Raw genomic sequence first — 57671 nt, forward strand, 5'->3', positions numbered from 1 at the left:
GGGCTTGTCCCCTCCCACATTTTTAGATCAGCGCAACCAATTGGTGCGCGCCAGTTCAATCACTTCATCGCCGCGTCCACTCATCACTGCTTTAAGCATATACAGGCTGAACCCCTTGGCCTGCTCCAGCTTGATCGTCGGCGGCATCACCAGTTCCTGACTCGCCGTCACCACATCCACCAACACCGGCCCATCATGCGCCAGCGCGCGGCGCAGGGCGGGCTCCAGGTCTTCGGATTGCTCCACACGAATCCCCAAAATACCCATGGCATTGGACATGGCCGCAAAATCCGGGTTTTTCAGTTCGGTGCCGGCGTCCAGATAACCTGCCGCCTTCATCTCCATGGCCACAAACCCCAGGGACGAGTTATCGAACACGATGACTTTCACCGGCAACTTCAACTGCGCCAATGAGATGAAATCCCCCATCAGCATCGCGAAACCGCCATCGCCGGACATCGAGATCACCTGCCGCCCCGGAAACGCTGCCTGCGCGCCAATCGCCTGGGGCATGGCATTGGCCATCGAGCCGTGGTTGAACGAGCCAATCAGTCGACGCTTGCCATTCATCTTCAAATAGCGCGCCGCCCATACGGTCGGCGAGCCCACATCAGCAGTGAAGATCGCATCCTCGTCCGCCAGTTCGCTGAGCAAACGCGCTACGTATTGCGGATGGATCGGCCGGTTGGCCTTGGACGGTTGCGCCAGGTCATCCAGGCCTTGACGGGCTTTCTCGTAGTGCTTCAACGATGTCTCGAGGAAGCTGCGGTCGGTCTTGCGCGTCAGGCGTGGGAGCAGGGCGCCGATGGTTTCACTCACGTCCGCTGCGATACCCAGGTCCAGCGTGGCGCGCCGTCCGAGTGCTTGCGGATTGAAGTCAACCTGGATGATTTTTGCATCGGTGGGATAAAACTGGCGGTACGGAAAATCCGTACCCAGCATGATCAGCGTGTCGCAATCGAGCATGGCGTGGTAACCGGAGCTGAAACCGATCAGGCCGGTCATGCCGACGTCGAACGGGTTGTCCCACTCCACGTGCTCCTTGCCGCGCAAGGCGTGCACCACCGGTGCGCCCAAGGCATCGGCCAGGGCCACCACTTGATCATGGGCGCCCGCGCAGCCGCTGCCGCACAGCAGGGTGACTTTCTGGCTACTTTCGAGAATATCGGTGAGGCGTTGCAGGTCCTGCTCCGCCGGCAGCGTGCGTGGCACGTGAAGGGCGGGCCATGGCTTGAGCTTGTCCTCCACCTCCAGCAGCGAAACGTCCCCGGGAATCACCACCACCGCCACGCCGCGATTGAGGATCGCCGAGCGCATGGCGCGGTGCAGCACCTGGGGCATTTGCTCGGGGTTGGTCACCAACTCGACGAAGTGGCTGCATTCCTTGAACAGCTCCTGGGGATGGGTTTCCTGGAAGTAGTTCAGGCCGATTTCAGTGGACGGAATTTGCGCGGCAATCGCCAGCACCGGCACATGGTTGCGATGGCAGTCGAACAGGCCATTGATCAAGTGCAGGTTGCCCGGCCCGCAACTACCGGCGCACACCGTCAATTCGCCAGTGGCGGCGGCTTCGGCACCGGCGGCGAACGCGGCGACTTCCTCGTGGCGCACGTGCATCCACTCGATGCTGTCCATGGTGCGCAGGGCGTCGGTGAGGCCGTTGAGGCTGTCGCCGGTCAGGCCCCAGATGCGCTTGATGCCCGCCTGTTCAAGGGTGGTCGCCAACTGTTGGGCCAGGTTGATTTTCGCCATGAAGAACTCCAATCGTCAGTGAGGTTAAAAACTGCTGATCAATAGGGGACAGTTCGATCACGGCGAATGCTCCGCCCTTAATGTGAAGATTGCGTCATGGTTGCGCGGTATTGCCGGGTACGCCGCGCGATAAACCACTGGTCCCGCACCAGTGCCACGCAAGGCGCGACCTTGGCCTTGGGCAAATGGCCGCGGCTGAGCCGGTGCATCTGGTAGCGCACCACTGCCAGGATGGCGAGCGACGCCAAGGGCTTGCGCTTCCAGTCAATCGGCTTGAGTTGCGGGTTGGGATCGCGGCCCTCGCGCCAGTGCTTGATCAGCTGCGGCTCCAGGGTCAGGGCCGTGGCGATACCGGCCATGGCAATGCCGCTGTCCAATACCTGTTGCACGATGGGCAGGCGGCGGATGCCACCGGTGACCATCACCGGCATCTTGGCGATGGCGGCCAATGAAGTCGCCATCTCCAGGAAGTACGCCTCGCGTGCCAGGGTGCGGCCGTCCCGTGCTTCGCCTTGCATGGCCGGCGCCTCGTAGCTGCCGCCGGACAGCTCCAACAGGTCAATAGGCAAGGGGTTAAGCATCTCGACTACGGCGCGGGCATCGGCCTCTGCAAAGCCGCCGCGCTGGAAGTCCGCCGAATTGAGTTTGACCCCTACACAGAACGACGGGCTGACGCTGGCACGCACGGCGGCAATTACTTCCAGCAGCAGGCGAGCGCGGTTCTCCAGGGAGCCGCCCCAGCGGTCGGTGCGCTGGTTGCTCAGGGGCGACAGGAACTGGCTGATCAGATAGCCGTGGGCGCCGTGGATCTGCACCCCGGTAAACCCGGCTTTTTCGGCCAGGCGAGCGCTGGTGGCAAAACGTTGGATCACGTCCTGGATATCCTCCTCGGTCATGGCCTTGGGCTTGGCGAACATTTTCGAGAAGCCTCCCAGGTCGAGTGCAACGGCCGACGGTGCAATGGCTTGCTGGCGCAGATTGGCTGGGGTCTGGCGGCCTGGATGGCTGAGCTGCACCCAGAAATGCACGTGCTTGCCCCGCGCGACATCGGCCCATTCGCGAAAGCTCTGCAATTGCTGCTCGTCTTCCAGGGCAACGCCGCCGGGGCCGGTCATGGCACGGCGGTCGATCATCACGTTGCCGGTGATCAACAAGCCGGGCTCGCCTTCGGCCCAGGCCTTGTACAACTGCTTGAGTTCGCGAGACGGCGCCTGGTGCGCATCGGCCATATTCTCTTCCATCGCCGCCTTGGCGATGCGGTTGGAAAGGATCTGGCCATTGGGCAGTTGCAAGGCTTCAAAGGGTGACATGGGTTGACTCCTGAGCGGGGGAGGCCTCAGGCTAAGCTTAAAGTTAACTTTAATGTCAAGCAGGCCTGGCGATGAATATTGGTGAGTTAGCAAAACAGAGCGGATTGGCAGCGTCGCGTATTCGTTTTTATGAAGCCGAAGGCTTGATCAGCCAGGTGGGACGCCAGTCCAATGGCTATCGACGTTATGCACCCGAGGCATTACAGACCTTGCAGTTGATCCAGAGCGCGCAGCAGGCCGGCTTCACCTTGCAGGAACTCAAGGCGTTGATGCCCGCGCCGGGGGAGCACAAGCGCGAGGAACTGATTGAGGCGTTGGAGCGCAAGGTGCAGCAGATCGAAGAGATGCAAGCCCAGTTGGCCCACAGCAAGGCGCAATTGTTGGGCGTGATAGAGGCGGTGCGGGCGCAGCCGGAAGGAGTCCCCTGCAGCATGGGGCAAAAGCAGGTGCTCGCGTCGATCAAATTGAACGCATAAAAAAACCCTGGCATGCCAGGGTTTTTCGTAAGCGAGTGCTTAGCGACGGCGGAACAACGGCAACGGTTCATCCGTTGCAGCCTGGTACGTCACCGAGAAATCCTTGAGGCTTTCCAGCGCTTCGTACGGGTCTTTGTCGGCGCGCAGGGCGAAGGCATCGAACCCGCAGCGGCGCAGGTAGAACAACTGGTCGCGCAGCACATCGCCAATCGCCCGCAGCTCGCCTTTGTAACCGTAACGGTCACGCAGCAGGCGCGCATTGGAGTAGTTGCGACCGTCGGTGAACGCCGGGAAGTTCAGCGCGATGACCTGGAAGTGTTCCACGTCGGCACCGATCTCTTCGGCTTCCTCATCGGCGTCCAGCCACACACCCAGGCCGCCATCGCGGGCCTTGAGGGCGTGGCCGTGTTCGCGCCACAACGCCAACGGTACGATCAGGTCGTCGCAGTTGGAGATGCCGTCGAAGCTCGCGTCCTTGGGCAGCAGGTGCCAGGTTTCGTCGAGGACTTCGTTGTTCTTAATGATTCGCTGCATAGACGCGCTCCTTGAACAGGTCAATGCCGATGCGCTGGTAGGTGTCGATGAAACGCTCATCTTCGGTGCGCTGTTCGATGTACACATCGATCAACTTGCCGATCACCTCGGGCATGGCTTCCTGGGCGAAGGACGGGCCAAGGATCTTGCCCAGGCTCGCATCGCGGCTGGCGCTGCCACCCAGGGACACTTGGTAGAATTCTTCGCCTTTCTTGTCCACGCCCAGGATGCCGATGTGGCCAACGTGGTGGTGACCACAGGCGTTCATGCAGCCGGAGATGTTCAAGTCCAGCTCGCCGATGTCGAACAGGTAGTCCAGGTCGTCGAAACGGCGCTGGATCGATTCGGCAATCGGGATCGACTTGGCATTGGCCAGGGAGCAGAAGTCGCCGCCTGGGCAGCAGATGATGTCGGTCAACAGGCCGATGTTCGGCGTGGCGAAACCGCCTTCACGCAGCTCGCCCCACAAGGTGAACAGTTGGCTTTGCTCAACGTCCGCCAGAATGATGTTCTGCTCGTGGGAGGTGCGCAGTTGGCCGAAGCTGTAGCGGTCGGCCAGATCGGCGACGGCGTCCAGTTGCTTGTCGGTGATATCGCCTGGGGCAACACCGGTTGGTTTGAGCGACAGGGTCACGGCAACGTAGCCGGGCTTCTTGTGCGCCAGGGTGTTGCGGCCACGCCAGCGGGCGAAACCTGGGTGTTCCAGGTCGAGGGCGGCGATCTCGGCGTCCTGATTGCTCAGGGCCTTGTACTCAGGGTCGACGAAGTGCTTGGCAACGCGATGCACTTCGGCGTCGGTCAGGGTGGTCTGGCCGCCGCGCAGGTGTTCCATCTCGGCGTCGACTTTCTGGGCAAATACCTCAGGGGTCAGCGCTTTGACCAGGATCTTGATCCGGGCCTTGTATTTGTTGTCACGACGGCCATAGCGGTTGTAGACCCGCAGGATAGCGTCGAGGTAGCTCAACAGGTCCTGCCACGGCAGGAACTCGTTGATGAAGGCACCGACCACCGGAGTCCGGCCGAGGCCGCCACCCACAAGGACGCGGAAGCCCAGCTCACCGGCTGCGTTGTACACCGGCTCCAGGCCGATATCGTGCACTTCGATGGCCGCACGGTCCGAGGTCGAGCCATTGATGGCGATCTTGAACTTGCGTGGCAGGTAGGCGAATTCCGGGTGGAAGGTGGTCCATTGACGGACGATTTCACACCAAGGGCGTGGGTCGATCAGTTCGTCGGCGGCAACCCCGGCGAATTGGTCGGTGGTCACGTTGCGCAGGCAGTTACCGCTGGTCTGAATGGCGTGCATCTGCACGGTGGCCAGTTCAGCCAGGATATCCGGCACATCTTCCAGGGCCGGCCAGTTGAACTGTACGTTCTGGCGGGTACTGATGTGGGCATAGCCTTTGTCGAAGTCACGGGCAATCTTGGCCATCATGCGCATCTGGCGCGAAGTCAGTTGGCCGTAAGGCACGGCTACCCGCAGCATCGGCGCAAAGCGCTGAACATAAAGGCCATTTTGCAGGCGCAGAGGGCGGAACTCTTCTTCGCTCAGTTCACCTGCTAGGTAGCGTCGGGTCTGATCACGGAACTGCTTGACGCGGTCCTCGATGATGCGCTGATCGTATTCGTCGTATACGTACATATAGGTCCTGTTCTCGGCAAATCTGCGCGCACGGCCGCGCACTCCCAACGGAGCCGGCGCACGATACCAGTTTGCGTTTATGCGCAAAAGTGATGTTTGAGTATATGCAAATAACCAAAATGACTAATGAGACTGGTTCTCGCCATAACCACATTTGTCATATGGACAAGCATGGACTTAACTGAGGTCGAGTCTTAGTGCAATCACCTACAAAACCGACAAGAGGCGATGCGATGAGCAATCCGACAAAAGCCCGTAAACCCGACAGTACCGTGGACGCCTGGGCCATTCTGTTCCTGATTATTCTGGTGGTGGGAACTGCTGTGTTCTGGGTGAGCCACCAATAGGACCGTCTGCTTGAGCCTCGATTGAATGTCGCATTGCCATTATGATGGCGGTCAGTATTCAAGGCTTGAACAATATGTGAAGGTTCTGATTACCGGCGTGTGGTTGCTGGGGGCGGCGTACGGGGCGATGGCTCATGCGACGTCAGTGGTGTTTCCCAACCTTGGCATGTCGACGGAAACCTTCTGGGTCGGTTACGCGCAATTCATGCAGGCCGCGGCCAAGGACCTCGGCCTGGATTTGCGTGTGCGCTATTCCGAGCGCAGCTACGGCGTCGACTTTCGCAGGTTATCCGCCTTGGGCAAGCCTGGAACCTACTGTTATCCGTTCAGTTTGCAGTTATTGATGCAGTAACGGCTGCCTGCCTGGGCGCGAAAAGTACCCTAGACTCAATAGCACTACGAAATTGCGTGTTGAAACCGTAGTGTGATGTGGTGGCGTGATTGCTGGTGGTGCGAGGTGCTGGATGCGCCTGGCCGGTCGTACATCGTAGGTACAGGTTTAAAGGAGGCTCGCTTCATACCGACATCTACACAGGACTACCACCATGGTCACCCTCAAGAGCCATACCTGGCGGAGGGAGAGAGTTGGAATTCCTCTTGCCTGCGCTACAGCAGTAGCTGCAATTGCATTGCTCACTACCGGAGTGCAAGCCGCGACGCCCGGTGCAATCATTGTTGTTCAGCTCAAGAATGATTTATCTCAGTTCAGGCAGCAGGCAGTGACAGACGCCTCCGTCAAGCGCTCATTGAATGCTCTTGCACAGTCAATCCCGGACATCGGCTCGTCGTTCAAACGCAGCGCCAGACAAAATGAACTCAAAGCCAGCTATGGCATTGAGCGCTCATTCACCGTCGATGTCAGCACCAAAACCCCAGCGCAAAGAAACCAGATCCAACAACATTACTTGCAAAACGCATTGGTGCTGTCGGCTGATATAAACGACGTGTCGGACGTCCCGGCAACGGATGTGGGCCATACCGTCAAGGCGAGGCTTGGCGCCCGAGCAAGTGCGGAGTTGGAGGCCCGATATAAAGCCGGTCCGATTCCAGAAGCGGGTTACGTGTTGGGCGGGATCAATGCCAATGCCGTGAGTGCAATGCCTGGCGGTAAGGGCGATTACGCGCGCGTGGTGATCGCCAGTAACAACTATTGGAATCGCAGTCACGAAAGCCTGCCATCTGTCGCCTTCTCGCCTATCCGGGGTCCACAACGACTCAGTTGCAGTACTTACTACGATGTGGGTAATAACGCGACCGCTGCTGCAGGCATTATTGCCGGTAAAAACAATGGTGTCGGTGTTGCGGGTATTGTGCCGAATGCGCAATTGGCCGCTGCACCGGCGACGTTTGGCGGTCTGTATGACGAAATCTACGACCTTGGCCTTAAGTCTGGAGATGTGGTGGTGCTGGATGCGCATTTCAGCAACACCACGACGCGCTTTGGTGATCATACGACCTACCCGGGTGATGTATGCCCAAAAGCCAACCCTACCGATAAATACAGTACGACGTGTCAACTGCCGTCGGTTGCCTACGAGAGTACGCAACGAAGGATTGAGATCCTTACCGAGGTAATGGGCGTGCATGTGGTGCTAAGCACCTCGGGCGGTGTCGACAACGGGCAGCATCCCGCGAGCCCAATGAATCTGGATGCTCCGGATTTCAATGGCCTGTTTGATCCTGATAGAAATGATGACGGTGCCATTTATGTCGCAGGCATTGATCCGAAGACAGGCGCATCGCTGGGTTCCAATTATGGTCGTCGGGTTGACTTGGCAACATGGGCCACAGATATCGCTTATCCGAGTTATCACCCGGGCGGGGGCCACAACACCTACTCGCGGTATGACAAGGACGATGTGCTCAATTACCCCTTTGCCGCGTATATCGCGGCTGGGGCAGTTGCACAGGTTCAGAGTGTTGCCTTTGCCAAAGGACTGGGGCCTGTTCCTCCCAAGCTTATGCGGCGTCTGCTGGTTGAGACCGGGCATGACATCCCGGGCCACGACGCCAATCAACCCGTAGGCAAACAGCCTGACGTCAAGGCTGCTGTCGACAAGATGCTGACCGAATACGCGCGGGGTTTCCCTCCAGAGCCAGAGCCGCCATTTCGTATCAAGCGCGTGGTGGGTTTTGATGCGCCTTACTACGGGCGGGACTGGGAGTATCGCCCGATTACGAACCCCGCCAACGCGCTCGGTGTGACTTACAGATGGAATAACGTGGAAGAGCCGCTGATTGCAGCAGGCCCTACCGCAGCCGATGGTACAAGGCGGCTGGGCGTTGACTGGAGCGACGGGCTCAAAGCCCGCAATCAGACTATTACATTGACCGCTCGTGATAGCCGAGGAGCCACTGACACGTGGACTCGGCAGTTGAGCGTGCCGCCTATAGTGTGGCGGTATAACGGAGAGTGGAATGTGCCGGATGAGCTGTCATTGGGCCAGTCGGTAACCTTGAGCGGAAAGCTCATGGCGCCCCTCGCCACGGGGCATAAGGTGTATTACTACTGGAAGGCGCCAGCACTGTTTCACGGTATCAAGGAGGGCGTTGCGCTGATGCCGAACTCATACAGTCTACCGCTGACGGTCCCGGCGTCGATTGAACCCGGCACAGCGGTCAACATCCAGTTTCTGGCCACGGATGCACCTTTTTTGGCGTCTACCCAGTTTGCCAGGACCCAGCCGGGAATGTTGCTGAGCAAGACGGTAACCATCAAGCAAGGTGCGGGTTCCGGGCCAAGTGGCACCTTGACCGGTCCATCATCGGTGCAAGGTGGAAGTCATTACCTCTTCAAGGTCGATAATGCTCAAGACCCGGCAGCCTCGACTTTGACCTATCGGTGGATGCTGCCTACGGGGTTTGCAGACCCCGGTAACAATCCAACCGCCATGGGCTTTGCTCCGGGACTGACCGAGACCGCAATGGTGCCGGTCAAAGTGGAAATCACCAACGCACAAGGCCAGTCCGTGGTCTTGTCGCAGGACGTGACATTGGCGGCGAACTTGCCGAGCGGGGAGATCCAGGGGCCGTCGCCCATCGTGATGAACTCAGGTGAAACCAGGGTGATTGTGGTCAAGGCGACTGTGCCAGGTGGCGGCATACCCGGTTACCGCTGGAGTGTCCCTCAAGGCTTTACGTCGACGGGAGCGACCACGGACACTCTCACATTGACCGCGCCAACCACCGAACAACCGATGACCGCAGTGGTGTCGGTTATCGTCTCGGCAGGGAGCACCAACCAGGTAATCTTGTCCAGAAACCTGACTGTGCAGCCATCCGCTTCCGGGCCTGGAGCAGGAGCGTGCGGTGCACCTTGGAACCCGAGTACGGCCTACCCAACCCCGGGCGTCGTTGTCTCGTATGGTGGCATCAATTATGCGGTCGCCCATTGGACACAGGGGCAGCAGCCTGATCAGAACTTCGTCCTGAGCGGCAGTGCTAAACCGTGGCGACAAGTGGGTCCTTGCTCACCTTGAAATGGGTGATCGAGCCCCTCGCGAGGGGGGCTCTTTTATTTAGATTCCAGCGAATAGCAGGACCAGCTTGACGATGCCAAACAACGTCAGCGCAAACACCGCTGTGAACAATACGCCCAGGATCACAAAATGGCTGGGCTTGCCATGGGTGAAGTCCCGCGCACGGTTCTTGCCACTCTGTACGCCAAAGGCTGCCGCCATGACGCTATGGAGCATCTGCCAGAAGGTCGGTGGTTTATTGTCGCTGGGATCGTCCATATCGGCCTCTCTATCAAACCCTGCTCCCTAGCATAGTCAATCCGACGGTCAGCGTTTGGGCGGCTCCAGGTTCAGGAACAACTCCCGATCCAGCGGCGGATAGATCACCGCTTTCTCCAGGTTGACCACCTGGCGGTTATTGCTGCGCGCTTGTTCGATCAGCTCCTTGCGGGTAAACAAGCGTTCCTCCCTGGTTTTCAAGTGTCCGAACGTGGGTGCGAAGGCAGAGGTGTCGGCGCTTGGGTAATGGAAGTGCGCGTACCACAGCACGGAATCCTCTGGTTTTTTGCCGGCCGCGATCGCGCTTTTGTCGCGTATGGCGTACTCCGTGAGAAAGTCTCCGGCTTTGAGGCGGACACGCCTGCGTACCAAGTTGATGTCGACAAAGCCGTATTTCCACAGATACGCGACATTCGATGCTTTGGGGCGTTGCTGTTTGTACCCTTCGCTGCACACTTCGCGTGCCAGCTTCATCAGCGTGGATGACGCCTCCCGGTAAGATTCAATTAACACCGCCGCGTTGGCGTGATGGGCATGGTCACGTTGAATTTCATCGGCCAGGGCCGACAGTTGGTTGGCCTGCGGGGTCAGCATCTCGTCCCACTCCAGGGGTCTGACTTCCTCGCGGCGTGTAGGGTCTTGCAGCTTTTTTTGCTGGTTGCGTATGGTGTGTTCGATCCCGGCACGCCGGGCCATGACGGTTTGTGCTTCCCGGGCAATGGCATCGACAGTGCGAACCAGCGGAGCGGGCGCCGGGCTGGGCGCCTCGGCGGGCACTACCTCAACCCAAACACCCTCCTGGGCATGTTCAAGGTAAGTGGCTACGACCTTTTTGGTGACGGCGTCCTGAATGTCCACCAACCTTCCGGGAATGTCGGGTGAGGAAGCGCGCAGATTCCCGACCAAGGTGTCCCGACCACGGGTCTTGAACACGATCTTGCCGGGCAGTTTGCTGCGGGTCGAAGCAGTTGACGCCGGTAGTGATGCGAACCCTTCGTTGGCGAGAATCAAATCGGCCAGGTGCGTTTCCAGGCTGGTGCGTGCGTCGTGCAGGTGCTCCAGAAACGGCGCGCGGTACTCCTCGCGCACAAAACCCGAGCCCATTTCAGACAAGGAGGTGACCGCATTCTCCAGCCGTTCGTAGAGCTCCAATACACTTTTAAGCACATCGCTCTCTTCGCTGACCGTGTAGCCGCTGGTTTCTCGCACCTCTGCATGGGACAGGATGACCTTATCGCGCTTGGGGTCCGACAGCTCCATAACGAATGGATATTCCGCCGGCTCCCGTGAGTTCTGGCTGCGATCAAACACCAACTCGGACAAGAACAGTAATACGCTTTGCTTGATACTGACCGATGAGATAGCGGCGTGATCAGGTCTTTCTGTCGTCAGAAACTTACGCAAGGCCGGGTCGGCCTGGCGCAAAATCGTCTCGATCTTTTCTGCCAGCGTCGCCATCTTTTTGAATAGCGTGACTTGTTCTCGCCAGATGAGCTGGATTTCTTCGTAGGCATGGTTGACGTTCTCCAGTAACTCGCGGCTAGAGCGATCACTGAGTTCGCCGTAGCTTTCGCCGCGGGCGGTTTCGGAGGTGTCGGACAGTTTTTGCAACTGGATATCGTAAAGCGAGCCCCAGTAGCCCGCGATGGAGTTGACCGCGATATCGCGCATCCGTCTGTTTTTAGGGTTGCTCCGGTCAATGACCATCAGTTGTTCGGCTTTTGCCTGGTGTTGCTGCGTGATGGGCAGGCGCCGCTGCGCATCCTGCAGGTAGCGGTCCACGGCGATGTCAAACTCGGCTTTGGCGATGGCGGTGAGTTGTATCTCTCGCTCATGGCGCTCGGCGACTTTCTCCCGCAATGCCGGTAAGGCTTTGCCAAGCAAAACCCAGACCTGACGCAGTGTTTTTTTCTGTTCAGCCAGCTTGATGCGCGCAGTATTCACCGCGTCCAGCAACGGGCCGGCGGCGATCTCGTCGGCGACTAACTGGTATCCCAGTGCCGCCAATTCTGCACGTAATCCCTTGACCTGTTCATCGTGCTGTTTCTGCCATTCAGACAACCTGTCCCTGGGCATGCCGCCTTCCAATCGTGCACGGCGGTCCAGACGCCAATGCCCTTGGTTGTCACGGATCAATTTAAAACCAGGGTGGTGCGGGCGCTGCGGATGCACCACATAGACATCCCCAAATCCCGGCACCACGTTGACCTGAAAAAACAACCCGCCGACGCTGGCGTGCCAGGTATCGCCGATACGGTACAGGCCTTTTAGTGGGCCGCTGTCCTGGGGAGCTGGCAGCGTGTCCGGCCAGGGTACATTCACAGAAAGCAAGGCGTGCAGCAGGTTCGCGCTGGCCTCAGGGCTGGCAATGGAGCGGGTGAAGTCCAGCGCGGTGTGGCCGCTTGCCGGCGGTTCGCCGGACAGTGCGACAGATCCTTGCCTGATGGAAGCTGGGCGTCGTGGATCAGAAGGGGTGGCGGGGCGCGTCCAGGGCACCATGTGCAACCTGTTGTCCCCTTGCTCGGGTTTTTTGAGTGGCTTTTTCCCTGCGCTGCCGTGCAGGAGCACCATCGCGCAATTGAGCAGTAGGTCAATCAGCGCCAGTTCGCGGGTGATCGGATCGTTGCTGTCCAGCCCGGCGAAGTCTTGTTGCACACTGCTGACCAGTACCACGAACCAACCGGCCAGCATCGCCGGGCCGCGTACCAACGGGAGCAGGAAGGTGTTGAACAGCAGCCAGGCACCCTCCATCACAATGGCCCAGCGGCTTTCGTGGTTGGATACCGATTCGCGGTCCGCCAGGTCGACCAGTGCCCGCGCCGTGCTGCCAAACAGATGGTTGAGCAATTGGCCGTTGACCTGCGACTGCAACCATTCCTCGGCTCCGTCATCTACCGCGAGAGTGGCGGGCGCGGGTGTGTGCGCAACTGAAAACTCATCGCCCTGCAGGAAATGCACGATGTGCGGCTCCTTGAAACCACCCTGGGCGTAGACGGGGCGGGCCCGGTCGGTCAGCCAGGTCAGTACGCTGTCTTGCAGCTCGCCGGGTGCGGCCAGCGCATCCAGCAGCGCTTGGCGGGTGGGGTATTCGTGCAGACAATCGGTGTACAAAGGTCGATAGAGCAGGTGCGGACCCGCGCTGGGATTGCGCGACTCGATAATGAACAGGTTATTGGCAGGGTCGGGTATCGCCTCGGCCTTGCGGCAAAGTGCAAGCGGCCTCAGTACCACTTCTTCGCCATCGATGGTGCGATCAGAGGGCGATTCGCCCATCAGCGCCTTCACGTAGCGATAACCTGTGGTCGTGAGGCCGTTTTGTTGGCGGATCTTGAACTCCAGCGCCTGCATGGGCAGCTTGGCTTTTAGCTCGCGGACAAACAGCTGTTCCCGGCGTCGCGCGTCGACGCTGTCGCCCAGCAGCAGATCCTTGATGGCCTGGGGGTAAGCGGTACCAATATCGACGCGCTGGATCAAGCCATCGTTGTCCAGCAGATAGTCCTCGGTCAGCCAGATCGGCAATGGCTGATTGTTCAACTGTGACAGCGTCGGCGTGCCCTTGGGTTTACCGGCCAGGTTTTTCACGGCCAGCTCTGTCAATGTCATGCGCACATGGGTGATAAACCCGAAGCCTCCGAGGTAGCCCGCTGCGAGAGCGAAGTCCAGTATCAGGTGGTCGGGATCGAAATCAGCGTGATCAGCCTGCATCTGCTTGCGCAACGCATTGCGGGTAAAGCCATGCAGGGTTTCAATCCCTTCGTTGAATGAGCGTCCCTGGTTCTTTTTCACCACCTGAGCCATATCCTGCAAATGCCGGTGATAGGCAAAGCGATCATCGGCATTAGCCTGTTTGAGCCAGTCCGGGAGTTGGCTGTTCAATGTCGCGGAAAGTGCGTCGGGAACAGGCGGGCCGCCGGCAAACAACAATGCAGGGTCCGTCAGCTTATTCAGACGCGCTTGCAGGGCTTCTTCGTTTGAGCCTTGGAACGAGAGGTTGCCCAGGTCCTCAAGCTGTTGGTTGAGGATCAGGCCCGCCTGGCGTTCGAAGACATTGCCGTTAGGCTCATTGCGCCTCCACGTCAGGCTGTCGAACGCAAATTGTTGGTACATCCGTGCCCCCCAGGCCGTGCTGAACGCATCAATACCGTCGTAGCATTCCACAACGCCGTTGGTGGGGTAGAGCAACACTTGTTTGTCGCGAACCAACAGCATGTCGGGCGTGAGGAGTTGTACCTGTTGGCCGGCGCTGGTCAGGGTGGTTTCGATGAAGTAGACGTACACCGCAGGCGTGGCCCGACGTAGTCGTTTATCGGTGTCTGGCCAGGTCGCAACGATTGACAGTATTTCTCGCTGCGCATCCGTCAGGCTGGACTGGCGGGTCGCCGCGACGCTCATCTGGCCGTTCAACCACTCGCCCAACCATTGCCAGCGGGAACTGCCGTGGCTATCGGTATCACTCCAGTAGTCCGCCAGGGCCTGCTGGAAGTGGATATACAAGGTGGCCGGCAAGGTGTCGATGATACCGGCCAGGGCCTGCATATCGACGCTCGGCGACGCTAGACGCTGGGGCGGGTTCAACGTAAGGAAGTGTGAAGTCAGATCCAGCGGTTGTGGATCAAGCACGTGGGCGATGGCCACATTCAACAGCAGTTCGAATGTGTACTCGCCGGAAGGCTGAGGGCGCGCCAGTTTGACCGTCAGCAGGTCCAGTGTGGGGTAGTGTGCACGCAGCGCGTTGAATACCACCGAAACCAAGGTGGGGCGCGTTGCAAAACGTTCGTGAACGGCTTGAGCGGGCTGAAGCATGACGAAATCCTTTTTCCTGTACGGGACCGGTGATCGGTCCACGACAGCAAAACGTATTTCGTCAGCAGGGCGGCGGTAAGCAAAGACCGCCAGCAACGGCGGCCTGGATGCTAGTGGCTATTAATTGTCGTAACCCAGGTTCGGTGCCAACCAACGCTCGGTCACGCTCAGGTCCTGGCCTTTACGCGCGGTGTAGCTTGCCACCTGATCCTTGTCGATCTTGCCCACGGCAAAGTACTGCGCTTGCGGGTGGGCAAAGTACCAACCGCTGACCGCTGCCGCCGGGAACATCGCATAGTGCTCGGTGAGGAACACGCCGCTGCGGCCAGGCTCCATTTCACGCGCGTCGGGGTCCAGCAGCTGGAACAAGGTGCCTTTCTCGGTGTGATCCGGGCACGCCGGGTAGCCGGGGGCAGGGCGGATGCCGCTGTACTGCTCTTTGATCAGCGCCTCGTTGTCCAGCGCTTCGTCTTTGGCGTAACCCCAATGTTCTTTACGCACTTGCTGGTGCAGCCACTCGGCGCAGGCTTCGGCCAGGCGGTCGGCCAGAGCCTTGACCATGATCGAGTTGTAGTCGTCGCCGGCGTCCTGGTAGGCCTTGGCGACTTCTTCGGCGCCGATGCCGGCGGTGGTGATAAAGCCACCCACATAGTCGGTCACGCCGCTGTCCTTGGGTGCGACGAAGTCGGCCAGGGAGAAGTTCGGCTTGCCGTCGGTCTTGATGGTCTGCTGGCGCAGGTGGTGCAAGGTCGCCAGCGGTTTGCCGTCGTCGCTGTAGACTTCCAGGTCGTCGTCATGCACCTGGTTGGCCGGCCAGAAGCCGAACACCGCGCGGGCGCTGATGAGTTTTTCGTCGATCAGCTTCTTGAGCATTTCCCGAGCGTCGGCGTACAGCGTGGTGGCGGCTTCGCCGACGACTTCATCCGTGAGGATGCGCGGGAATTTGCCGGCCAGGTCCCAGGAAATAAAGAACGGCGTCCAGTCGATGTACTCGGCCAGGACATTCAGGTCGATATTGTCCAGCACCTTGGCGCCGGTAAACGTTGGCACGACCGGGCTGTAGGTGCTCCAGTCGAACTGCGGTTTCTTGGCGATGGCCGCCGCGTAGCTCAAGCGCTCGGTGCGGGCACTGCGGTTCGAGGTACGCTCACGCACTTCCACGTATTCCTCGCGGGTACGTTCCACGAAACCGGCTTTCAGCTCCTTGGACAGCAACTGCGTCGCCACGCCCACTGCACGGGAGGCGTCGGTGACGTACACCACCGCATCGTTGCTGTACTTGGGCTCGATCTTCACCGCCGTGTGGGCCTTGGAGGTAGTGGCGCCACCGATCATCAGCGGCAGGTGGAAGTCCTGGCGCTGCATCTCACGGGCAACATGCACCATCTCGTCCAGGGACGGGGTGATCAGGCCGGACAGCCCGATAATGTCGCACTTCTGCTCCTTGGCCACCTGCAGGATCTTCTCCGCCGGCACCATCACGCCGAGGTCGACGATGTCATAGCCGTTGCAACCCAGCACCACGCCGACGATGTTCTTGCCGATGTCGTGTACGTCGCCTTTGACGGTCGCCATCAGGATCTTGCCCTTGGCTTCCGGCTTGTCGCCTTTTTCCAGCTCGATGAACGGGATCAAGTGGGCCACGGCCTGTTTCATCACGCGGGCGGATTTCACCACTTGTGGCAGGAACATTTTGCCGGCGCCGAACAGATCGCCGACGATGTTCATGCCGGACATCAACGGCCCTTCGATCACTTCGATGGGGCGTGCGAACGACAGGCGCGACTCTTCGGTGTCTTCAACAATGTGCGTGGTGATGCCTTTGACCAGCGCATGTTCCAGGCGCTTGTTCACGTCCCAGCCACGCCATTCTTCGGTCTCGGCTTCCTTGACGCTGCCGTCGCCTTTGTACTTATCGGCAATGGCGAGGAGGGCGTCGGTGCCGTCCGGCGTGCGGTTGAGCACCACGTCTTCCACTGCATCGCGCAGTTCCACCGGGATCTGGTCGTAGATCTCCAGCTGGCCGGCGTTGACGATACCCATGGTCAGGCCATTGCGGATCGCGTGCAGCAGGAACACCGAGTGGATCGCCTCACGCACCGGGTTGTTGCCACGGAACGAGAACGACACGTTGGACACGCCGCCAGAGGTCAGCGCATACGGCAGCTCGTCGCGGATGTAGGCGCAGGCGTTGATGAAGTCGACGGCGTAGTTGTTGTGCTCTTCGATACCGGTGGCGACCGCGAAGATGTTCGGGTCGAAGATGATGTCTTCCGGCGGGAAGCCGACTTCGTTCACCAGAATGTCGTAGGAGCGCTTGCAGATCTCTTTCTTGCGCGCTTCGGTGTCGGCCTGGCCGGCTTCGTCGAAGGCCATCACTACCACCGCAGCGCCGTAGCGCTTGCACAGTTTGGCGTGGTGGATGAACTGCTCCACGCCTTCCTTCATGCTGATGGAGTTGACGATGCCCTTGCCCTGGATGCACTTGAGGCCAGCCTCGATCACGTCCCACTTGGAGGAGTCGATCATGATCGGTACGCGGGAGATATCCGGCTCGCCGGCGATCAGATTGAGGAAGGTCACCATGGCCTTCTTCGAATCCAGCATGCCTTCGTCCATGTTGATGTCGATCACCTGCGCGCCGGCTTCCACCTGCTGCAGGGCGACTTCGAGGGCTTCGGTGTAGTTGTCTTCACGGATCAGGCGGGCAAACTTGGCGGAACCGGTGATGTTGGTGCGCTCGCCGACGTTGACGAACAACGACTGGCGATCAATGGTGAACGGCTCCAGGCCCGACAGGCGGCAGGCCTTCGGGATATCCGGAATCACGCGCGGCGCATAACCGGCCACGGCCTTGGCGATGGCTTCGATATGGCCCGGCGTGGTACCGCAGCAGCCGCCGACAATGTTGAGGAAGCCGCTTTGGGCGAATTCTTCGATGACCTTGGCGGTTTGCGACGGCAGTTCGTCGTACTCGCCGAATTCGTTGGGCAGGCCGGCGTTCGGGTGGGCGGAAACGTGGGTGTTGGCTTTGTTCGACAGCTCTTCCAGGTACGGACGCAGTTCGCTGGCACCCAGGGCGCAGTTCAGGCCCACGGAAATCGGCTTGGCGTGCGCCACCGAGTTCCAGAACGCTTCGGTGGTCTGGCCCGACAGGGTACGGCCGGAAGCGTCGGTGATGGTGCCGGAGATCATGATCGGCAGCTCAATACCCAGCGCTTCGAACACGCCTTGTACGGCGAAGATCGCGGCCTTGGCGTTGAGGGTGTCGAAGATGGTCTCGATCAGGATCAGGTCGGCGCCGCCTTCGATCAGGCCTTTGGTGGCTTCGGTGTAGTTCTCCACCAGCTCATCGAAGGTCACATTGCGGTAGCCGGGGTTGTTCACGTCGGGCGACAGCGAGCAGGTGCGGCTGGTCGGGCCCAGTACACCGGCGACGAAGCGCGGCTTGGCCGGGTTTTCTGCGGTCTTGGCGTCGGCGATCTTGCGCGCCAGGCGTGCGCCTTCTACGTTTAACTCGTAGGCCAGTTCTTCCATGCCGTAGTCGGCCATGGAAATGCGCGTGGCGTTGAAGGTGTTGGTTTCGAGGATGTCGGCGCCGGCATCCAGGTAGGCTTTCTCGATACCGCCGATCACGTCGGGACGGGTGATCACCAGCAGGTCGTTGTTACCCTTGACGTCGCTTGGCCAGTCGGCGAAGCGTTTGCCACGGTAGTCGACCTCTTCCAGTTTGTAGCTCTGGATCATCGTGCCCATACCGCCGTCGAGGATCAGGATGCGTTCCTTGAGGGCTTGATGAAGGGCTTGCAGACGAACGCTACGATCGGACATGGGACTACTCTAGGTCAGGCATTACGGAGGGCGTGAATCATAGCAAACCTGTGCCGATTTAGAGCATGTGCGGGTTTTGCATGAATATCGCTCATGTTGTGTTGGGGTGTGGCCCGGTAGAATCACCGGCTTATTTTCAGCGTACGCCTCGGATCGGAACCGGATATATGTCACTTCGTCTTTTTGTCAGCGCCGCGCTGTTACTGGTTGCCAGTGCCACACAGGCACAAACCCTGTCCTATACCCGCGATATTCAACCGATTTTTACCGAGAAGTGTGTGGCGTGCCATGCCTGCTATGACTCGGCCTGCCAGCTTAACCTCGGCAGTGCCGAGGGCGCGGCCCGTGGCGCGAGCAAAGTGCCGGTCTACGATGGCGAGCGCAGCAAGGCTACGCCGACCACGCGTTTGTTCTACGACGCCTTTGGCAAGCAGGCCTGGCAGCAAAAGGGCTTTTATTCGGTGCTGGATGCCCAGGGCAGCCAGGCGGCGCTGATGGCGCGCATGCTGGAACTGGGGCATAACGCGCCGTTGCAGCCCAATGCCAAGCTGCCCGAAGACATCGTGCTGGGCCTCAATCGCGAAAACATGTGTGCCCTGCCCGGTGAGTTCAATGCCTACGCCGGTGCCCATCCCAAGGAAGGCATGCCGCTGGCGGTCACCGGCCTGACCGACCAGCAATACCAGACCTTGCAGCGTTGGTTGGCCTCCGGTGCACCTATCGATGAGCAGGGCTTGGCGCCGAGCGCGAAGGAAGCCTTGCAGATTCAACAATGGGAAAACCTGTTCAACCAGCCCGGCGCCCGTGAAAGCCTGGTGGCGCGCTGGTTGTTCGAGCACTTGTTCCTGGCCCATATCTACTTCGAGAACGGTGAGCCGGGGCATTATTTCCAATGGGTGCGTTCGCGTACGCCGAGCGGACAGCCGATTGACCTGATCGCCACGCGCCGGCCGAATGATGATCCGGGCACCCAGGTCTATTACCGCCTGTGGCCGGTGCAGGGTGTGATCGTGCATAAAACCCACATCACCTACCCGTTCAGTGCCGAGAAGATGGCGCGTATCAAAGAGCTGTTCTACGCCGGCAACTGGCAGGTCAACGCCTTGCCGGGCTATGGTCCGGGTCGTCGCGCCAACCCCTTCGAGACGTTCGAAGCCATCCCGGCCAAGGCGCGCTACCAGTTCATGCTGGATAACGCCGAATACTTTGTACGTACGTTTATTCGCGGGCCGGTGTGCCGTGGGCAGATTGCCACGGACGTGATCCGCGATAACTTCTGGACCTTGTTCCAGGATCCGGATCACGACCTGTACATCACCGATGCCCGTTATCGCGGCCAGGCCACGCCTTTACTGGCGATGCCGGGGCAGAACGATGACGTGGGCAGTGTGCTGAGCCTCTGGCTGGCCTACCGAGACAAGCGCAATGAATATGAGGCGTTGCGCCGTGACAGCTATGCGGATATTCCGCCGCCAAGCTGGTCGAGCCTGTGGGCCGGTAATGACAACGCGTTGCTGAGCATTTTCCGCCACTTTGACAGCGCCTCGGTGACCAAAGGCCTGATCGGTGAAGTGCCGCAGACGATGTGGCTGTTCGACTACCCGCTGCTGGAACGTACCTATTACCAATTGGCGGTGAACTTCGATGTGTTCGGCAATGTGTCGCACCAGGCGCAGACCCGGTTGTATTTCGACCTGATCCGTAATGGCGCCGAGCAGAACTTCTTGCGCCTGATGCCAGCCGATACCCGTGAGGATTTCCTCGACGACTGGTACCAGAACAGCGGCAAGCTCAAGCTATGGCTGGATTACGAAGCCATCGATGATGACAAGCCCACCGGCCTGCATCTGGATGAAAAAGACCCGAAACGCGACTTCGCCAACCAGTTGCTCGCCCGTTACGGCGACCTGAACGCCAGCCCGGACCCGATCAACCGCTGCAGCGGTGCGTATTGCTCACGCGATGGCATCGACCCAGCGTTGCAGGACGCCGAGCAGGCGCTGAGCCGCCTGACGTCGCGCCCGGCAGCGGGGCTCAAGGTCATCGACCAACTGCCCGAAGCGACCATGCTGCGTATCGAAACCACCACCGGGAAACGCGTGGTCTATAGCATGCTGCGCAACCGCGCCCACAGTAACGTCGCGTTCCTGCTGGGTGAGGCCTATCGCTATCAGCCGGGCCTGGACACCGTGACCATCTACCCTGGGGTGCTGAGCAGCTACCCGAACTTCATGTTCAATATCCCGGCCCAGGACGTGCCTGAATTCGTGGCCGAAATGGAGAAGGCCAAGGATGCCAAGCGCTTCGAGCAGATCGTCGACCGTTGGGGCGTGCGTCGCAGCCACCCGCTGTTCTGGCAGTACTTCCACGACTTATCGACGTACATCCACGAAACCACACCGGTGGAAGAGGGCGTACTGGACATGAATCGCTATGAAAACCTCTGACAGGCGGTGCAGGTCTTTTCCGACAAAATTACTCGGACTTTGTACCTGCGTAATATTTTGGCGTAAACTGCCGGCAAGCCTGTGAGGAGTTTCCATGACTGCCATAACCATTACCGACGCCGCCCACGATTACCTGGCTGACCTGCTGTCCAAGCAGAACACCCCAGGTATCGGCATTCGCGTCTTTATCACCCAGCCTGGCACGCAGTACGCCGAGACGTGCATTGCCTACTGCAAGCCCGGTGAAGAGAAGCCAGAAGACACCGCGCTGGGGCTGAAAAGTTTCACCGCGTATATCGACGCTTTCAGCGAAGCCTTCCTGGACGATGCCGTAGTCGACTACGCCACCGACCGTATGGGCGGCCAGTTGACCATCAAGGCGCCGAACGCCAAGGTGCCCAACGTCAACGCCGACAGCCCGGTGAACGAGCGCATCAACTACTACCTGCAAACCGAGATCAACCCTGGGCTGGCCAGCCACGGTGGCCAGGTCAGCTTGATCGACGTGGTGGATGACGGTATCGCCGTATTGAAGTTCGGCGGCGGCTGCCAGGGCTGCGGCCAGGCGGACGTGACCTTGCGTGAAGGCATCGAGCGCACCTTGCTTGAGCGTATTCCGGAGCTCAAGGGCGTACGCGACGTGACTGACCACACGCAGAAAGAAAATGCCTACTACTGAGTAAGGCGTTCACTGCAAACAAAAAAAACGGCGCCCCGTGAGCGCCGTTTTTTATGCTTAAAATTCAATGACTTGCACCATCTACCTAACAAAGAAGTTTAAATGTGGGAGGGGGCAAGCCCTAGTGCCAGTCAGTTAAGAGATGGCAGGAGCAACACCGCCTCTGTAGTGAGCGGGCTTGCCCCGCGCTGGGGGGCGAAGCCGCCCCAAACCCTGGCACCGCGGTGTTTCAGTAAGACCGAGGCGGATGGATTTAGGGCGGCTTCGCCCCCCAGCGCGGGGCAAGCCCGCTCACTACAGAAAGCCGCTCATCTGCTGTTTCCTTAACTGACTGGCATTAGGGCAAGCCCCCTCTCACATTTTGAATGTGTTCCTTCAGGGTCGGTAAAGGTGAGCATGGCCGGCACGGTACAGCGACGACTCACTGAAACTATCACTGGCCAACACCCGACCCACCACAATCAACGCCGTGCGCCGAAACCCCTTGGCTGTTACCTTCTCGGCAATATCACTCAACGTCCCAATCACCCAATCCTGATCCGGCCACGTCGCCCGGTGCACCACGGCAATCGGGCAATCTGCGCCATAGTGCGGCAGCAGTTCGGCGACAATCTTCTCCAGATGGTTGACCCCCAAATGAATCGCCATGGTCGTGCCATGCTGCGCCAAACTGTCGAAATCCTCACCGGCCGGCATGCTGGTCTTATCCGCATAGCGAGTCAGGATCACGCTCTGGGCGATATCCGGCAGGGTCAACTCCGTTTCTAGCAGCGCCGCACAGGCCGCCACCGCTGTGACGCCAGGGATGATCTGGAACGGGATCCCCAGCTCGCGCAAATGGCGAATCTGCTCGCCAATCGCGCCATACAGGCTTGGATCACCCGAGTGCACGCGCGCCACATCCTGGCCCTTGGCGTGTGCTGCCTGGATCAAATCAACGATCTGTTCCAGGTGCAGTTCGGCACTGTTCACCACCGTTTCCGCCTGATGGCCGTCCAATACCGCCGCCGGCACCAGCGAGCCCGCATAGATAATCACCGGGCAACTGCGGATCAACCGCTGGCCTTTGACGGTGATCAATTCCGGGTCGCCGGGGCCTGCGCCGATGAAGTAGACGGTCATGGGGATTCCTGTTGAAAAGCGGACGAGCATGAAGATTGCTCATGATCGGGGAGGGCGATTATCGGGATTTTAGCCGGCGCATGCCAATGCAAAGGTGGCCTGGGCGGTTTTTTGACGGGTGATCAGCAGGCGCGCTTTGCTGCCGGTGAGCTGTTCGGCCAGCGCCAGAGCGGCGCTTTCGGCAATGCCATGGCAGCCAGTATGGGTGAAGGCTATCTCGGACTTGTGGCTCAGTCGGTCCTCGTAAACCGACAGTTGCGAGGCGTTGAAACACCGCAGTGGCAAGCCCAGCACTTCGGCCAGTGCCAGCATGCCAGGCTCATCTTTTTTCAAGTCGATGCTCGCCAGCGCGGTAATACGGTCGCGCGGGATACCACCCTCAGCGAGGGCGGCGTCAATCAGGTCCAGCAGGGTGTGAACGTCACAACCCCGCTGACAGCCCAGGCCTGCGACAAGCGTCATGCCGAGTAGTGATCATCGCGATTGCGGCGGAACAACCAGGCGCTGATCAGGCCCAAGGCCAGCCAGAACACCACGTTGGTCAGTTGCGACGCGATCTTGAACTGCGCTTCCAGAGCCTCGGGGGCCAGCATCGAGTGTACTTCCGGCTGCGGCGCGCCAATCACGTGCGGTACTACCAGAATCGCCACGCCCAGTGCCTTGAGCAGCCAGTTGCGACCGAAGACCACCAAGGCGATACCAGCAGCGGTGGAAGCCGCAGTGCCGATCCACCAGATTTGCCGTTGAGCCAGGTCAGCCGCGGCAGTGCCCGGTAGCTCAGGTGGCAGACCCAGGGTCGGCGCCAGCACGAACGTCGCATAACCGGCCAGGCCCCAGAGCAGGCCTTGAGCGGTGCGGGTTGGTGTACGCAGGGTGTAAAGGCCTGCCAGCATCAAGGCAAAACCCACGGCAACCACCAAGTTGCCACCGGTGGTCGACAACACGCGCTGCCAGCCATCTTCCGGCTCCCAGGCTTCGGCGTCGTGTTCGTGGGCCGCAGCGCCGTGTTCATGGGCCACTTCGGTGGCGGCGGGGGCGTGTTCAAAGGTTTCCGCCTGCAAAATCAGCGGGGCGACCCAAAAACTTTGCAGCAGGGTGAGCAACAGGGCGGCCGCAAGGCCAGTGAAACCTGCGGTTTGCGCAATACGCTTGATCATGTCGACAGGTCTCAGTGGCACGGGAACGCGGCGCTGTGGCGGGTATCGTGGGCGGCGTTGTGCACGGCCTCGATATGGGAGAACCCGGCGAAGTACACCAGGCACGCGCCCAGGATCGACGCACCAATGGCGGCGGTCAGGCGTTGGCTGAGGGTGGCGGTGTTGCTGGTGGCGTGCGAAGTGCTGCTGATGATCGACATGGCGCGTCCCTTTCAGGTGTCAGGGTGAAACGAGCGCATGAAAACCCCGCGAGCCAGGCACGCAGGGTTCGAACAGCGCCCGCCCACCGCGGGTTTGTTATCTGATGATTTTCGGGCCGGTCTCCGGGCTTGCGAGGGGCCGATGGCCTTCAAGCGTCTCCTTCCCATGCCTTGCCGGCACAGTGGATCTGACACTTCACTCGCTTACCGTTGCGGGGGCAGCACCGGACTTGCCATAGGGATATGGCTCACCGGTTTCCCGTTTCACCCTTTGCAGGGCACCCGAAACAAGATGGGTAGGAGAGCATGGGGGGGGCGGGGAGTCAACACTCGGCGCCTCGCCCAAGGCTCGGCGTTCCCTTCGGCCAGCGTGGTTTAACGGGGCGGCTAAGATCAAAAGCCAGAGCCAGGGCAAACCACCCTCTACCTGATGTATGAAGGGCAAGTGTGGGAGGGGGCTTGCCCCCGATAGCGGTGTATCAGCTGAAAATTTATTAGCTGATATTCCCCAATCGGGGGCAAGCCCCCTCCCACATTTGAACTATGCCCATCATTGACCATCCCCCAAGCACTGCGTAGCCTTGCACCCTCGAGGTTCTTCGGCCCAGGTCGAAGCTAAGAAGGGAACGCGGTCCAAGCCGCGGCTGCCCCCGCAACTGTGAAGGGTTCAGCTGACTGCCACGCCACTGCCGAAACGGCGGGAAGGCGCAGCCAGCGTCGGTCGCAAGACCCGCACGCCCCAAGCCAGGAGACCTGCCTCGCAACCGATTTTCTACTTCAACCGGGCGGGGTGATCCGGTGACGAAATCCGCTGCTGCGCGCCGTCGCAGGGCCACTCGTCCCGTATGCCCGCCCCAAAGGGCATCCGATGAAAACACTGGCCAAACTCCCCGTCACCATCGTTACCGGCTTCCTCGGTTCGGGCAAAACCACCTTGCTGCGCCATATGCTCGACAACGCCCAGGGCCGTCGTATCGCGGTGATCGTCAATGAATTCGGCGAGTTGGGTATCGACGGTGAGATCCTCAAGCAGTGCTCCATCGGTTGCACCGAAGAAGAAGCCAACGGCCGCGTGTATGAGCTGGCCAACGGCTGCCTCTGCTGCACCGTGCAGGAAGAATTCTTCCCGGTGATGCGTGAACTGGTGGCCCGTCGCGGTGACCTCGACCATATCCTTATCGAAACCTCCGGCCTGGCCTTGCCAAAACCCTTGGTACAAGCCTTCCAATGGCCGGAAATCCGCAGCGCCTGTACCGTTGACGCCGTAATCACGGTGGTCGACAGCCCGGCCGTGGCCGCCGGCACGTTCGCCGCATTCCCGGACCAGGTGGACGCCCAGCGCAAGCTCGACCCGAACCTGGATCACGAATCACCCCTGCACGAGCTGTTCGCCGACCAACTGGCCAGCGCCGACCTGGTGATCCTCAACAAAACCGATCTGATCAACCCCGAAGACCTGGCCCGCGTGCGCCAGGAAGTCGCCGAAGAGCTGCCTCCAGCGGTGAAAATCATCGAAGCCAGCAGCGGCCGCCTGCCGCTGGACGTGCTGATCGGCCTGGGTGCCGGCTCCGAAGAACACATCGACAGCCGCCACAGCCATCACGATCATCACCACGAAGGTGAAGACGACCACGACCACGACGCCTTCGACTCGATCTCCATCGACCTGCCTCAAGCCGACGAAGCCCTGCTGCTCGATGCCTTGACGCAATTGGTTGTCCAGCATGGAATTCTGCGGGTCAAAGGTTTTGCCGCGATCCCGAACAAGCCGATGCGCCTGTTGATCCAGGGCGTGGGCACGCGCTTCGACAAACACTTCGACCGTGCCTGGGGCGCAGAAGAAGCACGCACCACACGCCTGGTGCTGATCGGCCAGGACCTGGATGCCGCAGGCCTTGAAGCGCAACTGCGCGCTGCCCTCAGCGTTTAACCCATGCATCTGCTCAGGACCCAGCCCGGTGGTTTCGTCTCGGACGACAATATTGCCGACCTTGGCCAAACCCCTGCTGACCTGGTGATCCTGTGCAGCGGTGATTCCAGCCTGGCGCTGCTGGCCGAAGCGGCGCAGCAGTTGCCGGAGGATTACCCCAGCGTTCGCCTGGCCAACCCGATGCAGGTGCAGAACCACGCCTCGGTCGACCTCTATGTAGACGAGGTGCTGCGCCACGCCAAGGTCATCCTGATCTCGCTGCATGGCGGTATCGGTTATTGGCGCTACGGCATCGAACGCCTGGTGGAGTTGGCCGAGCGCGGCGTCACATTGATCCTGGTGCCGGGGGATGACCGTCCAGACCCTGAGCTCAGCGGGCTGAGTACGGTAAACGCAGAAAGTCGTGAGCGTCTCTGGCACTTCCTGCGTCAAGGCGGCTTGGGCAATGCGCTGGATTTCTATCGCTGCCTGGCCAGCGCTTACCTGGGCCGCGACTACGCTTGGGCCGAGCCGCAAACCCTGCCACGTACCGCGATTTACCACCCGCACAACGCCCATGCCGACCTCAACGATTGGCAAGCGGATTGGCACGCCGAATGGCCAGTGGCGGCGGTGCTGTTCTACCGCTCCCATTTGCAGGCGGCCAATACCGGTTTTATCGATGTGTTCTGCCAGCGCTTGCAGGCGGCGGGCCTTAACCCGTTGCCGATGGCGGTGGCCAGTTTGAAAGAGCCCGGCTGCCTTTCGGTGGTCGAGGATTTATTGGATGACGTGCAAGCGGCGGTGATCCTCAATACCACCGGCTTTGCCCAATCCAGTCCCGAAGCGCCTCACTTAAGGCCGTTTCGCCGCAATATCCCGGTGATCCAGGCTATTTGCGCCCAGGACAACGAGCCGGGTTGGCAGGCCAGCGAGCAAGGCCTGGGCCCGCGCGACCTGGCGATGCATATCGCGCTGCCGGAGCTGGACGGGCGCATTATCAGTCGGCCCATCAGCTTCAAGGACCTGGCCTGGCGCAGCGAACGCAGCCAATCGGACGTGGTGTGCTACCGCGCCGCGCCCGAGCGCATGGACTTTGTTGCGGAACTGGCACGGCGTTGGGTCGAGTTGGCGCGTGTGCCGAATGGCGAGAAACGCATTGCGCTGATCCTGGCCAATTACCCGACCCGCGATGGCCGCATCGGCAACGGTGTGGGTTTGGACACGCCGGCGGCGGCGTTGAATATCCTGCGTGCGCTGCAAGCCCAAGGGTATCCGCTGCCGAGCGAGTTGCCGGAAAGCGGCACGGCCTTGATCCACGACCTGCTGGGCGGCGTCACCAATGACCTGGACAGCCTTGACCTGCGACCGTGTCATCAAAGCATGAGCCTCGGCGACTACGAGACAATGTTTAGCCGCTTGCCCGAATCCAACCGCCAAGCCGTGTTGGAACGCTGGGGCACGCCCGCTAGCGATCCAATGTTCCGCGACGGTCGCATGATGATCGCCGGCCTGCGCTTGGGGCTGACTTTTGTCGGTATTCAACCGGCGCGTGGCTACCAGGTGGATGCCAGCGCTGTCTATCACGACCCGGACCTGGTGCCGCCCCACGGTTACCTGGCGTTCTACTTCTGGTTGCGCCACACCTACGGCGCCCACGGCGTGATCCATGTGGGCAAGCACGGCAACCTCGAATGGCTGCCGGGCAAGGGCGTGGGGCTGTCGGAAAACTGCTGGCCCGACGCACTGCTGGGGCCGCTGCCGAATATCTATCCGTTTATCGTCAATGACCCGGGCGAGGGCGCCCAGGCCAAGCGGCGCACCCAGGCGGTGATCATCGATCACCTGATGCCGCCGCTGACCCGTGCTGAAACCTACGGCCCGCTGCGCAACCTGGAGCTGTTGGCGGACGAGTATTACGAGGCGCAATTGCTCGACCCGCGCCGCGCCCTGGAGCTGCAAAAAGACATCCTCAAGCTGGTGCGCGAGACGCGTATCGACCAGGAACTTGAACTGGACAACGATGCCGACGCCGCCGTGTGGCTACCGCGCCTGGACACCTACCTGTGTGACTTGAAGGAGTCGCAGATCCGCGATGGCCTGCATGTCTTCGGCGAGTCCCCGGAAGGCCGTTTGCGTATCGATACGTTGCTGGCCTTGCTGCGCATCCCTCGTGGGGATGGCCGTGGTCCGCAATCAAGCCTATTGCGCGGACTGGCGAAGGCGTTCGAGCTGGGCTTCGATCCGCTGGATTGTGCCTTGGCTGAACCCTGGACCGGGCGGCGGCCCGAGGTGTTGCAGACGCTCGATGCGCAGTTGTGGCGCACGGCAGGCGATACCCGCGAACGTTTGGAAATCTACGCCGCGCGCTTGATTGAGCAGGCGCTGGAAGGGCCGCTCGAACAGTTGGAGCAACCCGGCTGGGAAGAGGTGAACGCGGTGATCGAAAGCCTGCGCAGCGTCGTCGCGCCGCGCCTGGATGCGTGCGGCCCGGCGGAAATGCGCGGGTTGCTGGATGCACTGGACGGGCGCTTCGTTCCGGCGGGGCCAAGCGGCGCGCCGAGTCGCGGGCGTCTGGATGTGCTGCCTACGGGTCGCAATTTCTTCACCGTCGACGTGCGCAATTTGCCCACTACCACGGCATGGCGCATCGGTTTCCAGTCGGCCAACCTGATTCTGGAAAGGCACCTGCAAGACCATGGCGACCACCTGCGCCAGCTCGGCCTCTCCGTGTGGGGCACCGCGACCATGCGCACCGGCGGTGATGATATCGCCCAGGCCATGGCGCTGATGGGCGTGCGGCCGGTGTGGGCCACCGGCAGTCAACGGGTGGATGACTTTGAGATCCTGCCGATCAGTTTGCTGGACCGCCCGCGGGTCGATGTGACGCTGAGGGTCTCGGGGTTCTTCCGCGATGCCTTCGCCAACCTCATTCGACTGTTCGATGCCGCCGTGCAGGCGGTGGCAGCGTTGGATGAGCCGGACGATATGAACCCGCTGGCGGCCAAAGTGCGCGCCGAGCGTGAGGCGTTGATCGCTTCCGGTCTTGACGTCGATGCGGCGGCGAAGCAGGCGGGCTGGCGTATCTTCGGTGCCAAGCCGGGTGCCTATGGCGCAGGCGTGCAGGGCGCGGTAGACGGTCGCCTGTGGCAAAGCCGCGAAGACCTGGCCGAGGTTTACCTGAACTGGGGCGGCTACGCTTACGGCGGTTCCGACGAGGGCACCGCTGCCCGCGAACAATTCGCCCAGCGCTTGAGCCAGGTGCAGGCGGTCTTGCAGAACCAGGACAACCGCGAGCACGACCTACTCGACTCCAACGACTACTACCAATTCCAGGGGGGCATGCTCGCCGCCGTGGAAACCCTGAGCGGCGATAAAGCGGCCAGTTACCACGGCGACCATAGCCAGCCGGACCTGCCGAAGATCCGCACCTTGAAGGAAGAGCTCAACCGGGTGATCCGTTCCCGCGCGGCCAACCCCAAGTGGATCGAAGGCGTGAAGCGCCATGGCTATAAAGGTGCGTTTGAAATGGCCGCCACGGTGGACAACCTGTTCGCCTTTGACGCCACCACCGCGCTGATCGACGATCACCAATACGCCTTGCTGGCCGACGCCTATTTACTCGACCCTGATACCCGGGCCTTTGTGCAACAGCACAACCCCGATGCCCTGCGTGACATGACCGAGCGCATGCTCGAAGCCCAGCAACGCGGCATGTGGCAGGAACCGGGGGCTTACAAAGAAGCCTTGGAAAACCTGTTGCTTGATATAGAAGAAGACAGCTGATGACTGATATCCCGCATTTCCCGCTGTCCGCCGTGGTCGGCGCTGATCAATTGAAGCTGGCGCTGTGCCTGACCGCCATTGACCCGAAGATCGGCGGCGTCCTGATCGAAGGGCCTCGCGGCATGGCCAAATCCACCCTCGCGCGCGGGTTGGCGGATCTGCTGGCCAGCGGGCAATTCGTCACCTTGCCGTTGGGCGCTACCGAAGAGCGCCTGGTGGGTACGCTTGACCTGGATGCTGCGTTGGGCGAAGGCCGTGCGCAATTTTCTCCCGGCGTGCTGGCCAAGGCGGATGGCGGCGTGCTGTACGTCGATGAAGTCAACCTGCTGGCCGATCACCTGGTAGACCTGCTGCTGGACGTGGCTGCCAGCGGCACCAACCTGATCGAGCGTGACGGTATTTCCCATCGGCATGCGGCGCGCTTTGTGCTGATCGGCACCATGAACCCGGAGGAGGGCGAGTTGCGTCCGCAACTGCTCGACCGCTTTGGTTTTAATGTGGCGTTGAGCGGGCAGACCTTGCCGGCTGAACGTGGGCAGATCATTCGTCGTCGCCTGGATTTCGACAGTGATCCGGCGGCGTTTTGCATGCAGTGGGCCGAGCAACAGGCTGCGTTGCGCGAGCGCTGCACCCAGGCGCGTGCACGGCTGGACAGTATCGAGCTGGACGATCAGGCCCTGGCGCAGATTACCGAGCGTTGTTTTGCTGCGGGCGTCGACGGTTTACGTGCGGACTTGGTCTGGCTGCGCGGTGCCAGGGCCCACGCGGCTTGGCGCGGTGCTGACGCGATTGCCGAAGTGGATATCGAAGCCGTGGCAGAGTTTGCCTTGCGCCATCGCCGCCAGGAACCATCGCCACCGGCCAATCCACCGAGCGAAGGGCAATCGCCCAAATCCTCTGACACTTCACCGAGCCAAGGCCAGTGGGGTGATATGCCCGCGCCAGCCTTGCCCACGGGCGCACGCCGCGAAGTACCGTCCTGGCCAAAAAAGCCCTAGGCATTCGCCCTCGACCTGACGCGGGGGCGGATGCCCGGCCCAAGGCGGGTCGACTGGACAGGGGCCGTCACGGCAAGGCACGCAGCGCGCAGCAAGGATCCGTCAATTGGCCGGGTACGTTGCTCGGTGGCCGACCGCAATCGCGGCAAGATTTGCTGTTTCACCTGCGCAGCCGCACGGCCCATGAATTGTGGCTGGTGATTGTCGACGCGTCGGCGTCCACTCGGCGCCATCGTGCGCTCACTGATGCCAAGGGCTTGCTGGCGCAGTTGTTTGACGACGCTTATCGACAGCGCGCACGCATGGCGTTGCTGACGGCCAGCGGGCAGTCGCCGAAGTGGCAGGTGCAGGGGCTGAAAGCCGCGAAAGGCTTGGTGGGTTGGCTGGACTCGCTTGGCGCGGGTGGTGGTACGCCATTGGTGGCGGCTTTGACAGAGGCCGGGGATTGGCTGGCGGCGCGACGCAAGCGCTATCCGGCGGAGCAGCAGCGGTTATTGGTGATTACCGATGGGCGGCTCAAGGAGATTGGCGGTCTACCGATGTTGGATTGCCCAGGCTTGCTGGTGGATATCGAGCGTGGGCCGATCAAGTTGGGCAGGGCTCAGGCGTTGGCTTTGGGGTTGCAGCTGGAGTATCGGCATATTGACCAGTTGTAGTGCCTGCACCGGCCTCATCGGGGGCAAGCCCCCTCCCACATTGGATTGGGTTCACACATTTGTATGTGTGAAGAGAGTCAAGTGTGGGAGGGGGCTTGCCCCCGATGAGGCCCTAAAAGACAGCACAAAACGGTCAGCCCGCCCCCGGCACATTCGGCCAAAGATCCGCCACCAGAAACAACCGCTCGGCCTCTTCCCAGTCCTCACCTACTTGAACCATCCGCACCAACAGCTGTGCGGGTGCCATTGGGTCCAGTTCCTCCAGCCATCCCTGCATCCGCGCTGTACTCCACACCTCATCCGCCGGGTAATGCGCCGGCGCCAACCAGGCATGGCGTGGCAGAGGCTGCCAACGGCCCGGCGCGCTGGCGCTGACAAAATCCGGCCAATCACGTTGATGCAGCCAGCGCCCATTTAAATGCTGCGGGTGAGCTCCCGCCGGTGGTTGAGCTTGACCGGGCCACGGATACAGCAAATACCCACCCAGCCACAAATGCGCATCGAACTGCTGGATATCCAGTGCAGCCAAGGCGTCGCGGCTTTCGGGGCGTGCAGAGATTGGCAATTGATGCTGGGCCAGATGCGCCAACTTACGGTCCAGCCGATCATGACACCCAGGCCCCAGCCACAACGCGGCGTCCTGACCGTTACCCGCCTGCGGTCCCAGATAGAGCTTGATCGCCAGTTCCAGGTGATGCACGCCATCGCGGTCGCGCACCAGCATATCCAACTCGCCCAGGGTATGCCCGGCGCGGCGGATTGGCAGGTTGGCGGCCAGCAACTCCACGCCCGGCGCATGCTGCACCGCGAACTGCCACAACCGCTCGTAATACAGACCCAGGCGCCGGGTGCGCGCCTGGCTCAGCCAGTGGAGCAGGGCGCTGCTGTCCTGGTCCAGGGTGCGCAGCCAATGTTCAAGCAGGTGGGGCGCCTGCACCCAGTCGCTGCCGGCCAACGGGTGACGTTGCGGCCACGGCGTCTGCGCCAGCATCGGTGGCGCCAGCATCACCCACGCCAGGTCGCGCACCTCGGGGTGGCGAAGTTGGCGGGGCAGGTTGTGCAAATCCGGGAACACAGTCATGGTCCGAGCATAGCCGTTTAAAGGCGGCACAGGGCGCTGAGAACCATTGTCATCAAGGCTTCACGGCGACAAAGGATTTTGCCTGGGGCGGCCTTTCGCCCATAATCGCTCTTTTTGCCACACCCCAAATCCCGCAGGAGCCCCATGGAGCAATTTCGCAATATCGGCATTATCGGTCGCCTGGGCAGTACCCAGGTGTTGGACACCGTCCGCCGGCTGAAAAAATTCCTGCTGGAACGCCACCTGCATGTGATCCTCGAAGACACCATCGCTGAAATCCTGCCGGGCCACGGTCTGCAAACCTCGTCGCGCAAGATGCTCGGCGAGGTCTGCGACATGGTCATCGTGGTCGGTGGCGATGGCAGCCTGCTCGGTGCGGCCCGGGCCTTGGCGCGGCATAACGTGCCGGTGCTGGGGATCAACCGGGGCAGCCTGGGTTTCCTCACCGATATCCGCCCGGATGAGCTGGAAGTCGAAGTGGCCAAGGTGCTCGACGGCCACTACCTGGTCGAAAACCGCTTCCTGCTGCAAGCCGAAGTGCGTCGCCATGGCGAGGCCATCGGCCAGGGCGATGCCCTCAACGACGTGGTGCTGCACCCCGGCAAGTCCACGCGGATGATCGAGTTCGAGCTGTATATCGACGGCCAGTTCGTGTGCAGCCAAAAGGCCGACGGCCTGATCGTCGCCACGCCCACTGGTTCCACGGCTTACGCGCTGTCGGCGGGTGGCCCGATCATGCATCCCAAGCTGGATGCCATTGTGATCGTGCCGATGTATCCCCATATGTTGTCCAGCAGGCCGATTGTGGTCGACGGCAACAGTGAGCTGAAAATCGTGGTGTCCAAAGACATGCAGATCTACCCGCAGGTGTCCTGCGACGGGCAGAACCATTTCACCTGTGCCCCCGGTGACACCATCACTGTGAGCAAAAAGGCACAGAAGTTGCGGTTGATCCACCCACTGGACCACAACTACTACGAAGTGTGCCGCACCAAGCTGGGCTGGGGCAGCCGCTTGGGGGGTGGAGGCGACTGATGCTCGATCCCGCGCGTAGCTACGACCTGATTGGTGACGTGCACGGTTGCGCTCATACCCTTGAGCACTTGCTCGACCAGATGGGTTACCACAAGCAGGGGGGTGTTTGGCGCCACCCGTCGCGAATGGCGGTGTTCCTCGGCGATATCATCGACCGTGGCCCACGTATTCGTGAGGCGCTGCATATCGTCCACGACATGGCCGAAGCCGGCCAGGCGCTGTGCATCATGGGCAACCACGAGTTCAACGCCCTGGGCTGGACCACACCGGCGCCGCCGGGCAGTGGCAAACAGTTCGTGCGCGAGCACAACCCACGGCATGCGCGGTTGATCCACGAGACCCTGACCCAGTTCGAACACCACCCGGCCGACTGGCACGACTTCCTCGGCTGGTTCTACGACATGCCGCTGTTTGTCGATGCGGGGCGTTTTCGCGTGGTGCATGCGTGCTGGGATGACGGTTTTATCCAGCCGCTGCGCGCGACCTTCCCGGATGGTTGCATCGACCAGCACTTCCTGCAGGCCGCCGCCGTGCCGGGCAGTTTTGCCTGTAACGCGTTCGACCGCCTGCTGCGCGGCACCGATATGCGCCTGCCGGACGGCCTCACGCTGACCGGCGGCGATGGCCTGACGCGTTCGTTCTTCCGCACCAAATTCTGGGAAGACGACCCGAAAACCTACGGCGACATCGTGTTCCAGCCCGATGCGCTGCCGGAGCCGGTGGCACGCACGCCGTTGTCCTCCACCGAAAAAAATTCCCTGCTGCGCTATGGCGTCGACGAGCCGTTGTTGTTCGTCGGCCATTACTGGCGCAGCGGCAAACCCGCGCCGATTCGCCCGAACCTGGCCTGCCTGGACTACAGCGCCGTGCTGTACGGCAAGCTGGTGGCGTACCGCCTGGACCAGGAAACCCGCCTGGATCCGCGTAAATTCGTGTGGGTCGACGTTGAGCGACCCGAGGTCATTAAATGAGTGCCGTGGCTGTATTGCGCCTGCCCCTGAGTGTTGATCTGGGCGGCTTCGTCAAATTGCTGCAACGCATGCAAGTGCCCCATCGTGTCAGCGAAGAGGCGGGTGAACAGGTGCTTTGGGTGCCGGAAAACATCAGCGATGACGTGCGCGTGTTGTACCAGCGTTTTCCTGCGGGTGATCCGGACCAGCAGTTGGATATTCCCGAACAGGCGCCGGTGACCCGCCCGAGTTTTGTCCAGCAAGTGCGCCATAGCCCGGTCACGGCGCTGGTGCTGCTGGCGAGCATGATCGTTGGCGCCATTACGCTGCTCGGCGAAAACCTGCAAACCGTGGGCTGGCTGACCTTCCTGCCGTTCCGGGTAATGGGTGAGTACATCCAGTTCATGCCGTTGGCCGACAGCTTGGCATCGGGCCAGTGGTGGCGCCTGGTCACCCCGATGCTGATCCACTTCGGCATCCTGCACCTGGCCATGAACGGCATGTGGTACTGGGAACTGGGCCGGCGCATCGAAGCGCGCCAGGGCAGTATCAACTTGCTCGGCTTGACGCTGTTGTTCAGCCTGGTCTCCAACTACGCTCAATACGCTTACGGTGGCCCGGGCTTGTTTGGCGGCTTGTCCGGCGTGCTGTATGGCCTGCTCGGGCATTGCTGGATCTTTCACGTGTTATCGCCTAATCCGGCCTATCGTCTGCCCCGTGGGGTATTGGCGATGATGCTGATCTGGCTGGTGCTCTGCATGTCGGGGCTGGTCTCGATGATCGGTTTCGGCGAAATCGCCAACGCTGCCCATGTCGGCGGCCTGGTTATCGGTTGCCTGACGGGTTTGCTGGGCGGTTTGTACAGCCGCCGCAAAGCCTCTCTTTGATAAGGAAGAGCCTTATGTCCTCTTTTGCTGAAATGATCGAAAACATCACCCCGGATATCTACGAGAGCCTCAAGCTCGCCGTGGAAATCGGCAAATGGTCCGATGGCCGCAAGCTCACCGCCGAACAGCGCGAGCTGTCCCTGCAAGCGGTAATCGCCTGGGAAATCCAGAACCTGCCGGAAGACCAGCGCACCGGCTACATGGGCCCGCAGGAATGCGCGTCCAAGTCTGCGCCAGTACCGAACATCCTGTTCAAGTCGGATGCGATCCATTGATTGAAATTGGTCGCGGTGCAGTCAGCAAAATGTCGGCGCAACTTGGTGAGCCGACCGTTCAATACGCGTTTCGCCTGGGCGATGTCGAGGTGCCGGTCAACCCGTTGATCGGCAGCCATATTCGCCTGGAGTATCTCGGTGCCATTCATTGCAGCCATTGCGGCCGCAAGACCAAGACCAGCTTCAGCCAGGGGTATTGCTACCCGTGCATGACCAAGCTGGCCCAGTGTGACCTGTGCATCATGAGCCCCGAGCGTTGCCATTATGACGCTGGCACCTGCCGTGAGCCGGGCTGGGGCGAGAAGTTCTGCATGACCGACCACGTGGTGTACCTGGCGAACTCGTCGGGGATCAAGGTCGGCATCACCCGCGCCACCCAGTTGCCCACCCGATGGTTGGACCAGGGCGCGAGCCAGGCGCTGCCGATCATGCGTGTGTCTACACGCCAGCAGTCCGGTTTCGTCGAAGATGTGTTCCGCAGCCAAGTGGCGGACAAGACCAACTGGCGCGCCCTGCTTAAAGGCGACGCGGCGGCGGTGGACCTCAAGCACGTACGCGATGAGTTGTTTGCGTCCTGCGCCGAGGGCATCAGCGCATTGCAGGAACGCTTTGGTCTGCAAGCCATCCAACCGGTAACCGACATCGAGCCGATCGAAATCCGCTACCCGGTCGAGCAGTATCCGGCCAAGATCGTCAGCTTCAACCTGGACAAGAACCCGATTGCCGAAGGCACGCTGCTGGGGATCAAGGGCCAATACCTGATCTTCGACACCGGCGTTATCAATATTCGTAAGTACACGGCCTACCAGCTCGCCGTGCATCAGTAGAAGGATGCCACCCATGCGCACCGAACAACCGAAGATGATTTACCTCAAGGACTATCAGGCGCCGGACTACCTGATCGAAGAGACGCACCTGACCTTCGAGTTGTTCGAGGACCACAGCCTGGTCCACGCGCAACTGGTGATGCGCCGCAACCTTGAGCGCGGCGCTGGCTTGCCGCCGCTGGTGCTGGATGGCCAGCAGCTTGAACTGTTGAGTGTGAACCTGGCCGACCAGGAACTGACCGACGCCGACTACCAGTTGACTGACAGCCACCTCACTGTTCAGCCGAAAACCGAGGCGTTTACCCTCGACACCACGGTGAAGATCCACCCGGAAACCAACACCGCCCTGGAAGGCCTGTACAAGTCCAGCGGCATGTTCTGCACCCAGTGCGAGGCCGAAGGTTTTCGCAAGATCACCTACTACCTCGACCGCCCGGATGTGATGAGCATCTTCACCACCACGGTGATCGCCGAGCAACATCGCTACCCGGTGCTGCTGTCCAACGGCAACCCGATTGCCAGCGGCCCTGGTGAAGACGGCCGTCATTGGGCAACCTGGGAAGACCCGTTCAAGAAACCGGCGTACCTGTTCGCGCTGGTGGCCGGTGACTTGTGGTGCGTGGAAGACAGCTTCACCACCATGACCAACCGCGAAGTGGCGTTGCGCATCTATGTCGAGCCGGAAAATATCGACAAGTGCCAGCACGCCATGACCAGCCTGAAAAAATCCATGCGCTGGGACGAAGAAACCTACGGCCGTGAGTACGATCTCGACATCTTTATGATCGTCGCCGTGAACGACTTCAACATGGGCGCCATGGAAAACAAGGGCCTTAACATCTTCAACTCCAGTGCCGTGCTGGCCCGCGCCGAAACCGCGACCGACGCTGCGCACCAGCGCGTCGAGGCGATTGTTGCCCACGAATACTTCCACAATTGGTCGGGCAACCGCGTGACCTGCCGCGACTGGTTCCAGCTATCGCTCAAGGAAGGCTTCACCGTCTACCGTGACTCGCAGTTTTCTGCCGACATGAACTCGGCCACGGTCAAGCGCATCCAGGACGTGGCATATCTGCGTACCCACCAGTTTGCCGAAGACGCTGGCCCGATGGCCCACGCGGTGCGTCCGGACAGCTTTATCGAGATCTCCAATTTCTACACCCTGACCGTGTACGAAAAAGGCTCGGAAGTGGTCGGCATGATCCACACCTTGCTCGGCGCCGAAGGCTTCCGCAAAGGCAGCGACCTGTACTTTGAGCGCCACGACGGCCAAGCGGTGACCTGCGACGACTTTATCAAGGCCATGGAAGACGCCAACGGCGCCGACCTCAGCCAGTTCAAGCGCTGGTACAGCCAGGCCGGTACGCCACGTCTGGCCGTCAGCGAGTCCTACGACGCGGCGGCCAAGACCTACAGCCTGACTTTCCGCCAAAGCTGCCCGGAAACCCCGGACAAGGTGGAGAAGCTGCCGTTCGTGATTCCGGTAGCAATGGGCTTGCTGGACGGGAAGGGCGCCGCTATCGCGCTGCGCCTGGCCGGTGAAGCAACCGCGGGCGAGACCTCCCGCGTCATCTCGGTCACCGAAGCCGAGCAAACCTTCACCTTCGTCGATATCGCCGAACAACCGCTGCCTTCGTTGCTGCGTGGTTTCTCGGCGCCGGTGAAACTGAGCTTCCCGTACAACCGCGACCAGCTGATGTTCCTGATGCAGCACGACAGCGACGGCTTCAACCGCTGGGATGCCGGGCAGCAATTGGCGGTGCAGGTACTGCAAGAGTTGATCGCCCAGCACCAGGCAGGTCAGCCGCTCAAGCTGGATCAGCGCCTGATCGACGCACTGCGCACGGTGTTGAGTGATGAGTCGCTGGATCAGGCAATGGTCGCAGAAATGCTGTCCCTGCCAAGCGAAGCCTACCTGACCGAAATCAGCGAAGTAGCGGACGTGGATGCCATTCACGCCGCCCGCGAATTTGCCCGCAAGCAACTGGCCGATAACCTGTTCGAAGGCTTGTGGCTGCGCTACCAGGCCAACCGTGAGCTGTCGAAGCAAACCGCCTACGTGGCGGCGGCCGAGCACTTTGCCCGTCGCGCCTTGCAGAACATTGCGCTGTCGTACCTGATGCTCAGCGGCAAGCCGGAAGTGTTGGCGGCGACGCTGGATCAGTTCGACACCAGCGACAACATGACCGAACGCCTGACCGCGCTGGCGGTGCTGGTGAATTCGCCGTTCGAAGCCGAGAAAGCCCAGGCACTGGCGGTGTTCGCCGAAAACTTCAAGGACAACCCGCTGGTCATGGACCAGTGGTTCAGCGTTCAGGCTGGCAGCACCTTGCCGGGCGGGCTGGCGCGGGTGAAGGCGTTGATGGAGCACCCAGCGTTCAACATCAAGAACCCGAACAAAGTGCGTGCATTGATCGGCGCATTTGCCGGGCAAAACCTGATCAACTTCCACGCGGCGGACGGCTCGGGTTACCGCTTCCTGGCGGATCTGGTCATCCAGTTGAACGGCTTCAACCCGCAGATCGCCTCGCGGCAGTTGGCACCGCTGACCCGCTGGCGCAAATACGACAGCGCGCGGCAAGCGCTGATGAAGGCGGAGCTGGAGCGGATTCGCGGCTCGGGTGAGCTGTCGAGTGATGTGTTTGAGGTGGTTAGCAAGAGCCTTGCGTAAACCCCATGGTGTTTGACTCGCCCCTCGACGCCTACCAACACGCCATCACCCAGCAGGGCTTCGTCGCCGACGATGCCCAGCGCCGGGCGGTGGTGGCGTTGCAAGCCTGTCATGAGGCGCTGCACCAAGGTCGCTCGCCCATCACTGGCGTCTATTTGTGGGGCCCCGTGGGCCGTGGCAAAACCTGGTTGATGGACCAGTTTTACCAAAGCCTTCGGGTGCCCGCGCGGCGTCAGCACTTTCATCACTTCATGGGCTGGGTGCATCAGCGTTCGTTCCAGCTCACCGGGACCCACGATCCCTTGCAGGCCCTGGCCAGGGAACTGAGCCGGGAAGTGCGTGTGCTGTGTTTCGATGAGCTGTTCGTCAACGACATCGGCGATGCGATCATCCTCGGCCGGTTGTTCCAGGTGATGTTCGAGGAAGGCGTGGTGATGGTCTGCACGTCCAACCAGCCGCCCGACCAGTTGTATGCAGGTGGATTCAATCGTGAGCGGTTTTTGCCCGGGATTGCGGCGATCAAACGGCATATGCAAGTGGTGGCGGTGGATGGCGGCGAGGATCATCGTTTGCATCCGGGGGTTGAGGTGCAGCGCTATTGGGTGAATCAGCCTGATGCGCTGGCCGGGGTCTTCAAGCAGATGACTGCAGGGCAGGCCGTTAGCAGCGGCCCGGTCACGGTGGGACATCGTTCGATTGTTGCCGTGCAGTCCAGCGACAGCGTGCTCTGGTGTCGTTACGCCGATTTGTGCGAGCAACCCTTGGCCGCAATGGACTTCATGCTGTTGTGCGACCGCTTCAAGGCGATCCTGCTGGGGGAAGTGCCCAACCTGAGCGCACAAAAGCGTCCGGGGCGGATTGCCCGTGGTACTGAAGACGGTGCCGAACGGGTGGTGGCGGGTGATCGCGAGCTGCCGGAGCTGTCGGTGCACGACGACAGTGTGCGCCGGTTTATCGCGCTGGTGGACGAATGCTACGACCGTAAGGTGCCGCTGTTCATCGAAGCCCAGGTGCCGCTGGAAAACCTGTATACCGAGGGGTATCTGGAGTTTCCTTTCCGGCGCACGTTGAGCCGCCTGCGGGAGATGCAGTTGCAGCGTTTTCACGCGGATATTTGTGGTTAATCTTCTTCATCTGCCAGCAACTCCACGCTTACAATCGTGCCCTTCAAAGGGAATCGATCCCTTGTAGTCGTGATCGAGGAAGGCAATGGACACCCCAGAAATCCTGGTGCTGCAAGCCAGCTACAGCAACGCCGTGCATGCCGAAGCGATCGGTGTGCTGCTCAACCAATACGCACAAGACCCCATGGGCGGTGGCCATGGCCTGCCCGCCGATCTTCTGGAGCAACTGCCCGCAGAGTTGGCCAAGCGCCCCCATGCCTTCAGTGTGTTGGCGTTTGTCGGCGGTGAGCCGGCGGGCCTGGTCAATTGCTTTGAAGGCTTCTCGACGTTTGCCTGCCGGCCACTGGTCAATGTGCATGATGTCGTGGTCGCCCAGCCATTTCGCGGCCTGGGCCTGAGCCAGAAGATGTTGCAGAAGGTCGAGGAAATTGCCCGTCAGCGCGGTTGCTGCAAGATTACCCTGGAAGTACTGGAGGGCAACGCTATTGCCCAATCGTCCTATCGCAAGTTCGGATTTGATGATTCGATATTTGATCCGGCCCACGGACGTATGCTGTTCTGGAGCAAGCCGCTTTAATAAGTAACCGGCAAATAAAAAAGGCGCCATTCAATGGCGCCTGGTTTTAACCTTTCGGTTGTTGTTCCGTGGTGGATTGTTCCACGCTGACCTTCTTGAGGTCCTTGCCGTCGGCAGACGCCGTTTGTTCGGTGGTTCCGTGGGTCTTTTGCTGCATGAAGGTGAAGTTGTTATAGAACTCCTTCGAACGCTCCGAGCCGCCCTCGGCAAAGGCGGCGGCAGAGGTGAGGGTCATCAGGCTGGCAAGCATCAGGGTGGAGAGTTTCATGGCAGTATTCCCAGTTTAAGTAATAGGTGTCCGGACGCGTCGTGATCCGTTTGATGACGCGACTGTAGGGCTATCTTATTAAGTGGGAATTAACCTGGAAGTGCCCCGAAGTTAACAGTTTTGTTAACGTCGGGGCAGTTCGTTGCTTATTTAAGTACAACGTCTGCCGGATTGGCTTTGTTGGGGTTGAGCATGCTGAAGTCGATCAGCGGTTTCGCCTGGCGCGCATAAGGGTCGCCGATCAGTTGTGGGCGTGCCTTGAAACTATCACTGACCAGGCTCTTGCTGCGGTCCAGCTCATTGAAGCTCAGCCCGGCCAGGTCGGCCCAGGTGTGGATCAATTGTGAGCTGCTGTAAGGCCGTTGCAGGTCTTCGGCGAATTTCCAGTCATGGGTTTCGCGCCATTTCGGTGAGGCGTAGGCCATGAACGGGATGGTGTACATCGGCGCCGTCGGCTTGGCTTCGTTGCGCCCCAGGGTGGCGTGGCCGGCGGAGTCGAATACGTCTTCACCGTGGTCCGACAGGTACAGCAGGAAGCCATTCGGGTCGGTCTTGGCGTAGTCCTTGATCAGGCTCGACACCACGAAGTCGTTGTACAGCACCGCATTGTCGTAGCTGTTGTAGATCGGCAGTTGCGCATCGCTGACGCCGTCCGGCACACCTTGGCGGCCGGTGAATTTGTCGAAGGTCGGCGGGTAGCGGTACTGGTAGCTCATATGGGTGCCCAGCAGGTGCACCACGATGAACTTGCGTTCGGTCGGGTCGGCCAGGGCCTTGGCGAACGGCTCGAGCACGTCGCCGTCGTATTGGCGAGCGTTCTGGTTGCGGTTGTTGTTGAGGTACACCTGTTCGTCGGCCTGTTCGGAGAAGGTCGTGAGCATGGTGTTGCGCTTGGTCATGGTCTGCTGGTTGGTGATCCAGTAGGTCTTGTAGCCTGCCTGTTTCATCACGCTGACAATCGACGGCGTCTTGAGGTACAGGTCCGGGTTCTCCTCGTCGGCGAACGTCAACACCTGTTGCAGCGCTTCGATGGTGTAGGGGCGCGGGGTGACGACGTTGTTGAACACCGCCAATTGGTCGCGCAGCTTGTCCAGTTCCGGCGTGGTATTGCGCGGATAGCCGTAGAGGCTCATGCGCTGACGGTTGGTCGATTCGCCGATCACCAGCACCAGGGTCGACGGTTGGCCGGCCATGCTGTCCTGGAGATTGGTCAGCGGCGGAATATGGCTGGCGCTGTCGAGCATGTCCTGCATGCTGTCCAATTGTTGGGTATAGCGGTGGTAGCCGACGAGCATCTGCCACGGCACGGCCGGCTCGATACGCGCTTCGAAGCGCTCGATGGCATCTTCCATGGTAGCGCTGCGGGCAATCTGCTTGACCAATGGATAGCCGACCACGGCGACCAGGATCGCGGTAGCCGCCACCAGTGCCTGGCCGCGCGGCAAGTACACCGGGCGTAGGCGGGTCCACAGGAAAATGGCGAAGGCAGTGTGGGCGATAAACGCCAGCACGATCCACCAGGCAAAGTATTGAGTGGCGTATTCGCCCGCTTCAGAGATGTTCGATTCGAACATGATGAAGATGACGCTTTGCGAGAATTCCTGCTGATAAATGAAGAAATAGCCCAGGCTGGCCATGGAACAGGCCCACAGCACGACGCCGATCAAGGCCGCGAGCAAGCGCGTTCGGCGCGGGAATACGAGGACGGGGGCCAACCACAACGCGCTCATGAAGAACGCTTGGCGAAAACCGCTGAAACCAGACGTACCGCTGATCTGAATCAGCAGCTGGGTAATACCCGAGAAGTACCAGAAAAATACAAACAGCCAGCCGAGGCCAGCCCAATCAAAGCCTTTCGCAGACGTAGTGCTGCGTTTGAACATCGCCATCCAGCGCTCCAACCCGGTCATTTTTCAGTCGGCGCGCAGAGGTGCACGCAACAGAGGCCGCCCTTGCATGGGGCGGCCCTTGGGGGCGGGAGTATCGGGAGGGGCGTGTGAAAACTTTGTGAGATTTTTGTAGCCGTTATCTTACAAAGTGATGACCGGGCTTAGCAGAGCAGCGGCTGTGCGCCAGCGGGCTGGTCCAGCTGGGCTTGGATGATGTGGGCACGCAGACGCAGGACTTCCTGTTGCAGTTGTTCGCGCTCGTCTTTCAACTGGCGCAATTCATCGCGGCGGATAGTGACGTAGAGGGTCTGTGGCGGACGGGTCATCTGTGCTGTGCTCATTGCTTACCTCGCAAATAGCCGGTGTGTTGCGGTGTGCCAGAACGCTTGAGTCTAGGTTCTCGGCAGCAGTCGGAAGCAATGATGAATTCTTTTTCGGGGCAATGGAACTTTTTTATTTTTGGTGGTCCTGTGACTTTTACTGAGGTGATGGTGAAACGATGGCAACTTTTTGTCATGAAACTACACGGATATGCACCTGACTAACCCTCATTAGCCTCATTGCGCTATAAACTATGTCACACATTTTTTAAGCAGTAGGAGCATCAGCACATGCAACTGGGGATTATCGGACTAGGCCGCATGGGCGGGAATATTGCACGGCGCCTGATGCTCAATGGGCATACCACCGTTGTTTACGACCGTAACGAAGCATTTGTCAAAGGCCTGAGCGAAGAGGGCGCCACCGGCGTTGCCGATCTCAAGGCCCTGGTTGCCGGGCTGCAAAAGCCTCGCGCCGTATGGGTGATGTTGCCGGCAGGCGCGCCCACCGAAGACACCATCAATAAACTGAGCGAGCTGCTGGAAGACGGTGACGTGATCATCGACGGTGGCAACACCAACTATAAGGATGACGTCCGTCGCGGCAAGGCATTGGCCGAGAAAGGCCTGCACTATGTCGACGTCGGCACTTCCGGCGGCGTGTGGGGCCTGGAGCGTGGCTATTGCATGATGATCGGTGGCGACACCGAGACCGTGCAGCGCCTGGACCCGATCTTCAAGACGCTGGCGCCAGGCCTGGGCAATATCCCGCGCACCAAGGATCGCAAAGACAGCGCTGACCCGCGCGCTGAGCAGGGCTACATCCATGCCGGCCCTGCGGGTTCCGGGCACTTTGTGAAGATGATCCACAACGGCATCGAATACGGGATGATGCAGGCGTTTGCCGAAGGTTTCGACATCCTCAAGACCAAGAATTCGGAAAACCTCCCGGAAGACCAGCGTTTCGACCTCAACGTGGCCGATATCGCCGAAGTCTGGCGCCGTGGCAGCGTGGTCTCGTCCTGGCTGCTGGACCTGACCGCCGATGCCTTGGCCACCGACCCGAAACTCGACGGCTACTCCGGCTCCGTGGCCGACAGTGGCGAAGGCCGCTGGACCATCGAAGCCGCCATGGAACAAGCCGTGCCGGTGCCGGTGCTGTCTACGTCGCTGTTCGCCCGTTTCCGCTCGCGCCAGCAGAGCACCTACGGTGACAAAATGCTCTCTGCCATGCGCTTCGGCTTTGGCGGCCATGTGGAGACTTCCAAAAAATGACCGCTAACGGCAAGAAACCCAAGGCCGAACCCGCTCCGCCCACCACACTGTTTCTGTTTGGTGCCCACGGTGACCTTGTAAAGCGCCTGCTGATGCCGGCGCTGTACAACCTGAGCCGTGACGGGCTGCTGGGCGATGGCCTGCGCATTGTTGGCGTTGATCACAACGCCATCAGTGACGCCGACTTCGCCAAGAAGCTCGAGGACTTCATTCGCACCGAGGCTGCAAGCAAGGTCAAGGGCAACGGCGACAACGCCCTTGACCCGGCCTTGTGGGCGCAATTGGCCAAAGGCATCAGCTACGTCGAGGGTGACTTCCTCGACGACAGCACCTATGCCGATATCGCCAAGAAGATCGCCGACAGCGGCACCGGCAACGCGGTGTTCTACCTGGCTACTGCGCCGCGCTTCTTCAGTGAAGTGGTGCAGCGCCTGGGCAGCGCTGGCTTGCTCAAGGAAACCGATGACGGTTTCCGCCGTGTGGTCATCGAGAAACCCTTCGGGTCCGACCTTGCCACCGCCGAGGCGCTCAACGCCTGCCTGCTCAAGGTCATGAGCGAGAAGCAGATCTATCGCATCGACCATTACCTGGGCAAGGAAACGGTCCAGAACATCCTGATCAGCCGTTTCTCCAACGTGCTGTTCGAAGCGTTCTGGAACAACCATTACATTGACCACGTGCAAATCACCGCCGCCGAAACGGTGGGTGTGGAAACCCGTGGCAACTTCTTCGAAAAAACCGGCACATTGCGAGACATGGTGCCTAACCACCTGTTCCAGTTGCTGGCGATGGTGGCCATGGAGCCTCCCGCCGCCTTCGGTGCCGACGCCGTGCGCGGTGAAAAGGCCAAGGTGATCGGCGCGGTGCGCCCGTGGTCGCTGGAGGATGCACGGGCCAACTCGGTACGCGGGCAGTACACCGCCGGCGAAATCGGCGGCAAGCAGTTGCCGGGTTACCGTGAAGAGGCCAACGTTGCGCCGGACAGCAGCACCGAGACGTTTGTCGCCCTTAAAGTGATGATTGACAACTGGCGTTGGGTCGGTGTGCCGTTCTACCTGCGCACGGGCAAGCGCATGAGCGTTCGCGACACCGAGATCGTGATCTGCTTCAAGCACGCACCTTACGCACAGTTCCGCGATACCGAAGTGGATGAGCTCAAGCCCACCTACCTGAAAATCCAGATCCAGCCCAATGAGGGCATGTGGTTCGACCTGCTGGCGAAAAAGCCTGGGCCGACCCTGGATATGGCCAATATCCAGCTGGGGTTTGCCTACAAGGACTTCTTCGAAATGCAGCCGTCGACCGGGTACGAAACCCTGATCTACGACTGCATGACCGGTGATCAGACCTTGTTCCAGCGCGCCGACAACATCGAAAACGGCTGGCGTGCGGTGCAGCCATTCCTCGATGCCTGGAAGGAAGATGACGGGATCCAGGCCTACAAGGCCGGTGAAGATGGCCCGGCGGCGGCTGACGCCTTGCTGGCCCGCGATGGCCGCAGCTGGCACAGCCTCGGATGAGTGACGCAGCGATCCATCCCATCCGTTTTATCCTCAGTGACGTGGACGGCACCTTGCTGCACCCCGATCACCGCCTGAGCCAGCGCACCGCCGATGCGGTACGCGCCCTGCGTGACAGCGGGGTGTTTTTCAGCCTCGCCAGCGGGCGCCCGCCCAAGGCCATGCTGCAGTTGATCGAGACGTTCGGTATCGACGTGCCGGTGGCCGGTTTCAACGGCGGCACGTTGATCAACCCGGATGGCAGCATCCTGGTAGCCCATCATCTGCCGGCAGAAGCCGCGTTGATTACCCTGGCATTGTTCTCGGCCGAGCCCGATGTAGAAGTCTGGGTGTTTGCCGATGGCGACTGGCTGCGCCGCGATCCGCCAGGGCCGATGGTGCAGCGCGAAGCGGACGGTCTGGGTTACGGGCCGGTCGTGGTCGAGAGCTTCGAGCCGTACCTGGATCGTGTCGACAAGATCGTCGCGGCCAGCAACAACACGCAATTGCTGGTGGAACTGGAAGCGCAGTTGCAGCCCAAGGTCCAAGGGCTGGCCCAGGTGTCACGCTCGCAGCCGGTTTATCTGGATGTGACGGCAATGCTGGCGAATAAAGGCGAAGCCTTGAAAACACTGGCGGCGCACCTCGGCGTGCCGTTGGAACAGACGGCAGCCATTGGCGATGGCGGCAACGACCCGGCGATGTTTCATGTGGCCGGTTTGTCGATTGCCATGGGCCAGGCCGAAGAAACCGTCAAGCGCCAGGCCAGCGTGGTCACCGGCAGCAATGTCGAGGACGGCGCGGCAGAAGCCATTGAGCGGTTTGTCCTCGCTCGACGTTAATGGCTTCGCTATACAGTTACCACCGTGCGGCTAACCCTGAGGCACACACTCCTTGTCCATGCTCCCCTGATTTCGGGGGCGCATGCACACAAGGATTTGTTCAATGGTCAGCCCTGCCTCTCTCCCGATTTCGACTTCCAGCCTGTCGTTGGCCCAGACGATCAGGCGTTATTTCCGCTCGCGTCCTTCCTTGCAGGAAGTGGCGGTCAATGTGCTGCAGGGCAGCCTTGGCAGGCGCTATCGCTGGCTGACAATTGACCAGACCCAGCCGGTGGTGTTGGAGCCGATCTATCGCAATGATGGCAAAATGTCCGTTCTACAGGGCTATAACAGCCTGACCCTGGCTGATGCCTTGATCGAGCGTTGCGTAACCGGACTATTCGTCGATTACAGCCAGGGGCAAATACTCGCTGCGAATCCCCGGGAGAGCTCACCTACGCCGCTGCACGTCAAGAACAGTGATCTTGAAGAGATTATCAACGAGCAGGGCGCCGTGCTCCTTGATCGCTATCAAGAAGCTCTGGTCAATTTCTGGATGGCCACAGACGTCGACCATCAGGTCCGTTACGTGTGGCTGGCGGACACGCTTAAGAATGCGTTGATGGAGGCTGCTACCAACGTAGGTCTTACCGGTGTGCAATTGGACATGGTCGTTGAGGTGGTCAATCAACCCATGCCTTCGGTCAAGAACGCGAAGGTGCAGGCCTATTTGATCGACCATTGGGGCGAGTCCGGCGCAATCAATCTGGAGATGCTGCGCGGCCTGGTGCTGGTAAGGCGGCATCGCGAAGGCGATACCGTGCTGCTATTTACATTGTCGCGTGGCATTCAGGTATTCGACTCTTTGGCTGAACTGGGCGACTGGTTGGTCAACCTGCTGACCTTGATACCCGATGGCCACACGATGCAGTGGCGCCTCTACCAACCCAAAGGCAATGTTTTCCACAGTTTCAGCCTGGCTTTCCTGGTCAAGCAGCTCTCTGACATCGGTATCGTCTTGCCGGTAGTGCGTACCTTTGATAACCGACAACGCTTGTTGGAGCGCACATTGCGGGTCATCAGCAGTGATTTCGATACAGCGCCGATTCATTCGACAGAATTAACCCGCTTGCGCGCCGCCTTGCCGGCGTGGCTGACGCAGGCCGATACCGATATGCAAATGGAGATGAGTCGCTACGCCGTGGACCTGGCGCGCCACGTCGCCGAGCCCGGATGGCGGCCGTTCGATGAGGGGATTCCAAGCCTGCAGGCGTTTGCCTGTGCAAAGTTGGCAGCCCAACTCGCCACGGACTACCCCACCCAGCCGACATTGGACCCGGACCACGTCAGGCTCACGATGGATATCGAAGAGTCAGATGCTAAAGCCCGCACCAAAATATTCTGGACGGTGCCACCGCTCTATACCCAAGGCAGTTGGTCGCTGAGCGAGTTTGCCTGGTTGGCGTTGCCTGGCCTTGATTCTAAAAAGCTGAAGGTTGTGCCAGCCGGCGAGCAAGGAGAAGCCGTGTGGCTGACGGCCGAGCAAGTCCTGACACTGCTGGAGAACGCCAATGTCCGTGGCGGCTACGATCAACTGATTTCGTCAAAACTGATGGGCAATGAAGACGAGGTTAAATGGCGAAAGGCACGGTTTATCGAGCAACTACGTGTGCAGCTGCCAATGCTGGCGCTGGAGAATCACCTCAAGTACCCCCAGTCGTTTTCACGACAGGCTTATACCTGCGTGGTCGACGCGTTGAATGCCCAAGCCCCGCATACAGAGCAGGAGGTGGTGGTGCGTCAGCTCGGCTTTCAGATCAGGCAGGAGGAGGTGGTCGACCACGTCACCAATATGTTCATCATCGGACCTCAAGATATCAATGAAGGCCCACACATCCTCTATCGCCCGATGACTGAAGTGAAAATGATTGAATTTTCCACTTGGCGCGACCTGCAGGCGGCCATCATCCGGCCAGGCCCGTTGCAATATGAGGTCATGGCGTGGATGGAACCCGCGACGCGCGATCGCTATTTATTGCCCGGTTTGCCCGTGCCTGGCCTGGCGGCGTTCGAGCTGGTGGACTTCAATGACATGTTATGGGCCAACCCCGATCTGGTGTTGGCGCAGGATGTGATCGAAGGGGATTATCTCGAGTACTTTTTTGACAGTGCGGTTAGGGCGCTATGCAGCGTTGCGAATCCACAGCCGCCCTCTGGGCTGGAGGTTTTCTGGGGGTGGCTCAAACGTTTTTTTGGTCTGGGTCTGGCGCTGGTCCTGCCTTTTTTGGGTGGCCCGGTAGGGGAGGCGGCGGGTTGGTTGTTGTTGGGGTGGATCGCTTGGCAAGATATCCGTGACATTGTTACAGCCGACCCCAAAGGCAAGCTTCTCAGCATTGCAGACCTCCTGCTCAATATCGGTTTGCTGCTGCTCGGTCGCGGCTACGTGGCTACGCGAGTCGGGACCGGCTTGGCCGCAGAAGCGTTATTGGATATGGCTGAGGGGGCGGATTTCGAGCACACGATAGAAATGAGTTGGCGCGAAGACCCCGAGGCTCTGCTTGAGGGCGGGCAGTCGAGCAAAAGCCCGCGGACATCCGTGCAATTGCCTACCGTTGAGGGGGACTCTGCGTTCATCCGTGGTGACTCGATGTTGGAGAGATCCTGGAGTGGCTTGTACAGCCGCCTTTCAGTCATTCGCCAGGCGGAGTTGGCGCTCTACAAAGTCAGGGTACCGGCTACCAAACAGCGCATCCACACGGGGGATTATCGTGGGCTTTATCGTGCGGGTGACAATCTGTATGTCAGCTTCGATGATGACTGGTTCAAGGTTGAGGAGCAGGGCGGTGTGATGCGTCTGGTCAACGATGACATCGCACCCCGTGAAGGACCTACGCTGGTTCACCGTGGCTCGGGCAGCTGGGGTTTTGCGGCAGAACCTGCGCAGCCCGAAGAGTTGTCCCAGGCGCTGGCCCTTGAGCAGCAACGACTGGCTCAATTGCAGAGTGATGAGCAGCGACGGATGGACCTTGATGCCGAATACGATCGGTTATTCAAGATGTTCAATGCCCAGGTCTTTACCGATGACAGCGTTTTGGGCGATATCAGCCGTCGGTTTGCCGAGCCCGGTAACGATCAACTGATCGAGGATGAGTTGGCCAAGGCGGATCTCAGCCATTGGTGCGCGATCACCTTGCTCGATGCCTTGACGCGCCGCCGCGGGTTCATGGTGGTCAGGGATTACAGCACCCTCCACAGTCGTTTTGCCGCCAGTGCGGTGTGGGCGCGGCGCAATCAGGTGATGATGTACGCCGCCAAGCGCAATCTGCGGCTCAAGCAGGACGGGATTGAGCCCTCGGCATTTGATGCCCCCAATTTGGGCGCGATGGTGCTGGACACGGCGGGCTGGCGCAGCCTGTCATCGAGCCTGCCTGATTATGCCGCGCTGCAGGAGAAGGCGGTCAACGCCAGCCAGGAAGCAGAGCGGCGTTTCGCATCCATGAAACTGGAGGGGCGGGTAGCCGATGCCTCCGTCGCGTTGCTGGACGTGCCGGCCTGGGCTGGTCGGCATATGTCGCTCAAGTGGCAAGAGTTGCAACTGCGCACGCTGGCCATGCTGTGTTTTAGCGCCAAGGTGCCAGCTTACAAGGATGCTACGCTTGACCTGATCCAGGAGGTGACCAATTTATGCAGTTTGAAGCTGATGGCATGGCGAGAACTGTTCACCCCCGGCCGCTTCAATTGGGACTCCCACCTCAGAGTAATGAATGACGTATTGGATTCGCTGGTATTGGCCAATAGCCGATTGTCTTATCAGTTGGAGTCCGTCCCGGCATTTATCAACACCTGGGCTTTGGGCAATTATCGTAGCTACGTCCGTAGTCTGATGCGGGATGCAGAAGACGACCTGATCGCGGCCTACCAGCAATACGAAGGTGCCGGTACGCAGGCGGTCGTGGCGAAGCCAGGCAGTGGCACCACGCGAATGATCGAAGATGGTGTGCAGGGCGTAGTGATCGGTATGCGTCGCGAGGTTGAGGAACTCGGCGAACAGCAGGTCTACCTTGATGTATTGGAACCGTTCGATCATCGGCGTATCTGGTCTTTCAAGCGCTATGGCGGTGACACGGACGAAGGCTGGCGCGAGGTGGCCAGAGCCGAGGCAGAACCCCCGATCAGCGGCTATTCCCATGAGCAACTGGCGGATATCGGGGTGGAGGCGAGCCGTTTATGGAGAGACGCTGGCCAGCAATTTGTACGCACGGCCAGCCTTGAATCGATCCGACGGATGTCGGCGCTCAGGGTTCGCAGCGAATGGCGCAATTATGCCAATCGAATGATCAAGCAGCGGGAGTTGCTGATGGCCGCGCTCAAGACCCTGGCCGTGTCAGAGGCGCATCAGGACTTATTGGATTTTTTCAAGAATGTACCCAGCGAGCTCTATGACGAAATCATGCGCTTCATGGCACAGAGTGTTGACGTTCCCCAACGCATGATCATGCGAGGGTACCCGTCTTCTGAGGGGTTGTTGATGCTGTACAACGCCTGGAAGATCGAGGTTGTGGAGCTTCCTTCCGAAGCAAACTTGCTGCGTCACTTTGAAGTCCGGGAGCGCTCGACCGGGCGGCCCCTGTGGTTTGCCCGTTTTAATTATGACACTTCAAATGCTCGCAACGTGGGCTATCACTTCACGCAAGGAAACCTGAAACGCTACGCCGAGCGCGACACAAGTTACGCTACGTTAAAGCGGCGAGCGTCCAATAAGGAACTCATGATCAATGTTCTTCGAGGGAACATCGATCATGAAGTTGCTCAGGCTGTGTTCTTTACCGAGGATATTGGCGCGCGCTAACCCACGCTTACTTAGGCATTGCCCAGGACAGCAATTGATAGCCACCCTTATCGAGCTCGGCACGCGCTTGCAACAACAAGTCTTCAAGTTGTGCCGGGTCGCTATAAGCGCTCGAGGACAGTTGTTTGCTGCCGATGCGGGTATTGGTGCGGTCGATGACGCTCAGGCTGAGGGCGCCATTGCCATCGTGCCAGGCCACGCATTGAAAGGGCTGGAAAGCACGGTCTGCAATCAAAAGAGCTTCGTTGATGCGCAGCGGAGCGTTCATGTCGGGTTCTCTCTCATCGCCCATTCAAGTGAGTGCCGGCGGTTGGGCTGACCGTGCGGCGGGTTACTTGTACTGATGCACGATGACCGGGTACGGGTCACATGTTAGGGCAACAAATTTAAAACTTTCGTGATTAAGGTCATGTAAGCGGCTGTTTTGAAAGCGCATTGACCGGGTGGTCGCGGTGCAACTTTTTTCTGCAAATGCGCGTAAATGGCTTTTTGCCCGCACTTATAGCGAAACGGTACAAGCATGGCGTCAAGAGCTTGCTAGTGTTAGCGCCAGGCGCCACAAACCATTGTTTCTAAATAACTTTAACAATTTTGGCGCCAAGGAATCGTCATGGCTGTTACAGCTCCTCGCCGCTTGCTTGTGGTCGACCCTTGTGAAGACTGCCATGGACTATTGCCCGATTTGCGCACCGCCGGGTGGGCGGTGGACAGTTGTGCGCTTGAAGCGGTGGGGGAGCGGTCCTGTGACGTTGGCTTGCTGCGTTTGCAGGCGTTTCATCTGGAACGTCCGGAGGCAGTCAAAGAGCTGATCGGCCGCAGCGGCACCGAGTGGATCGCCGTTCTTAGCCCGGAAGTGCTGCGCCTGCAGAACGTCGGCGACTTTGTCTGCGAATGGTTTTTCGACTTCCATACCTTGCCCTTCGATGTGGCCCGCGTGCAGGTCACCCTGGGGCGCGCTTTCGGCATGGCGCGCCTGCGCGGCAAGGGCAGTGTCCCGGTGGATGAGCCAGAACACGAATTACTGGGTGATAGCCGCCCGATCCGAGAGCTGCGTAAATTGTTGGCGAAATTGGCGCCGACCGAATCTCCGGTGTTGATTCGCGGCGACAGTGGCACCGGCAAAGAGTTGGTAGCCAAGACCCTGCACCGCAAATCCCAGCGCCACGCCAAGCCATTTGTCGCGATCAACTGTGGGGCCATCCCGGAGCATCTGATCCAGTCGGAACTGTTCGGCCATGAAAAAGGCGCCTTTACCGGCGCGCACCAGCGCAAGGTCGGTCGGATCGAAGCAGCCAACGGCGGCACGTTGTTCCTGGATGAAATTGGCGACCTGCCGATGGAACTGCAAGCCAACCTGTTGCGTTTTCTTCAGGAAAAACAAATCGAACGGGTGGGGGGCAGTCAGCCTATCCCTGTTGATGTGCGCGTATTGGCCGCAACCCACGTCGATCTGGAGGCGGCCGTCGCGAAGGGCACTTTCCGTGAAGACTTGTATTACCGGCTCAATGTCCTGCAGGTCGTCACGGCGCCCTTGCGCGACCGTCACGGCGACGTAGCGATGTTGGCCAATCACTTTGCCCGTTTCTACAGCCAGGAAACCGGCCGCCGCCCGCGCAGTTTCAGTGAAGAGGCGCTTGTCTCCATGGGGCAGCACCCTTGGCCCGGCAACGTGCGCGAGTTGGCCAACCGGGTGCGACGCGGCCTGGTGCTCGCCGAGGGACGCCAGATTGAAGCCGTTGATCTGGGATTACAGGCCGAACAGGCAATTTCACCCCCCATGGCTACACTGGAAGACTACAAGCACCGCGCCGAACGTCAGGCGCTGTGCGATGTGCTCAACCGGCACAGTGATAACCTGAGCGTTGCCGCCCGTGTGTTGGGGATTTCCCGGCCCACCTTCTACCGGTTGCTGCACAAACACCAGATCCGCTAGGGCGGGTAAACCGAAAAGCCCCGCAACGACCCTTATCGTTGCGGGGCTTTTCCTTTGTGGTTGTGGTCGTAGCTGTGGTGAGCGGGCTTGCCCCCCCTGAGTGGCGTAGCCACCCCAACAAGGACGCTGCGGTGTGTCAGAAATACCGAGGCGCCAGGGTTTGGGGCGGCTACGCCACCCAGCGCGGGGCAAGCCCGCTCACTACAACCGGTCAAAAGTAATAGGGGAATTTCAGGCTGAAGGTAAAGTCCGGCGCATCATCCGTCATGCCAATCGCCAGGTTCGGCACAATCGTCAGATTCTGCGTAGCGGCGATGGTCATACCGACGTTGAAGTATCCGGCGTTGGCGTCGCTTGAAACCACCGACTGCCAGTCGCCGCCGTCAGGCTTGAGCTTGCTCTTGCGCTGAACCAGGTCGGACACCGAGAACGACATACTCATCTTCTCGTTCAACGCGAACGCGACACCGACACCCAGTTGGAAGCTGTCGCCAAGCCTGACCTTGCCTCCGACCTTCTGGCCGACGTTCGAGCTGATATCGTCGAACGAGTCCTCGAAGTTATGGGTATAGGACAGCGAGCCAAACAACACGGCAGGGTCGAAGGTCTTGACCAGGGAAATTCCCGGTGTGACCGACCAGACGCCATTACCCGTCGGCAGGCTTTCCGGCACATAAAGGTTGTCGTTGTTGGGCGATTGGACCAGCTTGATGCCATAGGGCTCTTTACCGGTGGGTGCCTTGACCCGTACCGAGAACACCGCATCCGGCAGAGTGTCGGACTCGTCGAGGAACTTGTAGGCAATGCCGAAGTTGACGTCGCCGATGGTCGGATCTCGCGTAACGTCGCCTTCCGATGTCGTGGTGCCGCTGTTATTCGCACCGGCCGACTGGTAGGTGGACTCGCGATAAACCACAGGCACGTTGACATCGAACTGCCAGCGATTGTCGACGTTATAGCGCCCGGTCAGGTCCAGGGTCCAGTTATCAGACTTGATACGGTCCAGGTTGATATTGCCCAGGAAGATCGAGTCCAGTGCCAGAAAACCGTTGAGGGTCAACTGGCGCGCATCATAACGCGCATAAGTAATACCGGTTTCAAAGCTGAACTTGCCATCGCCGAAAAAGCCGCTGGCCTCGTTATACAAGTTGCTCACACTCTGCGCGGGCGCCGAGTCATCCTTGAGGCTTTGCCCGTACGAACTGCCGCCGCCTGCACCACCCGATGCGGCGGCTGCGCCAACACCCGGTGCGCCGGCCACGGTAGTGCCCTTGCTAAAGTCCGCCGGGGACTTGGCCAGGCGCTTGGGCGCAGGCGTTGCCGGTTGATCTTCTACTTGCCTGACCCGTTGTTCCAAGACCGCCAGTGCTTTTTGCTGCACTTCGTAGCGCTGCTTGAGTTCCAGCAATTCCTTTTTCAGCGTTTCAATATCGGCATCCGGCGCGGCATACAACATGGAAGCCGGCAGAAGCGTACTCAAACAAACCACGGCACGTAACGATAACGATCGATGCATGAAGTCAGCCGTCCCTTTTTAATGCGTAAGTGTCGAGGCTCAGCGTAGTTCAATAACCGCCAGTGCGTAGTCCTTTGAGTTGGTCCAGGTTGAGGCTGCGGGTGATGTTGCTCAAGTTGTTGTTGCCCATCACCACATTGATCTGGGTGAGGTTGGTAATCGCATTGAGATTGCCGGTAATCAGTGTGCTTTGGCTGACGTTGCCGCCGCCGATTTGCTGCAGCACATTGCCCTGGTTATTGCTGGCCAGGACGGCCATTTGCAGCCCGCCATTCTTGGCCGAAACACTGACTTGCCCGGCGCCACTGTCACCGGTGATGGTTTCACCCGCCACCAGTGCCTTGCCCGATTGCACAATATTCGCCGCTGCCAGGCCGTTTTGAGTGACATTGATGTCCACACCGTTGTTCGCCGTGTTGCCATCGCCGGCCGCCCGTACGCTTTGGGTCACGCCTTGTCCGCTGCCAAGGCCGGCACCGCCGACGACGGTGCCTGTCCCGGTAGTCGGTGGCGTGCCATTGCCGGTGGTGCTGGTGGTGGTGACGTAGAACTGCGGCGTGACGGTGGAGGAGTTGACCTGCATGTTGGCGGTGCCGGTGATGCTGTCGCCCGCCGAGTTGGTCCAGGTGGTGCTCATCACAATGCCAAAGCTGATAATGCGCCCGGGCATCACATAACGCCCGCGCAAGTCAGCCATTTCCGAGTCCTTGAGTTCGATCGGCTTGAATGCCGATGACGCGTAAGCGGGCATTGAGGCTGCCAGGCACAAGACCGTCAGCCAGCGGTTAGTGTTCATCGTCTGCTCCTGACGCTTCTAGAAGAAGTCGCTTTGGATGAAACCGAAGTCCATCAGTTCGCTGTCACGCACCGGGCTGAACTCGTTCAGCTGGTTCTTGGCGGTCAGCGGTGTGGGCGGGGAGAGCAGGGCATTGGCCTTGTCGTAGCCCTCACCCAGCACGGCGAATACGATGCCGTTCCAGCCCTTGATGAAATCGTCCTTGGTGTAACGCTTGTGGCCCAGCACAGGGTCGCCGATGTAGACCCAGTCCTTGTCGGCGCGCTGTAACACGACGAAGTGCTTGTAGCCGCGAATTTCCAGCAGCACCACAACGGGGACTTTGACGGTGACCAGCACCTCAGGGGTAATTCGGTAGCCCCTGGCCCGCATGCCGATGCTTTCCAGATAGCGCTTCATGTCGAGCATCGAGAAGCCTTGGGTGCGCACCAGGTCCTGATCGGCGTTGACCAGCATGCCTTTGATCACGTGGTCTTCGTCTACGTCCATCCAATAGGCTTGACGCAGGATGGTCGCCAGTGCGGCGGCGCCACAGCTGAAATCGGTTTTCTGTTCCACCAGGTTGGAGAACTTGCGCTCGCGGATGCTCTCGACCTTTTTGTAGATCAACCCACCACCGGGCATGACCACGGCCATGGTCCCCGCCCAGGTTGGGCCGGTGAGTGCCAGCAAAAGGAGGAAGGCAACGAGGCGCATGATCGTATGACCTGTTGGACGCTGGAATAAAAAGGGCCTTGTTGCCAAGGCCCTATCTGGATCAGAAGCGAGTGATTGCTACGTTGTTCTGACCTTGGTTGCCGCTGCCGGCTGCCACGTTGGAACCCACGATGCCGGTGGCGTTGTTGAACGAGCTGTTCACGCTGGCATTGTTGGTAACTGGGGTGGTTTTCCAGCCGTGACCGGTGGTGGCACTGAGGTTGAGGGTCAGGTTGCCAGTGACTTCCTGCTTCGCGTTGATGGTGGCTGCACCACCTTTACCATCGTCGCCAGAGTTGATCGCAACGCTGTTGCTGCCTTGGTTGGAAGTGCCCGCAGCCACGTTCGACTGGCCGATACCGGAGCCGTTGTTGAAGCTGTTGTTGACCGAACCGTTGTTTTCCGTGGCGCTGTTGAGCACAAAGTTGCCGCGGTTATCCTGGCCCGAGTTGACGGTGGCGAATACGAAGTCTGCATCACCAGCAGTGATGGCTACATCGTTTTTACCTTGGTTGTTGTCACCGGCTGCGGTGTTGCTGCCAGCAACCCCGGAGTAGTTTTTGAACGATTGGTTCACCGACGCGTTGTTTTCGGTTTTGTCATTGATGACCGCGTTGCCATGGTTGCTCTGGCCGTCATTCACGGTAGCGGTAGACGAAGTGGGTTCTGGTTGTGGTTTAGGTGGGTTGTAGCCGTTTGCTTGAGCCGCAACAGCCATCAGAGCAGCGAGAGCGAAAGCCAGTGGTTTAAGAGCCATTGTAGTTTTCATGGTGTTTCTCCGTGCTTCTATTAGTTGGTTAAGTGTTGGTACGGTCTAGCTATCCGACTCAGCTTCATCAGTTGAGTCGTAAGTTCAGGGTGTTAGCCACTCGGTTCCCCACCCCGGCGCTCTGGGTGACCTGTACCACTCCACGGCTGCCGGTGAAGGCCTGGTCGCTGGTAACGACCTGGCGGCTGCCAGTGGTAGGGGTCGCCCCTGAGTCTGTTGCAAGCACA

Annotated in this window: 42 protein-coding genes, 1 pseudogene and 2 riboswitches (1 of these 45 running past the window's edge); of the genes and pseudogenes, 22 read left to right on the top strand and 21 right to left on the bottom strand. The window is 60.0% G+C overall.

Annotated features, from left to right (window positions below):
- Positions 1-27 precede the first annotated feature (27 nt).
- Both poxB and DYL61_RS19665 read right to left on the bottom strand, forming a co-directional pair.
- Complete coding sequence (poxB, locus tag DYL61_RS19660; protein WP_135309704.1) at positions 28-1752, bottom strand: ubiquinone-dependent pyruvate dehydrogenase; 1725 nt, start codon at positions 1750-1752, stop codon at positions 28-30.
- A 77-nt stretch (positions 1753-1829) separates the two neighbouring features.
- The gene (locus tag DYL61_RS19665; protein WP_135309705.1) at positions 1830-3062 is read right to left on the bottom strand and encodes an NADH:flavin oxidoreductase/NADH oxidase family protein; all 1233 of its coding nucleotides are present in this window, start codon (positions 3060-3062) and stop codon (positions 1830-1832) included.
- Positions 3063-3133: 71 nt separating this feature from the next.
- On the opposite strand from DYL61_RS19665, the gene DYL61_RS19670 reads away from it, so the two are divergent.
- A complete protein-coding gene (locus DYL61_RS19670; protein ID WP_135309706.1) occupies positions 3134-3538 on the top strand; it encodes a MerR family transcriptional regulator in 405 nt (134 codons plus the stop codon).
- A 39-nt stretch (positions 3539-3577) separates the two neighbouring features.
- On the opposite strand, the gene DYL61_RS19675 is transcribed toward DYL61_RS19670, so the two are convergent.
- Entirely contained in the window at positions 3578-4072 is a 495-nt protein-coding gene (locus DYL61_RS19675; RefSeq protein WP_003235539.1) for a DUF934 domain-containing protein, read from the bottom strand.
- Complete coding sequence (locus tag DYL61_RS19680; protein WP_105698109.1) at positions 4056-5714, bottom strand: nitrite/sulfite reductase; 1659 nt, start codon at positions 5712-5714, stop codon at positions 4056-4058. The genes DYL61_RS19675 and DYL61_RS19680 overlap by 17 nt, the downstream gene beginning before the upstream one ends.
- A 474-nt stretch (positions 5715-6188) precedes the next feature.
- Here DYL61_RS19680 and DYL61_RS31425 point away from each other — a divergent pair.
- Together DYL61_RS31425 and DYL61_RS19690 are read left to right on the top strand one after the other, a co-directional pair.
- A pseudogene (locus DYL61_RS31425) lies at positions 6189-6323 on the top strand (LacI family transcriptional regulator); the annotation flags it as partial.
- Positions 6324-6606: 283 nt separating this feature from the next.
- Positions 6607-9540 (top strand): S8 family peptidase, encoded by a 2934-nt coding sequence (locus tag DYL61_RS19690; protein ID WP_135309707.1) that lies wholly within the window; start codon positions 6607-6609, stop codon positions 9538-9540.
- A 39-nt stretch (positions 9541-9579) separates the two neighbouring features.
- Here the strand turns inward: DYL61_RS19690 and DYL61_RS19695 are convergent, their stop codons facing one another.
- The 3 genes from DYL61_RS19695 to metH all read right to left on the bottom strand — a co-directional run bounded on the left by DYL61_RS19695 (position 9580) and on the right by metH (position 18432).
- A complete protein-coding gene (locus DYL61_RS19695; protein ID WP_135309708.1) occupies positions 9580-9798 on the bottom strand; it encodes a DUF2970 domain-containing protein in 219 nt (72 codons plus the stop codon).
- 48 nt (positions 9799-9846) lie between these two features.
- Positions 9847-14601 (bottom strand): dermonecrotic toxin domain-containing protein, encoded by a 4755-nt coding sequence (locus DYL61_RS19700; RefSeq protein ID WP_135309709.1) that lies wholly within the window; start codon positions 14599-14601, stop codon positions 9847-9849.
- 120 nt (positions 14602-14721) lie between these two features.
- On the bottom strand, positions 14722-18432 hold the full coding sequence (metH, locus tag DYL61_RS19705) for a methionine synthase (RefSeq protein ID WP_135309710.1): 3711 nt from the start codon (positions 18430-18432) through the stop codon (positions 14722-14724).
- 167 nt (positions 18433-18599) lie between these two features.
- Between metH and DYL61_RS19710 the strand changes: the two genes are divergently transcribed.
- Together DYL61_RS19710 and nfuA are read left to right on the top strand one after the other, a co-directional pair.
- The gene (locus DYL61_RS19710; protein ID WP_135309711.1) at positions 18600-20879 is read left to right on the top strand and encodes a fatty acid cis/trans isomerase; all 2280 of its coding nucleotides are present in this window, start codon (positions 18600-18602) and stop codon (positions 20877-20879) included.
- A gap of 94 nt (positions 20880-20973) precedes the next feature.
- Positions 20974-21558, top strand: a complete 585-nt coding sequence (nfuA, locus tag DYL61_RS19715) for a Fe-S biogenesis protein NfuA (RefSeq protein ID WP_003190728.1) — start codon at positions 20974-20976, stop codon at positions 21556-21558.
- 375 nt (positions 21559-21933) lie between these two features.
- Here the strand turns inward: nfuA and cobM are convergent, their stop codons facing one another.
- The 4 genes from cobM to DYL61_RS19735 all read right to left on the bottom strand — a co-directional run bounded on the left by cobM (position 21934) and on the right by DYL61_RS19735 (position 24037).
- Positions 21934-22680 carry a precorrin-4 C(11)-methyltransferase gene (gene cobM, locus DYL61_RS19720; protein ID WP_135309712.1) on the bottom strand — a complete coding sequence of 249 codons (747 nt, stop codon included), beginning with the start codon at positions 22678-22680 and terminating at the stop codon, positions 21934-21936.
- A 69-nt stretch (positions 22681-22749) separates the two neighbouring features.
- Positions 22750-23142 (bottom strand): cobalamin biosynthesis protein, encoded by a 393-nt coding sequence (locus DYL61_RS19725; RefSeq protein WP_135309713.1) that lies wholly within the window; start codon positions 23140-23142, stop codon positions 22750-22752.
- Positions 23139-23837: a CbtA family protein gene (locus tag DYL61_RS19730; protein ID WP_135309714.1), complete on the bottom strand. Its 699-nt coding sequence runs from the start codon at positions 23835-23837 to the stop codon at positions 23139-23141. The genes DYL61_RS19725 and DYL61_RS19730 overlap by 4 nt, the downstream gene beginning before the upstream one ends.
- 11 nt (positions 23838-23848) lie before the next feature.
- On the bottom strand, positions 23849-24037 hold the full coding sequence (locus DYL61_RS19735; RefSeq protein ID WP_105698117.1) for a CbtB domain-containing protein: 189 nt from the start codon (positions 24035-24037) through the stop codon (positions 23849-23851).
- A gap of 97 nt (positions 24038-24134) precedes the next feature.
- Positions 24135-24338: riboswitch (cobalamin riboswitch) on the bottom strand.
- Positions 24339-24612: 274 nt separating this feature from the next.
- Positions 24613-24812, top strand: a riboswitch (cobalamin riboswitch).
- Between the two features lie 93 nt (positions 24813-24905).
- On the opposite strand from DYL61_RS19735, the gene cobW reads away from it, so the two are divergent.
- The 4 genes from cobW to DYL61_RS19755 are packed head-to-tail and all read left to right on the top strand — an operon-like array spanning position 24906 to position 31386.
- Positions 24906-25967, top strand: a complete 1062-nt coding sequence (cobW, locus tag DYL61_RS19740) for a cobalamin biosynthesis protein CobW (protein ID WP_135309715.1) — start codon at positions 24906-24908, stop codon at positions 25965-25967.
- A gap of 3 nt (positions 25968-25970) precedes the next feature.
- On the top strand, positions 25971-29732 hold the full coding sequence (gene cobN / locus DYL61_RS19745) for a cobaltochelatase subunit CobN (RefSeq protein ID WP_135309716.1): 3762 nt from the start codon (positions 25971-25973) through the stop codon (positions 29730-29732).
- The gene (locus DYL61_RS19750) at positions 29732-30730 is read left to right on the top strand and encodes a magnesium chelatase ATPase subunit I (protein WP_135309717.1); all 999 of its coding nucleotides are present in this window, start codon (positions 29732-29734) and stop codon (positions 30728-30730) included. The genes cobN and DYL61_RS19750 overlap by 1 nt, the downstream gene beginning before the upstream one ends.
- A 53-nt stretch (positions 30731-30783) precedes the next feature.
- On the top strand, positions 30784-31386 hold the full coding sequence (locus tag DYL61_RS19755) for a vWA domain-containing protein (protein ID WP_135309718.1): 603 nt from the start codon (positions 30784-30786) through the stop codon (positions 31384-31386).
- A gap of 133 nt (positions 31387-31519) precedes the next feature.
- On the opposite strand, the gene DYL61_RS19760 is transcribed toward DYL61_RS19755, so the two are convergent.
- Positions 31520-32467 carry a DUF1853 family protein gene (locus tag DYL61_RS19760; RefSeq protein WP_135309719.1) on the bottom strand — a complete coding sequence of 316 codons (948 nt, stop codon included), beginning with the start codon at positions 32465-32467 and terminating at the stop codon, positions 31520-31522.
- Positions 32468-32611: 144 nt separating this feature from the next.
- Between DYL61_RS19760 and DYL61_RS19765 the strand changes: the two genes are divergently transcribed.
- The 8 genes from DYL61_RS19765 to DYL61_RS19800 all read left to right on the top strand — a co-directional run bounded on the left by DYL61_RS19765 (position 32612) and on the right by DYL61_RS19800 (position 40813).
- The gene (locus DYL61_RS19765) at positions 32612-33502 is read left to right on the top strand and encodes an NAD(+) kinase (protein WP_003217892.1); all 891 of its coding nucleotides are present in this window, start codon (positions 32612-32614) and stop codon (positions 33500-33502) included.
- Positions 33499-34473, top strand: coding sequence for a metallophosphoesterase (locus tag DYL61_RS19770; RefSeq protein ID WP_420825081.1), 975 nt, complete (start codon positions 33499-33501; stop codon positions 34471-34473). Before DYL61_RS19765 ends, DYL61_RS19770 begins: the two co-directional genes overlap by 4 nt.
- The gene (locus DYL61_RS19775) at positions 34470-35339 is read left to right on the top strand and encodes a rhomboid family intramembrane serine protease (protein ID WP_135309721.1); all 870 of its coding nucleotides are present in this window, start codon (positions 34470-34472) and stop codon (positions 35337-35339) included. Before DYL61_RS19770 ends, DYL61_RS19775 begins: the two co-directional genes overlap by 4 nt.
- Before the next feature lie 14 nt (positions 35340-35353).
- Complete coding sequence (locus tag DYL61_RS19780) at positions 35354-35614, top strand: YeaC family protein (protein WP_016972751.1); 261 nt, start codon at positions 35354-35356, stop codon at positions 35612-35614.
- The gene (locus tag DYL61_RS19785; protein WP_105700163.1) at positions 35611-36441 is read left to right on the top strand and encodes a DUF2797 domain-containing protein; all 831 of its coding nucleotides are present in this window, start codon (positions 35611-35613) and stop codon (positions 36439-36441) included. Before DYL61_RS19780 ends, DYL61_RS19785 begins: the two co-directional genes overlap by 4 nt.
- 13 nt (positions 36442-36454) lie before the next feature.
- Positions 36455-39112: an aminopeptidase N gene (pepN, locus tag DYL61_RS19790; RefSeq protein WP_135309722.1), complete on the top strand. Its 2658-nt coding sequence runs from the start codon at positions 36455-36457 to the stop codon at positions 39110-39112.
- A gap of 5 nt (positions 39113-39117) precedes the next feature.
- A complete protein-coding gene (gene zapE / locus DYL61_RS19795) occupies positions 39118-40236 on the top strand; it encodes a cell division protein ZapE (RefSeq protein WP_135309723.1) in 1119 nt (372 codons plus the stop codon).
- A gap of 85 nt (positions 40237-40321) precedes the next feature.
- A complete protein-coding gene (locus tag DYL61_RS19800; protein WP_135309724.1) occupies positions 40322-40813 on the top strand; it encodes a GNAT family N-acetyltransferase in 492 nt (163 codons plus the stop codon).
- Positions 40814-40859: 46 nt separating this feature from the next.
- Here the strand turns inward: DYL61_RS19800 and DYL61_RS19805 are convergent, their stop codons facing one another.
- From DYL61_RS19805 to DYL61_RS19815, 3 genes are all read right to left on the bottom strand, one after another.
- Entirely contained in the window at positions 40860-41081 is a 222-nt protein-coding gene (locus tag DYL61_RS19805) for a hypothetical protein (protein ID WP_135309725.1), read from the bottom strand.
- A gap of 146 nt (positions 41082-41227) precedes the next feature.
- Complete coding sequence (locus DYL61_RS19810) at positions 41228-42970, bottom strand: phosphoethanolamine transferase CptA (protein WP_135309726.1); 1743 nt, start codon at positions 42968-42970, stop codon at positions 41228-41230.
- A 161-nt stretch (positions 42971-43131) separates the two neighbouring features.
- Positions 43132-43311 carry a DUF6026 family protein gene (locus DYL61_RS19815; RefSeq protein ID WP_135309727.1) on the bottom strand — a complete coding sequence of 60 codons (180 nt, stop codon included), beginning with the start codon at positions 43309-43311 and terminating at the stop codon, positions 43132-43134.
- A 270-nt stretch (positions 43312-43581) separates the two neighbouring features.
- Here DYL61_RS19815 and gnd point away from each other — a divergent pair, with 270 nt between their 5' ends.
- The 4 genes from gnd to DYL61_RS19835 all read left to right on the top strand — a co-directional run bounded on the left by gnd (position 43582) and on the right by DYL61_RS19835 (position 51734).
- Complete coding sequence (gene gnd, locus DYL61_RS19820) at positions 43582-44565, top strand: phosphogluconate dehydrogenase (NAD(+)-dependent, decarboxylating) (protein WP_135309728.1); 984 nt, start codon at positions 43582-43584, stop codon at positions 44563-44565.
- Positions 44562-46085 carry a glucose-6-phosphate dehydrogenase gene (gene zwf / locus DYL61_RS19825; protein ID WP_135309729.1) on the top strand — a complete coding sequence of 508 codons (1524 nt, stop codon included), beginning with the start codon at positions 44562-44564 and terminating at the stop codon, positions 46083-46085. Before gnd ends, zwf begins: the two co-directional genes overlap by 4 nt.
- Positions 46082-46906 (top strand): HAD family hydrolase, encoded by an 825-nt coding sequence (locus DYL61_RS19830; protein WP_135309730.1) that lies wholly within the window; start codon positions 46082-46084, stop codon positions 46904-46906. Before zwf ends, DYL61_RS19830 begins: the two co-directional genes overlap by 4 nt.
- 103 nt (positions 46907-47009) lie before the next feature.
- Positions 47010-51734 (top strand): dermonecrotic toxin domain-containing protein, encoded by a 4725-nt coding sequence (locus DYL61_RS19835; protein ID WP_135309731.1) that lies wholly within the window; start codon positions 47010-47012, stop codon positions 51732-51734.
- Between the two features lie 7 nt (positions 51735-51741).
- On the opposite strand, the gene DYL61_RS19840 is transcribed toward DYL61_RS19835, so the two are convergent.
- Positions 51742-52002, bottom strand: coding sequence for a hypothetical protein (locus tag DYL61_RS19840; RefSeq protein WP_135309732.1), 261 nt, complete (start codon positions 52000-52002; stop codon positions 51742-51744).
- Positions 52003-52344: 342 nt separating this feature from the next.
- Here DYL61_RS19840 and DYL61_RS19845 point away from each other — a divergent pair, with 342 nt between their 5' ends.
- Positions 52345-53667, top strand: coding sequence for a sigma-54 dependent transcriptional regulator (locus DYL61_RS19845; RefSeq protein WP_135309733.1), 1323 nt, complete (start codon positions 52345-52347; stop codon positions 53665-53667).
- A gap of 211 nt (positions 53668-53878) precedes the next feature.
- On the opposite strand, the gene DYL61_RS19850 is transcribed toward DYL61_RS19845, so the two are convergent.
- The 5 genes from DYL61_RS19850 to DYL61_RS19870 form a co-directional block, all read right to left on the bottom strand.
- Positions 53879-55183 carry a hypothetical protein gene (locus tag DYL61_RS19850; protein ID WP_135309734.1) on the bottom strand — a complete coding sequence of 435 codons (1305 nt, stop codon included), beginning with the start codon at positions 55181-55183 and terminating at the stop codon, positions 53879-53881.
- 49 nt (positions 55184-55232) lie between these two features.
- The gene (locus tag DYL61_RS19855; protein WP_135309735.1) at positions 55233-55979 is read right to left on the bottom strand and encodes a hypothetical protein; all 747 of its coding nucleotides are present in this window, start codon (positions 55977-55979) and stop codon (positions 55233-55235) included.
- A gap of 18 nt (positions 55980-55997) precedes the next feature.
- On the bottom strand, positions 55998-56675 hold the full coding sequence (locus DYL61_RS19860) for a C39 family peptidase (RefSeq protein WP_135309736.1): 678 nt from the start codon (positions 56673-56675) through the stop codon (positions 55998-56000).
- A gap of 61 nt (positions 56676-56736) precedes the next feature.
- The gene (locus DYL61_RS19865) at positions 56737-57444 is read right to left on the bottom strand and encodes a heme utilization protein (protein ID WP_135309737.1); all 708 of its coding nucleotides are present in this window, start codon (positions 57442-57444) and stop codon (positions 56737-56739) included.
- 67 nt (positions 57445-57511) lie between these two features.
- Positions 57512-57671 carry the final stretch of an adhesin gene (locus DYL61_RS19870; RefSeq protein WP_135309738.1) on the bottom strand. 407 nt of this gene lie beyond the right edge of the window, so 160 of the gene's 567 nt are visible here — the last part of the coding sequence; its start codon lies off the right edge, out of view — the gene reads right to left on this strand; its stop codon occupies positions 57512-57514.

The sequence above is a fragment of the Pseudomonas nabeulensis genome (assembly GCF_004682045.1).
GTDB lineage: Bacteria > Pseudomonadota > Gammaproteobacteria > Pseudomonadales > Pseudomonadaceae > Aquipseudomonas > Aquipseudomonas nabeulensis.

Coding starts and splice junctions, on each gene's coding strand:
- poxB (WP_135309704.1), bottom strand. CDS start 1,752: ATGGCGAAAATCAACCTGGCCCAACAGTTGGCGACCACCCTTGAACAG.
- DYL61_RS19665 (WP_135309705.1), bottom strand. CDS start 3,062: ATGTCACCCTTTGAAGCCTTGCAACTGCCCAATGGCCAGATCCTTTCC.
- DYL61_RS19670 (WP_135309706.1), top strand. CDS start 3,134: ATGAATATTGGTGAGTTAGCAAAACAGAGCGGATTGGCAGCGTCGCGT.
- DYL61_RS19675 (WP_003235539.1), bottom strand. CDS start 4,072: ATGCAGCGAATCATTAAGAACAACGAAGTCCTCGACGAAACCTGGCAC.
- DYL61_RS19680 (WP_105698109.1), bottom strand. CDS start 5,714: ATGTACGTATACGACGAATACGATCAGCGCATCATCGAGGACCGCGTC.
- DYL61_RS19690 (WP_135309707.1), top strand. CDS start 6,607: ATGGTCACCCTCAAGAGCCATACCTGGCGGAGGGAGAGAGTTGGAATT.
- DYL61_RS19695 (WP_135309708.1), bottom strand. CDS start 9,798: ATGGACGATCCCAGCGACAATAAACCACCGACCTTCTGGCAGATGCTC.
- DYL61_RS19700 (WP_135309709.1), bottom strand. CDS start 14,601: ATGCTTCAGCCCGCTCAAGCCGTTCACGAACGTTTTGCAACGCGCCCC.
- metH (WP_135309710.1), bottom strand. CDS start 18,432: ATGTCCGATCGTAGCGTTCGTCTGCAAGCCCTTCATCAAGCCCTCAAG.
- DYL61_RS19710 (WP_135309711.1), top strand. CDS start 18,600: ATGTCACTTCGTCTTTTTGTCAGCGCCGCGCTGTTACTGGTTGCCAGT.
- nfuA (WP_003190728.1), top strand. CDS start 20,974: ATGACTGCCATAACCATTACCGACGCCGCCCACGATTACCTGGCTGAC.
- cobM (WP_135309712.1), bottom strand. CDS start 22,680: ATGACCGTCTACTTCATCGGCGCAGGCCCCGGCGACCCGGAATTGATC.
- DYL61_RS19725 (WP_135309713.1), bottom strand. CDS start 23,142: ATGACGCTTGTCGCAGGCCTGGGCTGTCAGCGGGGTTGTGACGTTCAC.
- DYL61_RS19730 (WP_135309714.1), bottom strand. CDS start 23,837: ATGATCAAGCGTATTGCGCAAACCGCAGGTTTCACTGGCCTTGCGGCC.
- DYL61_RS19735 (WP_105698117.1), bottom strand. CDS start 24,037: ATGTCGATCATCAGCAGCACTTCGCACGCCACCAGCAACACCGCCACC.
- cobW (WP_135309715.1), top strand. CDS start 24,906: ATGAAAACACTGGCCAAACTCCCCGTCACCATCGTTACCGGCTTCCTC.
- cobN (WP_135309716.1), top strand. CDS start 25,971: ATGCATCTGCTCAGGACCCAGCCCGGTGGTTTCGTCTCGGACGACAAT.
- DYL61_RS19750 (WP_135309717.1), top strand. CDS start 29,732: ATGACTGATATCCCGCATTTCCCGCTGTCCGCCGTGGTCGGCGCTGAT.
- DYL61_RS19760 (WP_135309719.1), bottom strand. CDS start 32,467: ATGACTGTGTTCCCGGATTTGCACAACCTGCCCCGCCAACTTCGCCAC.
- DYL61_RS19765 (WP_003217892.1), top strand. CDS start 32,612: ATGGAGCAATTTCGCAATATCGGCATTATCGGTCGCCTGGGCAGTACC.
- DYL61_RS19775 (WP_135309721.1), top strand. CDS start 34,470: ATGAGTGCCGTGGCTGTATTGCGCCTGCCCCTGAGTGTTGATCTGGGC.
- DYL61_RS19780 (WP_016972751.1), top strand. CDS start 35,354: ATGTCCTCTTTTGCTGAAATGATCGAAAACATCACCCCGGATATCTAC.
- pepN (WP_135309722.1), top strand. CDS start 36,455: ATGCGCACCGAACAACCGAAGATGATTTACCTCAAGGACTATCAGGCG.
- zapE (WP_135309723.1), top strand. CDS start 39,118: ATGGTGTTTGACTCGCCCCTCGACGCCTACCAACACGCCATCACCCAG.
- DYL61_RS19800 (WP_135309724.1), top strand. CDS start 40,322: ATGGACACCCCAGAAATCCTGGTGCTGCAAGCCAGCTACAGCAACGCC.
- DYL61_RS19805 (WP_135309725.1), bottom strand. CDS start 41,081: ATGAAACTCTCCACCCTGATGCTTGCCAGCCTGATGACCCTCACCTCT.
- DYL61_RS19810 (WP_135309726.1), bottom strand. CDS start 42,970: ATGGCGATGTTCAAACGCAGCACTACGTCTGCGAAAGGCTTTGATTGG.
- DYL61_RS19815 (WP_135309727.1), bottom strand. CDS start 43,311: ATGAGCACAGCACAGATGACCCGTCCGCCACAGACCCTCTACGTCACT.
- gnd (WP_135309728.1), top strand. CDS start 43,582: ATGCAACTGGGGATTATCGGACTAGGCCGCATGGGCGGGAATATTGCA.
- zwf (WP_135309729.1), top strand. CDS start 44,562: ATGACCGCTAACGGCAAGAAACCCAAGGCCGAACCCGCTCCGCCCACC.
- DYL61_RS19830 (WP_135309730.1), top strand. CDS start 46,082: ATGAGTGACGCAGCGATCCATCCCATCCGTTTTATCCTCAGTGACGTG.
- DYL61_RS19835 (WP_135309731.1), top strand. CDS start 47,010: ATGGTCAGCCCTGCCTCTCTCCCGATTTCGACTTCCAGCCTGTCGTTG.
- DYL61_RS19840 (WP_135309732.1), bottom strand. CDS start 52,002: ATGAACGCTCCGCTGCGCATCAACGAAGCTCTTTTGATTGCAGACCGT.
- DYL61_RS19845 (WP_135309733.1), top strand. CDS start 52,345: ATGGCTGTTACAGCTCCTCGCCGCTTGCTTGTGGTCGACCCTTGTGAA.
- DYL61_RS19850 (WP_135309734.1), bottom strand. CDS start 55,183: ATGCATCGATCGTTATCGTTACGTGCCGTGGTTTGTTTGAGTACGCTT.
- DYL61_RS19855 (WP_135309735.1), bottom strand. CDS start 55,979: ATGAACACTAACCGCTGGCTGACGGTCTTGTGCCTGGCAGCCTCAATG.
- DYL61_RS19860 (WP_135309736.1), bottom strand. CDS start 56,675: ATGCGCCTCGTTGCCTTCCTCCTTTTGCTGGCACTCACCGGCCCAACC.
- DYL61_RS19865 (WP_135309737.1), bottom strand. CDS start 57,444: ATGAAAACTACAATGGCTCTTAAACCACTGGCTTTCGCTCTCGCTGCT.